57 protein-coding genes (2 of these 57 only partly in view) are annotated in these 57671 nt (G+C 37.3%); 28 read left to right on the top strand and 29 right to left on the bottom strand.

The genetic code is table 11. The annotated features are described in order from the left end of the window. The 9 genes from nirB to oppF form a co-directional block, all read left to right on the top strand. Positions 1-1908: the 3' portion of a nitrite reductase large subunit NirB gene (gene nirB, locus GWJ05_RS14895; RefSeq protein WP_036936417.1), read on the top strand. Its footprint begins 639 nt before the window's first position; 1908 of the gene's 2547 nt are visible here — the last part of the coding sequence; its start codon lies off the left edge, out of view; the stop codon is at positions 1906-1908. Further along, positions 1905-2237, top strand: a complete 333-nt coding sequence (nirD, locus tag GWJ05_RS14890) for a nitrite reductase small subunit NirD (protein WP_036936420.1) — start codon at positions 1905-1907, stop codon at positions 2235-2237. The genes nirB and nirD overlap by 4 nt, the downstream gene beginning before the upstream one ends. Positions 2238-2259: 22 nt before the next feature. Beyond that, on the top strand, positions 2260-3642 hold the full coding sequence (cysG, locus tag GWJ05_RS14885; protein WP_036936423.1) for a siroheme synthase CysG: 1383 nt from the start codon (positions 2260-2262) through the stop codon (positions 3640-3642). Between the two features lie 654 nt (positions 3643-4296). Further along, positions 4297-5934: an ABC transporter substrate-binding protein gene (locus GWJ05_RS14880; RefSeq protein ID WP_036936425.1), complete on the top strand. Its 1638-nt coding sequence runs from the start codon at positions 4297-4299 to the stop codon at positions 5932-5934. A gap of 270 nt (positions 5935-6204) precedes the next feature. Next, positions 6205-7842 carry an oligopeptide ABC transporter substrate-binding protein OppA gene (gene oppA, locus GWJ05_RS14875; RefSeq protein ID WP_036936428.1) on the top strand — a complete coding sequence of 546 codons (1638 nt, stop codon included), beginning with the start codon at positions 6205-6207 and terminating at the stop codon, positions 7840-7842. A gap of 78 nt (positions 7843-7920) precedes the next feature. Continuing rightward, positions 7921-8841 (top strand): oligopeptide ABC transporter permease OppB, encoded by a 921-nt coding sequence (gene oppB, locus GWJ05_RS14870; RefSeq protein WP_023581988.1) that lies wholly within the window; start codon positions 7921-7923, stop codon positions 8839-8841. Between the two features lie 18 nt (positions 8842-8859). Continuing rightward, on the top strand, positions 8860-9768 hold the full coding sequence (oppC, locus tag GWJ05_RS14865) for an oligopeptide ABC transporter permease OppC (protein WP_036936432.1): 909 nt from the start codon (positions 8860-8862) through the stop codon (positions 9766-9768). Positions 9769-9778: 10 nt separating this feature from the next. Continuing rightward, on the top strand, positions 9779-10765 hold the full coding sequence (locus tag GWJ05_RS14860; protein WP_036936435.1) for an ABC transporter ATP-binding protein: 987 nt from the start codon (positions 9779-9781) through the stop codon (positions 10763-10765). Continuing rightward, on the top strand, positions 10762-11769 hold the full coding sequence (oppF, locus tag GWJ05_RS14855; protein WP_036936438.1) for a murein tripeptide/oligopeptide ABC transporter ATP binding protein OppF: 1008 nt from the start codon (positions 10762-10764) through the stop codon (positions 11767-11769). Before GWJ05_RS14860 ends, oppF begins: the two co-directional genes overlap by 4 nt. A 289-nt stretch (positions 11770-12058) precedes the next feature. Here the strand turns inward: oppF and GWJ05_RS14850 are convergent, their stop codons facing one another. Next, positions 12059-13216 (bottom strand): pyridoxal phosphate-dependent aminotransferase, encoded by a 1158-nt coding sequence (locus GWJ05_RS14850; RefSeq protein ID WP_161681473.1) that lies wholly within the window; start codon positions 13214-13216, stop codon positions 12059-12061. A gap of 158 nt (positions 13217-13374) precedes the next feature. Beyond that, positions 13375-14250, bottom strand: coding sequence for a LysR family transcriptional regulator (locus GWJ05_RS14845; protein WP_087802287.1), 876 nt, complete (start codon positions 14248-14250; stop codon positions 13375-13377). Between the two features lie 204 nt (positions 14251-14454). On the opposite strand from GWJ05_RS14845, the gene GWJ05_RS14840 reads away from it, so the two are divergent. After that, complete coding sequence (locus GWJ05_RS14840; RefSeq protein ID WP_161681472.1) at positions 14455-15069, top strand: LysE family translocator; 615 nt, start codon at positions 14455-14457, stop codon at positions 15067-15069. A gap of 64 nt (positions 15070-15133) precedes the next feature. Here the strand turns inward: GWJ05_RS14840 and GWJ05_RS14835 are convergent, their stop codons facing one another. Further along, positions 15134-17176 (bottom strand): choline transporter, encoded by a 2043-nt coding sequence (locus tag GWJ05_RS14835; RefSeq protein ID WP_036936445.1) that lies wholly within the window; start codon positions 17174-17176, stop codon positions 15134-15136. Positions 17177-17385: 209 nt separating this feature from the next. Between GWJ05_RS14835 and betI the strand changes: the two genes are divergently transcribed. From betI to GWJ05_RS14810, 5 genes are all read left to right on the top strand, one after another. Next, positions 17386-17988, top strand: a complete 603-nt coding sequence (gene betI, locus GWJ05_RS14830) for a transcriptional regulator BetI (RefSeq protein ID WP_161681471.1) — start codon at positions 17386-17388, stop codon at positions 17986-17988. A 25-nt stretch (positions 17989-18013) separates the two neighbouring features. Next, on the top strand, positions 18014-19489 hold the full coding sequence (gene betB / locus GWJ05_RS14825; protein WP_036936450.1) for a betaine-aldehyde dehydrogenase: 1476 nt from the start codon (positions 18014-18016) through the stop codon (positions 19487-19489). Positions 19490-19528: 39 nt separating this feature from the next. Continuing rightward, on the top strand, positions 19529-21208 hold the full coding sequence (betA, locus tag GWJ05_RS14820) for a choline dehydrogenase (RefSeq protein ID WP_161681470.1): 1680 nt from the start codon (positions 19529-19531) through the stop codon (positions 21206-21208). A 355-nt stretch (positions 21209-21563) separates the two neighbouring features. Then, entirely contained in the window at positions 21564-22814 is a 1251-nt protein-coding gene (gene codB / locus GWJ05_RS14815; protein ID WP_036936455.1) for a cytosine permease, read from the top strand. Further along, complete coding sequence (locus tag GWJ05_RS14810; protein ID WP_036936457.1) at positions 22804-24081, top strand: cytosine deaminase; 1278 nt, start codon at positions 22804-22806, stop codon at positions 24079-24081. Before codB ends, GWJ05_RS14810 begins: the two co-directional genes overlap by 11 nt. 61 nt (positions 24082-24142) lie before the next feature. Here the strand turns inward: GWJ05_RS14810 and GWJ05_RS14805 are convergent, their stop codons facing one another. The 5 genes from GWJ05_RS14805 to GWJ05_RS14785 form a co-directional block, all read right to left on the bottom strand. Continuing rightward, complete coding sequence (locus GWJ05_RS14805; RefSeq protein ID WP_052038491.1) at positions 24143-24337, bottom strand: hypothetical protein; 195 nt, start codon at positions 24335-24337, stop codon at positions 24143-24145. 306 nt (positions 24338-24643) lie between these two features. After that, on the bottom strand, positions 24644-25108 hold the full coding sequence (locus GWJ05_RS14800) for an HIT family protein (RefSeq protein WP_036936459.1): 465 nt from the start codon (positions 25106-25108) through the stop codon (positions 24644-24646). A 114-nt stretch (positions 25109-25222) separates the two neighbouring features. Continuing rightward, a complete protein-coding gene (hemB, locus tag GWJ05_RS14795) occupies positions 25223-26200 on the bottom strand; it encodes a porphobilinogen synthase (RefSeq protein ID WP_036936461.1) in 978 nt (325 codons plus the stop codon). Positions 26201-26525: 325 nt separating this feature from the next. After that, positions 26526-26888 carry a hypothetical protein gene (locus GWJ05_RS14790; RefSeq protein ID WP_036936463.1) on the bottom strand — a complete coding sequence of 121 codons (363 nt, stop codon included), beginning with the start codon at positions 26886-26888 and terminating at the stop codon, positions 26526-26528. Between the two features lie 713 nt (positions 26889-27601). Then, positions 27602-27823: a DUF2594 family protein gene (locus tag GWJ05_RS14785; protein WP_036936466.1), complete on the bottom strand. Its 222-nt coding sequence runs from the start codon at positions 27821-27823 to the stop codon at positions 27602-27604. A gap of 262 nt (positions 27824-28085) precedes the next feature. Between GWJ05_RS14785 and GWJ05_RS14780 the strand changes: the two genes are divergently transcribed. The 7 genes from GWJ05_RS14780 (at position 28086) to GWJ05_RS14750 (ending at position 32811) form a co-directional block, all read left to right on the top strand. Continuing rightward, entirely contained in the window at positions 28086-28970 is an 885-nt protein-coding gene (locus tag GWJ05_RS14780; RefSeq protein WP_036936468.1) for an NAD(P)H-hydrate dehydratase, read from the top strand. A 142-nt stretch (positions 28971-29112) separates the two neighbouring features. After that, the gene (locus GWJ05_RS14775) at positions 29113-29541 is read left to right on the top strand and encodes a universal stress protein (RefSeq protein ID WP_036912874.1); all 429 of its coding nucleotides are present in this window, start codon (positions 29113-29115) and stop codon (positions 29539-29541) included. A gap of 111 nt (positions 29542-29652) precedes the next feature. Beyond that, complete coding sequence (locus tag GWJ05_RS14770; RefSeq protein WP_036936471.1) at positions 29653-29991, top strand: hypothetical protein; 339 nt, start codon at positions 29653-29655, stop codon at positions 29989-29991. Positions 29992-30056: 65 nt separating this feature from the next. Next, positions 30057-30494 (top strand): universal stress protein, encoded by a 438-nt coding sequence (locus GWJ05_RS14765; protein ID WP_036936473.1) that lies wholly within the window; start codon positions 30057-30059, stop codon positions 30492-30494. Positions 30495-30738: 244 nt separating this feature from the next. After that, complete coding sequence (locus GWJ05_RS14760; protein WP_087802587.1) at positions 30739-31152, top strand: hypothetical protein; 414 nt, start codon at positions 30739-30741, stop codon at positions 31150-31152. Between the two features lie 391 nt (positions 31153-31543). Continuing rightward, positions 31544-32347, top strand: a complete 804-nt coding sequence (locus GWJ05_RS14755; RefSeq protein WP_036936476.1) for a threonine/serine ThrE exporter family protein — start codon at positions 31544-31546, stop codon at positions 32345-32347. Beyond that, entirely contained in the window at positions 32338-32811 is a 474-nt protein-coding gene (locus tag GWJ05_RS14750) for a threonine/serine exporter (protein WP_082239461.1), read from the top strand. Before GWJ05_RS14755 ends, GWJ05_RS14750 begins: the two co-directional genes overlap by 10 nt. Before the next feature lie 4 nt (positions 32812-32815). Here GWJ05_RS14750 and GWJ05_RS14745 read toward each other — a convergent pair whose 3' ends face one another. Continuing rightward, positions 32816-32998 carry a hypothetical protein gene (locus GWJ05_RS14745; protein WP_036912881.1) on the bottom strand — a complete coding sequence of 61 codons (183 nt, stop codon included), beginning with the start codon at positions 32996-32998 and terminating at the stop codon, positions 32816-32818. 253 nt (positions 32999-33251) lie between these two features. Here GWJ05_RS14745 and GWJ05_RS14740 point away from each other — a divergent pair, with 253 nt between their 5' ends. After that, positions 33252-34235 (top strand): endonuclease, encoded by a 984-nt coding sequence (locus tag GWJ05_RS14740; protein WP_115370917.1) that lies wholly within the window; start codon positions 33252-33254, stop codon positions 34233-34235. A 14-nt stretch (positions 34236-34249) separates the two neighbouring features. Here the strand turns inward: GWJ05_RS14740 and GWJ05_RS14735 are convergent, their stop codons facing one another. Next, positions 34250-34693: a methyltransferase family protein gene (locus GWJ05_RS14735; RefSeq protein WP_036936483.1), complete on the bottom strand. Its 444-nt coding sequence runs from the start codon at positions 34691-34693 to the stop codon at positions 34250-34252. A gap of 342 nt (positions 34694-35035) precedes the next feature. Here GWJ05_RS14735 and phoH point away from each other — a divergent pair, with 342 nt between their 5' ends. Continuing rightward, positions 35036-35821 carry a phosphate starvation-inducible protein PhoH gene (gene phoH, locus GWJ05_RS14730; protein ID WP_036936486.1) on the top strand — a complete coding sequence of 262 codons (786 nt, stop codon included), beginning with the start codon at positions 35036-35038 and terminating at the stop codon, positions 35819-35821. Between the two features lie 101 nt (positions 35822-35922). On the opposite strand, the gene GWJ05_RS14725 is transcribed toward phoH, so the two are convergent. The 5 genes from GWJ05_RS14725 to GWJ05_RS14705 all read right to left on the bottom strand — a co-directional run bounded on the left by GWJ05_RS14725 (position 35923) and on the right by GWJ05_RS14705 (position 40551). Next, on the bottom strand, positions 35923-36768 hold the full coding sequence (locus GWJ05_RS14725) for a siderophore-interacting protein (RefSeq protein ID WP_036936488.1): 846 nt from the start codon (positions 36766-36768) through the stop codon (positions 35923-35925). Positions 36769-37177: 409 nt separating this feature from the next. Further along, the gene (locus GWJ05_RS14720; RefSeq protein ID WP_036936491.1) at positions 37178-37561 is read right to left on the bottom strand and encodes a DUF805 domain-containing protein; all 384 of its coding nucleotides are present in this window, start codon (positions 37559-37561) and stop codon (positions 37178-37180) included. A 516-nt stretch (positions 37562-38077) separates the two neighbouring features. Next, a complete protein-coding gene (locus tag GWJ05_RS14715) occupies positions 38078-38239 on the bottom strand; it encodes a DUF2474 domain-containing protein (protein WP_072024205.1) in 162 nt (53 codons plus the stop codon). Further along, positions 38220-39227 carry a cytochrome d ubiquinol oxidase subunit II gene (gene cydB, locus GWJ05_RS14710; protein ID WP_087802295.1) on the bottom strand — a complete coding sequence of 336 codons (1008 nt, stop codon included), beginning with the start codon at positions 39225-39227 and terminating at the stop codon, positions 38220-38222. The genes GWJ05_RS14715 and cydB overlap by 20 nt, the downstream gene beginning before the upstream one ends. After that, the gene (locus GWJ05_RS14705; RefSeq protein WP_161681469.1) at positions 39217-40551 is read right to left on the bottom strand and encodes a cytochrome ubiquinol oxidase subunit I; all 1335 of its coding nucleotides are present in this window, start codon (positions 40549-40551) and stop codon (positions 39217-39219) included. The genes cydB and GWJ05_RS14705 overlap by 11 nt, the downstream gene beginning before the upstream one ends. 130 nt (positions 40552-40681) lie before the next feature. On the opposite strand from GWJ05_RS14705, the gene GWJ05_RS14700 reads away from it, so the two are divergent. Beyond that, a complete protein-coding gene (locus GWJ05_RS14700) occupies positions 40682-42097 on the top strand; it encodes an aminotransferase-like domain-containing protein (protein ID WP_087802299.1) in 1416 nt (471 codons plus the stop codon). 115 nt (positions 42098-42212) lie between these two features. Then, entirely contained in the window at positions 42213-42782 is a 570-nt protein-coding gene (locus tag GWJ05_RS14695; protein WP_036936503.1) for a HutD/Ves family protein, read from the top strand. Positions 42783-42839: 57 nt separating this feature from the next. Here the strand turns inward: GWJ05_RS14695 and GWJ05_RS14690 are convergent, their stop codons facing one another. Beyond that, entirely contained in the window at positions 42840-43451 is a 612-nt protein-coding gene (locus GWJ05_RS14690) for a LysE family translocator (protein WP_036936506.1), read from the bottom strand. A gap of 161 nt (positions 43452-43612) precedes the next feature. Here GWJ05_RS14690 and GWJ05_RS14685 point away from each other — a divergent pair, with 161 nt between their 5' ends. Then, complete coding sequence (locus tag GWJ05_RS14685) at positions 43613-44077, top strand: Lrp/AsnC family transcriptional regulator (protein WP_036936508.1); 465 nt, start codon at positions 43613-43615, stop codon at positions 44075-44077. A gap of 89 nt (positions 44078-44166) precedes the next feature. Here the strand turns inward: GWJ05_RS14685 and GWJ05_RS14680 are convergent, their stop codons facing one another. Beyond that, on the bottom strand, positions 44167-44391 hold the full coding sequence (locus GWJ05_RS14680; RefSeq protein ID WP_036936511.1) for a hypothetical protein: 225 nt from the start codon (positions 44389-44391) through the stop codon (positions 44167-44169). Positions 44392-44553: 162 nt separating this feature from the next. Beyond that, positions 44554-45450: a class A beta-lactamase gene (gene bla / locus GWJ05_RS14675; RefSeq protein ID WP_036936514.1), complete on the bottom strand. Its 897-nt coding sequence runs from the start codon at positions 45448-45450 to the stop codon at positions 44554-44556. A 171-nt stretch (positions 45451-45621) separates the two neighbouring features. On the opposite strand from bla, the gene GWJ05_RS14670 reads away from it, so the two are divergent. Beyond that, positions 45622-46500: a LysR substrate-binding domain-containing protein gene (locus GWJ05_RS14670; RefSeq protein ID WP_036936517.1), complete on the top strand. Its 879-nt coding sequence runs from the start codon at positions 45622-45624 to the stop codon at positions 46498-46500. 69 nt (positions 46501-46569) lie between these two features. Here GWJ05_RS14670 and lhgO read toward each other — a convergent pair whose 3' ends face one another. From lhgO to alsS, 11 genes are all read right to left on the bottom strand, one after another. Continuing rightward, positions 46570-47772, bottom strand: a complete 1203-nt coding sequence (gene lhgO / locus GWJ05_RS14665; RefSeq protein ID WP_087802303.1) for an L-2-hydroxyglutarate oxidase — start codon at positions 47770-47772, stop codon at positions 46570-46572. 15 nt (positions 47773-47787) lie between these two features. Then, positions 47788-48501, bottom strand: coding sequence for a FadR/GntR family transcriptional regulator (locus GWJ05_RS14660; protein WP_036936523.1), 714 nt, complete (start codon positions 48499-48501; stop codon positions 47788-47790). Beyond that, positions 48502-50469, bottom strand: coding sequence for a TRAP transporter permease (locus GWJ05_RS14655; protein ID WP_036936526.1), 1968 nt, complete (start codon positions 50467-50469; stop codon positions 48502-48504). It lies immediately after the preceding gene. Positions 50470-50481: 12 nt separating this feature from the next. Further along, positions 50482-51516 (bottom strand): TAXI family TRAP transporter solute-binding subunit, encoded by a 1035-nt coding sequence (locus tag GWJ05_RS14650; RefSeq protein ID WP_036936529.1) that lies wholly within the window; start codon positions 51514-51516, stop codon positions 50482-50484. A 377-nt stretch (positions 51517-51893) separates the two neighbouring features. Beyond that, entirely contained in the window at positions 51894-52406 is a 513-nt protein-coding gene (locus tag GWJ05_RS14645; protein ID WP_036936532.1) for a DedA family protein, read from the bottom strand. A gap of 70 nt (positions 52407-52476) precedes the next feature. Further along, positions 52477-53289 carry an energy-coupling factor ABC transporter ATP-binding protein gene (locus tag GWJ05_RS14640; RefSeq protein WP_036936536.1) on the bottom strand — a complete coding sequence of 271 codons (813 nt, stop codon included), beginning with the start codon at positions 53287-53289 and terminating at the stop codon, positions 52477-52479. Next, positions 53273-54118, bottom strand: a complete 846-nt coding sequence (locus GWJ05_RS14635) for an energy-coupling factor ABC transporter ATP-binding protein (RefSeq protein ID WP_036936539.1) — start codon at positions 54116-54118, stop codon at positions 53273-53275. The genes GWJ05_RS14640 and GWJ05_RS14635 overlap by 17 nt, the downstream gene beginning before the upstream one ends. After that, a complete protein-coding gene (locus GWJ05_RS14630; RefSeq protein WP_036936542.1) occupies positions 54109-54813 on the bottom strand; it encodes an energy-coupling factor transporter transmembrane component T in 705 nt (234 codons plus the stop codon). The genes GWJ05_RS14635 and GWJ05_RS14630 overlap by 10 nt, the downstream gene beginning before the upstream one ends. A 2-nt stretch (positions 54814-54815) precedes the next feature. Then, on the bottom strand, positions 54816-55397 hold the full coding sequence (locus GWJ05_RS14625) for a membrane protein (protein WP_036936544.1): 582 nt from the start codon (positions 55395-55397) through the stop codon (positions 54816-54818). 77 nt (positions 55398-55474) lie between these two features. Beyond that, the gene (locus tag GWJ05_RS14620) at positions 55475-55903 is read right to left on the bottom strand and encodes a PPC domain-containing DNA-binding protein (RefSeq protein ID WP_036936547.1); all 429 of its coding nucleotides are present in this window, start codon (positions 55901-55903) and stop codon (positions 55475-55477) included. Positions 55904-56212: 309 nt separating this feature from the next. Further along, on the bottom strand, positions 56213-57671 hold the 3' portion of the coding sequence (alsS, locus tag GWJ05_RS14615; protein ID WP_036936550.1) for an acetolactate synthase AlsS. It continues 221 nt past the right edge of the window; the window shows 1459 of its 1680 coding nt (coding positions 222-1680); its start codon lies beyond the right edge, outside the window; the stop codon is at positions 56213-56215.

Below are 57671 nucleotides of genomic sequence, written 5' to 3'. Positions count from 1 at the left end.
TTATCAACTGGGGAAAGCGCGCGTAAAACACTGCAATTTGCAGATGGTACTTCTCTTGAAGTTGATTTTATTGTGTTTTCCACAGGTATTCGCCCGAAAGATAAATTAGCTCGTCAGTGTGATTTAGATATTGCACCACGAGGTGGCATAGTTATTAATGATTATTGCCAAACAACAGATCCTGATATTTATGCTATTGGTGAATGTGCATCTTGGCAAAATAAAACCTTCGGTTTAGTGGCGCCTGGCTACAAAATGGCGCAAGTTGCGGTCGATAATTTATTAGGCCATCACTCTGTTTTTCAGGGTGCTGATTTAAGTGCAAAATTAAAACTTCTCGGTGTCGATGTCGGCGGTATTGGTGATGCTCATGGGCAACAAGCAGGGTGTCGTAGCTATATTTATCTGGACGAAGGTAAAGAAATTTATAAACGCCTGATTGTTAGTGAAGATAATAAATATCTATTAGGTGCTGTATTAGTGGGTGATACCGAAGATTATGGCAATCTTTTACAACTATCACTCAATACCATTGAATTGCCAGAGCATCCAGACTCTTTGATTTTACCTGCACATGCTGGAAGTAAGCCGGCAATAGGTGTTGATTCATTACCTGAAACAGCGCAAATCTGCTCTTGTTTTGATGTAACAAAAGGCGACATTATTCAAGCAATTGAACAAGGTTGTCATACAGTCGCTGCCATTAAAGCGGAAACCAAAGCGGGTACAGGATGTGGTGGCTGTATTCCTCTTGTGACTCAAGTCTTAAATGCAGAATTAGCCAAACAAGGTATCGAAGTTAATCATCATCTTTGTGAACATTTTCACTATTCACGCCAAGAGCTTTATCACCTAATTCGTGTTGAAGGACTGAAAAGCTTTGATGAGTTATTGAAAAAACACGGTCAAGGCTATGGTTGTGAAGTGTGTAAACCAACCGTCGGTTCATTGCTTGCTTCATGTTGGAATGATTATATCTTGCGTGACGATTTAGTCTCTCTGCAAGATACTAATGATAACTTTCTCGCCAATATGCAAAAAGATGGGACTTATTCCATTATTCCACGCTCCCCTGGGGGGGAAATTACCCCCGCCGGCATTATTGCTATTGGGCAAATCGCTCAAGAATACAATTTGTATACCAAAATTACTGGATCGCAACGAATGGCGATGTTTGGTGCGCACAAACAGGATTTACCCGCTATTTGGGAAAAACTGATAGCGGCGGGTTTTGAAACCGGCCACGCGTATGCGAAAGCACTGCGAATGGTAAAAACATGTGTAGGCAGTAGTTGGTGTCGTTTCGGTGTTGGTGACAGTGTCGGTTTGGGCGTTGCACTAGAGCATCGTTATAAAGGCATTAGAACACCTCATAAGATGAAATTTGGTGTGTCAGGTTGTACTCGTGAATGTTCTGAAGCACAAGGAAAAGATGTCGGTATTATCGCCACAGATAAAGGCTGGAACCTCTATTTTGGTGGAAATGGTGGTATGAAACCTCGTCATGGAGATCTTTTTGCTTCTGATCTCGATGAAGAAACCTTAGTGCATTATATCGACCGTTTTATGATGTTTTATATTCGCACTGCCGATAAGCTGCAACGTACCTCTGTGTGGTTAGATAATTTAGAGGGCGGTATTGAATATTTACGTGATGTCATTATTAACGATAAATTAGGCTTAAATGCGCAGTTAGAAAAAGAACTTAACGCTTTACAAGAACGTGTTGCTTGTGAATGGAAAGAAACCGTTGATTCCCCAAAAGCATTAAAACGTTTTGCCCACTTTATTAATAACCCAATGCCTGATCCAACAGTGCAAACAGTAAAAGAACGATTTCAGCATCGTCCCGCACGTTTACATGAACGTATTGATATCAAACTGATAACTGAGGAGGCGCAATCATGAGCCAATGGATAGCTGTTTGCCAATTAGATGATATTACTCCGGGAACGGGTGTTTGTGCGCTGGTGGAACAAGATCACGTTGCTATCTTTCGCCCTTATTCTGATGCGCGTTTATATGCATTAAGCAATATTGATCCCTTTGCACATTCCAGTGTTTTATCTCGAGGATTAATTGCTGAACATGAAAACGAGTTGTATATCGTTAGTCCGCTAAAAAAACAGCATTTTCGTTTAGTTGATGGTTTTTGTCTTGAAGATGCGTCGTTTTCAATTGCGCATTTCGAAGTCAAGGTTGAAGACAATACAGTAAGCGTTCGTACTCGCCAGTAATTTAATAAATAGGGGAGTGAATATGGATTATTTTCCAATATTCTGTCAGCTCAAAGATAAACCGTGTTTATTAGTGGGTGGCGGTGAGATTGCTGAGCGTAAAGCCAGGTTGCTTATGGCAGCGGGGGCGATTATTTCTGTTGTCGCGCCTTCGTTTACTGAGCAGTTTATGCAATGGCACGCGGAGCAAAAACTAAACTGTATCACAGGGGGATTTGTTGCTGATTATTTGTTGGATAAATGGCTTGTTATTGCCGCAACAGATAGCGAGAAAGTGAATCAACAGGTTTTTCAAACGGCGACAGAAAAACAGATATTTTGTAATGTGGTTGATTCACCAGAGCAAGCCAGCTTTATTATGCCGTCTGTCATAGATCGTTCCCCTATTGTGGTGGCAATTTCATCGGGCGGAAAAGCACCTGTATTAGCCCGCATTTTGCGAGAAAAAATTGAGCAACTCCTCCCACATTATCTTGGCGCGCTAGCACAACTTGCCGGAAAATTACGCAATCAAATAAAACAGCGTTTTTCATCGATGAGTGCAAGACGTTATTTTTGGGAGCAGTTTTTTGCGGATAAATCATTACAAGCTGAAATAGAAGCACAAAGAAACGACGGTATCCAGCAACGTATTAGCGCACTATTATCTGAAAATCAGCAACCTCAAGGCAGTGTTGTTTTAGTCGGCGCTGGACCAGGTGATGCAGGGTTAATGACAATTAAAGGATTACAGCAGTGCCAGCAAGCTGATGTGGTAGTTTACGATAGATTAGTGTCTGATGAAGTAATGGCATTAGTTCGTCGAGATGCACAACGTATTTATGTGGGTAAGCAAGCCGGTTTCCATTGTGTTCCTCAAGATGAAATAAATCAAACTTTGATAAAAGAAGCGACGGCGGGCAAACGAGTTGTGAGATTAAAAGGCGGAGATCCTTTTATTTTTGGTCGAGGGAGTGAAGAATTAGAAGCCTTGATTGAACATCATATCCCATTTTCAGTGATCCCAGGTATTACGGCAGCATCAGGTTGTACGACTTATGCAGGTATTCCTCTAACCCATCGAGATTATGCTCAAAGTGTTCGCTTTATTACGGGGCATGGAAAAGGCTTAAATGAAGCAGAGTGGCAATGTATTGCGCAAGAGAATCAGACATTGGTGTTTTATATGGGATTAAGCAAAGCCTATTATATTCAGCAAATGTTACTTAGCCAAAACGTGTGCACGACGATGCCTGTCGCTATTATTGAAAAAGGGACATTGACAACACAAAAAGTGATAATTGGTCAATTATGTCAATTGGCAGAGATGGCGGAAACAATGGAAAGCCCGGCACTCATTATTGTGGGGGAAGTTGTTAAATTGCATGAGAAGCTACAATGGTTTCAATCGAAATTGGCTAAATAGCTGAAAAAAATTGAAGTTATCATTTAAAAATTAAAAACCTCTTTAATATTTGATATGTATATTAAAGAGGTTTTTTTTATCTAATGCATAGAAATATAAATGAAAATATTTTTTAATTTCATTTCAATTAAACAATTAGATTAAAATTTAAAAATAAATAATAAAAGTGAATATTTAATAATCTATGGTAATTTTTAGGTTGGAATTATTATTCAATTTAAAGCTCAATTTACCGCTATTTTTAATTAATTTCGAACTGAAACTCTTTACTTATAAAGCATCATAAAGTTCTGCGAGTTGGATAAAATCCTTCCTGATTATATTAATTCTGTGAGCTACGTAGGTTTTCTATCTATAAAACTTGCGTGATGTTAATTAAATGTTTATTTGTTGTTTTACCTCTTGTGATATTTATTTTTTATTTTTCTAAGATAGAACCTTTGAGGGCTAAATAAAGTTAAGTGATAAGAATACCGCATTAATTGACAAAATTTACGATAAGTGTAAAAAAGAAGCGTGTTGTTATCACTTTTTATCTTGTCTATATCTTAAAACACATAAGGGTAGTCATTATTACAATCAAAATTTAACAACGACGCAAATCGTTAATTGAGCGGCCCCGCTATAAATTACTGTTTATTAGGAGAGGTATCCATGAAAAATAAAGCTGTGTTAGCGACGATGTTTCCGATTAGTATTATATCACTTGCCTTAACCTCTTTTTTTTCTCATGCAGTGACTCTTCCTGAAGGCACTATTCTGGCAAAACAACAACATATTGTTATTAATAATGGTACAGAGGTTTCGTCGCTTGATCCGCACAAAGTAGAAGGCGCACCTGAAGGTAATATTATTTTAAATTTATTAGAAGGGCTGACTTATGTTGGGCCTAATGGTGAGAGCATACCTGGTGTTGCACAGCGTTGGGAAACGAATGACAACAAGGCGTGGACATTTTATTTGCGAGAAGATGCCAAGTGGAGTGATGGCACACCAGTGACAGCCGAGGACTTTGTTTACAGTTGGCGTCGCTTGGTTGATCCTAACACGGGGTCACCTTATGCCAGTTACCTTGAATATGCTTATGTTGAAAATGTTGCAGATATTCTTAGTGGTAAAAAATCCCCTGATACATTAGGTGTGAAAGCAATAAATCCTCATACCTTACAAGTGAATTTAACACAGCCAATCCCTTATTTGATTGATATGTTGAGTCACACGTCATTAAAACCTGTTAAAAAAGAAATTGTTGAAAAATATGGTGTGAATTGGACTCGACCAGAGAACTTTGTCGGTAATGGTGCTTATGTCATTGATAATTGGGTTGTGAATGAAAAGGTCACTTTAAAACGAAATCCGCTTTATTGGGATAATAAAAATACCATTATTGACCAAGCGATCTTTTTACCAATAAATTCAGAAACTAGTGATATTAATCGTTATCGTAGTGGTGAAATTGATATTACCAACAGCGCGATCCCGCCTGTTCTTTATAAAAAAATGAAACAAGAACAGCCTGAGAATTTACACGTTACACCTTATCTCTGTACTTTCTATTATGAACTCAATAATAAAAAAGCCCCTTTTGATGATGCACGAGTTAGGGAAGCCGTGAAATTAACGCTTGATAGACAAGTGATTGCCGAGAAAATAATGGGACAAGGGCAAATACCTGCTTACTCTTTTACACCATCGTTTATCGGGAATGGCAATTTTAAGCCACCTAAATGGGCATATTGGACACAACAACAACGTAATGAAAGGGCGCGCGAGTTATTAAAAGAGGCTGGGTTTGACAGCAAAAATCCGCTGACTTTCACACTGCTTTACAACACATCTGATCAAAATAAACAACAAGCGATTGCAGCTGCATCCATGTGGAAGAAAAGTATTGGCGCCAATGTTACGTTACAAAATCAAGAATGGAAAACAGCGCTTGAAAATCGTAATCAGGGTAATTACCAGGTCGCGAGAGCGACATGGTGTGCGGATTATAATGAACCAACCTCATTTTTAAACTCATTTCTTTCAAAAAGTAGCCTAAATACTGTTTTTTATGAAAACAAAGCGTATGACGACACATTAAATAATGCGTTGAATGCTGTTGATAAAAGTGCTCGCCATCAACTCTATCAACACGCTGAAGCCTTGCTAGATAAGGATTCTGCGATAGTGCCTGTTTATTATCGGGTCAGTGTTAGGTTAGTTAGTCCAAAAGTAGGTGGTTTTACAGGTAAAGACCCCTTTGATTATACGGACTTAAAGCGCTATTTTATAAAGGCAGATAACTAAAACTGGTAAGTTATGGGTATTCTATAGCAATATCTGATTTTAATTATCGAAAAGCAATTTTAATAAAGTACGACCCAAAAGTACTACACAAAAATATTACGGCATAAAAAATTATAATGTTATCAAACAAATATGTATTGATAGCAAATAAGCAATATTGATTTATTTTTTGTAAAAACAATAAATTGTGCGAAACGTTCCAAAAGCACAATGTAGCATCACAGAACGGTTGTTATACAACCCGCTCACTAACTGGGAGTAATTTATAAGATGAGAAGTTTAACTAAAAAGAGTGCGTTGGCGATTGCAATTGGTGCAATTTTTGGATTATCAACGCTAGCAGCACAAGCTGCTGTTGTGCCTGATGGGGTGAAATTAGCTGAAAAACAAGTGCTGGTACGTAATAACGGCTCTGAACCACAGTCACTTGATCCACATAAAATTGAAGGTGTACCAGAATCTGCATTAGCGCGTGATCTTTTCGAAGGGGTAACTATTGTTGGCCCTGATGGCGAAATTTTACCAGGCTCTGCGACTAGCTGGGAAAATAAAGATTTTACTGTTTGGACATTTAAAATTCGTGAAGGCGCTAAATGGTCAAATGGTGAGCCCGTTACAGCACAAGACTTTGTGTATAGTTGGCAACGTTTAGCGGATCCTAATACAGCTTCTCCTTATGAAAGTTATCTGCAATATGCGCATATTGTCAATATTGACGATATTATTGCAGGTAAGAAAAAGGCCACAGAATTAGGTGTTAAGGCATTAGATAACAATACATTAGAAGTGACATTATCAGAAGCGGTGCCTTATTTACCAAAATTATTAGCTCACTCCTCCATGTCACCCGTTAACCAAAGAGTGATTGAAAAATTTGGTGAAAAATGGACACAACCTGCTAATTTCGTCGGCAACGGCGCTTATAATTTAAAAGACTGGACAGTCAACGAACGTATTGTTTTAGAACGTAGCCCAACATACTGGGATAACAAAAATACCGTTATTGATAAAGTTACGTTCTTACCTATCTCATCAGAAGTGACTGATGTAAACCGCTACCGTGCGGGCGAAATCGATATGACATATAGCAATTTGCCGATTGAATTTTTCCAAAAACTGAAAAAAGAGATCCCCGATGAATTGCGTATAAGTCCGTATTTATGCACGTATTATTATGAAATTAATAATGAGAAAGCACCGTTTGACGATCCGCGTGTTCGAGAAGCACTTAAGCTCTCAATGGACAGAGATATCATCACTTATAAAGTGAAAAACCAAGGTGATATCCCTGCTTACGGTTTTACCCCACCATTTACTGATGGCATAAAAGAGAATAAACCTGAGTGGTTTGCGACTTGGACCCAAGAGCAACGCAATGAGAAAGCTCGTCAATTGTTAGAAGAGGCGGGCTATAACAAAGCCAATCCGCTGAAATTTAAGCTTTTGTATAACACGTCTGATCTTCACAAAAAAGTGGCGATTGCCGCATCTTCAATTTGGAAGAAAAACTTAGGTGCAGAAGTGTCTCTTGAAAACCAAGAGTGGAAAACTTTCTTAGATACGCGTCACCAAGGCACTTATGATGTTGCTCGTGCCGGTTGGTGCGCAGATTATAACGAACCTTCTTCATTCCTGAACATGATGCTGTCTTACAGCAGTAACAATACTGTTCACTATAAAAACACAGAATTTGACGCATTGATCAAAGAGTCTTTACGTGTGAAATCTGATGATGAACGTGCTGCTATTTATCAAAAAGCAGAAGGCGTATTAGATAAAGATTCCGCTATCGTTCCACTTTACTACTATGTAAACACCCGCTTAGTGAAACCTTATGTGGGGGGATATTCAGGTAAAGATCCATTAGATAATTTACATACTAAAGACTTGTACATTATTGCTAAGTAATCGGGCGAGGCCTTGTCTTTTTAAGGCAAGGTCTTTTTATCGTCACGCCTGAATAGGTTTGTGTTATAGGAACGGGCAATGCTCAAATTTATTTTTCGTCGCTTTTTAGAAGCGATACCGACTCTATTTATTCTAATAACGATTTCGTTTTTTATGATGCGCTTAGCGCCGGGTAGCCCGTTTACGGGTGAAAGAAAACTCCCGCCTGAGGTAATGGCAAATATTGAAGCGAAATACCATTTAAACGATCCCATTTATAAGCAATATTTCGATTATTTAATTCAGTTATCGAAAGGGGATTTAGGGCCTTCTTTTAAATATAAAGACTACAGTGTAAACACCTTAGTCGGTAAAGCATTCCCTGTATCAGCTAAATTAGGGTTGTCGGCATTTATTTTTGCCGTGATTTTAGGCGTGGGGGCAGGCGTGATAGCCGCACTGAATCAAAACACCAAATGGGATTATACCGTCATGACTTTTGCCATGACGGGGGTTGTCATACCGAGTTTTGTTGTTGCGCCACTGCTTGTGCTTATTTTTGCCATTACCTTAAGGTGGTTGCCTGCAGGGGGCTGGAATGGTGGTGCGGTGCAATACATGTTGTTACCAATGATTGCATTATCACTCTCTTACATTGCCAGTATCTCGCGTATTACCCGTAGTTCAATGATTGAAGTGTTACACTCAAACTTTATCAGAACGGCAAAAGCGAAAGGCTTGCCGATGAAAAGAATTGTACTGCGTCATGCTTTAAAACCTGCATTGCTACCTGTTATCTCTTATATGGGGCCGGCATTCGTCGGGATTATTACGGGCTCTATGGTGATTGAAACTATCTTTGGATTACCGGGTATTGGACAACTTTTCGTTAATGGTGCTTTAAACCGTGATTATTCATTGGTATTAAGTCTAACAATTATCGTAGGGGCATTAACGATTTTCTTTAATGCGATTGTCGATATTTTATATGCCGTTATTGATCCGAAAATTCGTTATTAATAGACACTGGAGCGCGTTATGTTATCACTGAAGGAAAACAGCGAAGCTCTGGGGAATTTCTCGGAGCAGCTAGATATTGAAGGTCGTAGTTTATGGCAAGATGCTCGCCGTCGTTTTATGCACAATAAAGCCGCGATCACGAGCCTTGTGTTACTTTTCTTTATTTTATTATTTGTTATTTTTGCCCCGATGCTATCGCCCTTTGTTTATGACGATACTGATTGGGAAATGATGTCAATGGCACCTGACTTTGCTTCTTCTCACTATTTTGGTACTGACTCATCTGGGCGTGATTTATTAGTACGTGTTGCGATTGGTGGTCGTATCTCATTAATGGTTGGTATTGCGGCTGCTTTTGTTGCGGTTATTGTCGGCACACTTTATGGCGCAATGGCAGGTTATATTGGTGGGCGTGTTGATTCAATCATGATGCGTTTACTCGAAATCTTAAACTCATTCCCATTTATGTTCTTTGTTATCTTATTGGTGACATTTTTTGGTCAAAATATCTTACTGATTTTTGTTGCGATTGGTATGGTCTCTTGGCTAGACATGGCACGTATTGTAAGGGGACAAACTTTAAGTCTAAAACGTAAAGAGTTTATTGAAGCGGCATTAGTTTGTGGTGTGTCATCACGTAATATCGTGTTAAAACATATTGTACCTAACGTGTTGGGCGTGGTTGTGGTTTATGCCTCGTTATTAGTGCCTAGCATGATTTTATTTGAATCCTTCTTAAGCTTCTTAGGATTAGGTACACAAGAGCCGTTAAGTAGTTGGGGGGCACTATTAAGTGATGGTGCAAACTCAATGGAAGTTTCTCCTTGGCTGTTACTTTTCCCAGCTTCGTTCTTAGTTGTCACCCTGTTTTGCTTTAACTTTATCGGTGATGGCTTACGTGACGCATTAGATCCGAAAGATCGTTAAGGAGAACAAAATGACAAATACAACAAACAAGTCGTTATTAAGTGTTAAAGATCTCAGCGTCACTTTCGGTACCGCAGATGGTGACGTCACCGCAGTTAATAAACTAAATTTTGAATTATCAGCAGGTGAAACCTTAGGTATTGTTGGTGAATCGGGTTCAGGTAAATCACAAACGGCTTTCGCCTTAATGGGATTATTAGCAAAAAATGGTCGCACAGCGGGTAGTGCTAACTTTAATGGGCGTGAGATCTTAAATCTTCGTCAAAGCGAATTAAATAAAATGCGCGCTGAAGAGATATCCATGATATTTCAAGATCCCATGACATCACTTAACCCGTATATGAAAGTTGGCGCACAGCTTATTGAAGTGTTGATGTTACATAAAGGCATGAGTAAAAATGATGCTTATGCAGAATCAGTGCGTATGCTAGATGCAGTAAAAATGCCTGAAGCCCATAAACGAATGAGTATGTATCCTCATGAATTCTCAGGTGGGATGCGCCAACGTGTTATGATTGCTATGGCATTACTGTGTAAGCCAAAACTTTTAATTGCTGATGAACCGACAACTGCACTGGATGTGACAGTCCAAGCGCAGATCATGACACTACTAAATGAGCTTAAAAATGATTTAAACACTGCAATTATTATGATCACCCATGACTTAGGGGTTGTTGCGGGAATTTGCGATAAAGTATTGGTGATGTATGCAGGACGCACCATGGAGTATGGAAATGCGCGTGATATTTTCTATCAACCTTCACATCCTTATTCTATCGGGTTGCTACAAGCTGTTCCGCGTTTAGATGGCGAAGATGAGCGCCTAGCGACCATTCCAGGTAATCCACCTAATTTATTACGCTTGCCAAAAGGTTGTCCGTTCCAACCACGCTGTCAGTATGCAACAGAGCAATGTTTGACGAATGAGCCTGAATTAGCGCAATTTGCACAAGGGCGATTACGTGCCTGTTTTAAAGCGGTGGAGGAATTGGTATGACGCAAGCCACATTACAAGATAGAAAAGTTATCCTTGAAGTGAATGATTTAAAAGTCTATTTCGATGTTCAAGATAATAAACAGTGGTTTTGGAAGGCGAAAAAAAGCTTAAAAGCCGTCGACGGTGTCACACTACGTTTATATGAAGGTGAAACTCTCGGTGTTGTTGGTGAATCAGGTTGCGGTAAATCGACTTTTGCACGAGCTATTATTGGTTTAGTCAAAGCTTCAGGTGGGACGGTCTCTTGGCTAGGTAATGATTTGCTAGGAATGGGCAATAAGCAATGGCGAGATATTCGCCAAGATATCCAGATGATTTTCCAAGATCCACTGGCTTCCTTAAATCCAAGAATGACGATTGGGGATATTATTGCTGAACCTCTTAAAACTTATCACCCTAAAATGAAACAGGCGCAGGTAGTTGAAAAAGTCAAAGCAATGATGATGCGAGTTGGATTATTGCCAAACTTAATCAACCGTTATCCTCATGAATTCTCAGGTGGGCAATGCCAGCGTATTGGTATTGCGCGTGCATTAATTCTAGAGCCTAAATTAGTGATTTGTGATGAGCCTGTTTCTGCATTAGACGTATCAATTCAAGCACAGGTTGTTAACTTACTTAAAGATATTCAAAAAGAGATGGGATTATCTTTGATTTTTATTGCGCACGATCTTGCTGTAGTAAAACACATTTCAGATCGTGTCTTAGTGATGTATTTAGGGCATGCAGTGGAATTAGGCACCTATGATGAGGTTTATCATCATCCATTACATCCTTATACCAAAGCATTAATGTCAGCAGTACCTATCCCTGATCCTGATAAAGAACGCAATAAGCATATTGATTTATTAGAAGGGGAGTTACCTTCTCCAATTAATCCGCCATCAGGTTGCATCTTTCGTACACGTTGCCCAATGGCTGATGAAGAATGTGCCAAAACACGCCCTTTATTAGAAGGGAGTTTCCGCCATGCCGTCTCTTGCTTAAAAGTGGATCCGCTTTAAGATTTCACTTATTTAAATTTAGCTACCACTACCAATGCCTGATATTTATCAGGCATTTTTCTATTAATAAAAAATTAAAATTTAATATTAGGATCATTTTTTGTATATCGAAATAACTATGTGAATTATATCACTGAGTCATATTTTCAATGTGATAGCTTATTGTTGACTATTTCATTGATATTCTGTTTTTTTTTAGGAAAATTATGAAAAAAGTGCATAAAAACGCCCTTGATAGTATTTTCAAGCGCGTTATTTTCATCAACTGCTAATTAATCATTAAATCAGACTAAATCCAACCTTTAGTTCTAAAGGCTTTTAATGTAGTGACGAAATATCTCATCTCTTCGGGTGTGCCTAACGTTAAACGGCTCCAACCCAAAGCGGGGGGAAATTCACGTCCAACCATTATGTTCGCGTCTTTCATTCTATTTTGATAGGTTTTCACATCACCTTTAACTTTATGGAATATAAAATTGGCATGAGAAGGTGCGTATTCAATATCCAGCTCTTTTAAGACATCAACTACCATTTGGCGTGAAACATCAATCGACTTACGGCTATATTCCACATAGGCTTTATCTTTTAATGAGGCTAATGCGGCAACGGCACCTGCAGTATTAGTATTATCAATGGAAACAAACACATCAACATCCGCAACAACGTCAGGAACAGCAACACCATAACCCACACGAAGTCCTGCTAATGCATAAATTTTTGAGAAAGTACGAGCGACAATCAGATTTTTATATCCTGCTTCAACTAACGTAATTGCACTGGTAAATTCAGGTGTTGAAACAAACTCAGCGTATGCTTCATCAATGATAAAAAAGACATTCTCTTTTGCTGATTTTATCCAATGGGTTAAAGCTGCAGTTGGCGTCAACATTGCTGTTGGATTATTCGGATTACACAGATATACCATGCTGATGCCATCAAATTCTTGAGCTTTTTTTTGCATGGTTTCTAAATCAAAAGCTAATGTTTTATCAACAGGGATTTTAACGATTTTTACCCCTAAAGGTTCTGCATAAAGCTCTGCATAGTTAAACGTGGGATCAGGAACAATCAGTTGAATTGCTTTACCTTCTTTTTGTGCTTTGTTCGCAACATATTGCACTGCTGCTTGAATTGTCTCAGATGAGCCATTTCCTAAAGAAATATGCTTGTCTGAAAGTTTAAATTCTTTTCCTAACTCATTAATTAACTTGCTACGAGCATCATCTGGATATCTAAATGCATTAGGTAAGGCATTAATAATGGCCTGTTTAGCTTTTTGTGACATACTTAATGAGTTTTCATTGAAATTAAGCAGTAACGGATTTTCTGCATTAAAAACCAATTTATTTTTTAGTGTTTCATTGGCATAAACTGAACTCACAAAAGGACTTAATGATAATCCGCTAATAACTAGGCTTGATGATGTTAAAAATGACCGACGATTCATGTTATGTTTCCCAAGTAAATTATTCTATGTTTTATTAGTTCACATAGATTACTAAAAAAAAGAAAGAAGTAAATAAATATGATAAAATTATAATTATTTATTCATCTTATTTTTTGGGAGCAAACAAATAGTTGAATGACTTTGAGATAAAATTACGATTACCTTTGCAATTCTTCAGTCTCTATTGCACATTTTTCCGCTTCAGCAATGATCCAGTTTTTAAATTTATCTTGCTTTGAGTTAGGCATAATTTCACTGGGTGAGAGTAAGTAATAGCTTGAACCATCATTAACAAAGCCGTGTGTGGCGATAAGCTGTTGATCTTTTAATTCATCTTGTACCATAAGAAAAGAGGCTATCGTCGTACCTAATCCCGCTAGAGCCGCCTGAATAGCCAGATAAAAATGTTCATACTGACTGGTACTGGTAGAAGCAAATGTCATACCCGAATATTGATACCAATCTTGCCAAGCTTGAGGGCGCGATAGAGTCGTTAATTGGTTATTTACATGATGGATATTATTAGGCTTTATGACAGCTCCAATTTTTTCATCACACACTTTTTCTGCATAAATATTCTTATTCCATAAAAAATCATCCCGTCGAAAGGCCAAATCAACTCCTTCTTTATTAAAATCAATTGCACCTCCCGCGGCAACTAGGTGCAACGTGATTTCAGGATGTAATGCATAAAAGTGAGAAAGGCGAGGAATAAGCCATTTCATGGCAATAGTCGGTTCACATGAAACCACTAATACGGGATTATTTAAAGGTGAACGAAGATGTGTAACCGCGTCTTCAAGCTGTTCAAATATTGAAGAAGTTGTTTTATATAAATATCGTCCTGCTTCATTTAAATAAACTGCGCGATTACGGCGTTCAAATAAAGGAATACCTAATTCATCTTCTAATAATCGGACTTGTCGGCTTACCGCACTGTGTGTGACATGAAGTTGCTCTGCGGCACTGACAAAACTGCCCGTTTGTGCGGCACTATTAAAAAAACGTAAGGATGTTAAAGAGGGCATTTTCATAAAAGTAAGCCATAAAGTAAGTAATAAAATAGACGATGAAAACTTACAGATATATTGCAAGATAAATCGCTTTTTATTTTTAGTCAAATTAGCAAAATAGATTGGCTTATGGTGGATTAAATAGATTTTTTATTAAAATAAGAACCTATTTTATGTCACTTTTTATTACTTATAATTAACTCGAAAGTGAGAATAAGGAAAACAATGAGTGAGCTAATTGCTGTAGCGGTGATCACAATATTGGCAGTTATTAGTCCTGGGCCTGATTTTGCTATGGTGACAAAAAATAGTTATTCCTATGGTGTGAAAGTTGGACTTGTTACGGCGATTGGTATTGCGATTGGTGTTCAGATTCATGTTTTTTATACTGTATTTGGTGTTTCTTTTATTATTACAGGATCCCCAATACTCTTTTTTATGATGAAGTTATTCGGTGTGGGGTATTTAATTTATTTAGGCTTTAAATCATTAATCAATAAAACGCAATTAACGATTGAAAATGCGATAAATTCAGCCCCTAGTGCGTATCAGGCATTATGCAGTGGTTTTCTCACTAATGCACTAAATCCTAAAACAATGCTATTTGTTATTGCGCTTTATACACAAGTGGCTAATTTAAGTCACCCGCTCTGGGTAAACCTTTCTTATGGCATGTTTATCTCTGTTGCACATTGGGTTTGGTTTAGCTGTGTTGCGTTATTTTTCTCTACGCCTTTATTACGAACAAAGATACTTTCGCATCAAAAAATCGCAGATAAAATGATTGGCGTATTACTCATTCTTTTGGGCGTTGGATTGCTGTTTATTTCAGTGAAATAAAAATATATCTAATAAAAAAAGGAGATCACATAATGATCTCCTTTTCTTTATTTTCAGTTACTATTTAGTTTGATTCAGGGAAAGTTAGTGTTGTTCCCGGTGCTTCACGACTAAGATGAATAAAATTTAAGTGTTTTTCATATTGGTCTAAAATATCCGTGATCACCTGCTCTTTGGTGTAATCCATTAAGTCATTACCTTGTGTACCTTCCCATAAATAGGTTTCTAAACGGTAATAATCTGATTTACCTCGGCGAGCACGATAGGTAAATGCGGGTACTGAATATTTTTGTGGCCAAATTTGATAAATAAAATTCTGTTCTTGATCGAGATCGACCACAAGCTCCAAATGATGTAAGCGTTCATTATCTTCAATTGGGTAAGAATTGAATTCGACTTTAGCTCCACGTAATAAAAGCTCTTTAGCAACATCTTGCATTGCTGGCATACAGGTTAAATCTAACATGCGTTGTGTATAGGTTGTTCCTGGGAAGTTCATAACCCGCCCTAAACGCTGTTTCCAATTCATCGTGGTATTACCATAAAGTGGCGCAGGTGCATTGGTGTTTAGAGAACTAACACGTCTAAAATCTTCGACTTTTAATGATTTATAAAGCCCTGCCATAATAAAAAAAATAACAAAACTGAAGGGCAATCCCATGATAATTGTTGTGTTTTGTAATGCCGAAATACCATCGGCCATTAACATACCTAATGTTAACAATCCAATGGCAATAGACCAAAAAATACGAAGCCAGTTGGGTGCATCGTTATTAACATGACTTAATTGAGAGGTGAAATTACCTAATACTAATGAACCGGAATCGGCTGAGGTGACATAAAATAATAGCCCCGTAATTGTAGCGACAGAAGCCGTTAAACCAAAACCGGGGTAGAGTTCTAATAAGGAATAAAATCCTTTTTCAGGTGCTTCTAATACTGTTTGTGCTAGTTCTTTATTGCCGTGGATCACTTCATATAATGCGCTGTTACCAAAAATAGATAACCATAACAGTGTAAAAACAAAGGGAATAATTAATGTGCCTATGACAAACTGTCGAATAGTTCGTCCTCTTGAGATCCGTGCTAAAAATAGACCAACAAAAGGTGACCATGCAACCCACCAAGCCCAGAAAAATAGTGTCCAGCTATTCATCCAATCTGTTGGTTTATCAAATGCAAAGCTATTTAACGTCATCCCTAAGAAACGATTAGTATAATCACCGACATTTAATACCAATGCATTTAATAAAAATTCAGTATCACCTGCAAATAAGATAAATAAAATAAGTCCCAAGGCGAGTAATACGTTCAGTTCAGATAAAATTCTGATCCCTTTATTGACACCTGATGTTGCCGAAATAACCGCCATAATAACTGATAATAGAATTAATCCTCCTTGAACACCCAACCCTTGAGGTAAATCAAAAAGAACTTTTAGACCATAATTAAGTTGTACAACACCAATACCTAATGTTGTTGCAATACCAAAAATAGTTCCTAATACAGCAGCGATATCAACAGTATGACCAATTGGGCCATAAATACGATTTCCAAAGATAGGATAAAGTGCAGAACGTATAGTCAATGGTAAATTGTAACGATAACTAAAATAGCCTAGTGCAATACCAATAAGTGCATACATAGACCAGCCCGTCAGGCCATAGTGGAATAAAGTCCACACCATCGACTGACGGGCTGCTTCTATTGTTTCACCTTCGCCAGTTGGCGGTAACATATATTGTGTAATGGGTTCTGCCACAGAGAAAAACATCAAATCAATCCCAATACCTGCTGCAAATAACATTGCAGACCAACTTAAAACACTAAATTCAGGTTTTGATTGTTCAGGTCCTAATTTGATATTTCCAAAACGAGAAGTGGCAACAAAAATAACAAAAACAATATATAACGTTGCTGCCAATAAATAGTACCAACCAAAGGTTTTTGATACCCATCCCAGTGTTGCCACAATCCATGTATTTGCTGTTTCTGTCATGAGAATCGTGAAAAAAGAAAACGCTAAAATTAGCGTTGCTGAAGCGAAAAAAACGACAGAGTTTAGCTTGTCTTTCTGGGGTTTTTTTGTGCTGTTAAGAGTTGTCATCAGAAATTCCAAAAATTTATTTATCTAAAAGTTAAAAGTTGCATTCTTTGTTAACTAATTGAATTAGTTGCAAAGATTCAAATTTTCACAATGTCCTCCCATGTTTATTTGTAAACTAATTGTGATAAACAATAGTTAATATTGATTGAATGTTCAATTAAAAAAACGTTTAATAAATGTGTTCAATGTATTTTTTAGGTCTTTAAAACATGCCGAAGATAGGAATGCAGTCGATACGTAAACAGCAATTAATCCAAGCGACGTTAGCAGTCATTAATGAGGTTGGAATGCAAGAGGCGAGTATCGCATTGATAGCTCGAAAAGCCGGTGTTTCTAACGGCATTATTAGCCACTACTTTCGTGATAAAAATGGATTATTGGAAGCTGCCATGCGCCATATTCAATATCAATTAGGTTTTGCGGTGGCGATACGCTTAAGAATGTTAAGTGATGCAACACCTAAACAACGCATCCAAGCCATTGTTGAGGGTAATTTTGATACCACTCAAACCAGTGAAGCTGCGATGAAAACATGGTTAGCGTTTTGGGCAAGTAGTATGCATCAGCCTAATTTGAATCGTCTACAAAAGGTCAATGATAAAAGGCTTTATTCCAATTTAAGTTACGAGTTTGGGCGTGTTCTTGCTAAAGATCAAGCTCGTTTGGCTGCAAAAGGGTTAGCCGCATTAATTGATGGCTTATGGCTACGAAGTGCATTGAGTAATGCCCCTTTTTCTCTTGATGAAGCTAAAACCATTACCAATGAATATATCGATATGCAACTTGCAAATCGGAGCCCAATAAAGACCTAAAAAAACCAATAACAAAGGAGAAACTATGCCAAACCCACCGTTACAGAAACTTTATATTCATGGTGGATATGTTGATTGTGCACAACCGGAATGTGAGCAATTTGAAGCGATTAATCCAGCTAATGGCGAAGTGATCGCACATTTACAGTCCGCGAGTGAAGAAGATATCAATTGGGCCGTTGAAAGTGCTAAACAAGGACAAAAAATATGGGCCGCAATGACAGCAATGGAACGCTCTCGAATTTTACGACGTGCTGTTGATATTTTGCGTGAACGTAATGATGAATTGGCTCATTTAGAAACCTTAGACACAGGCAAACCGCTATCTGAAACACGCTATGTTGATATTGTGACGGGAGCTGATGTTTTAGAGTATTACGCAGGTCTGATCCCAGCCCTTGAAGGGGAGCAAATTCCGCTTAGGGAAACCGCTTTTGTTTATACGCGACGTGAGCCTTTGGGAATTGTTGCTGGGATTGGTGCTTGGAATTATCCCATTCAAATCGCGTTGTGGAAATCGGCACCTGCACTTGCCGCGGGTAATGCGATGATCTTTAAACCGAGTGAAATGACTTCACTTACGGCATTAAAATTGGCTGAAATATACACCGAAGCGGGATTGCCGAAAGGGGTTTTTAATGTTGTTACAGGAAAAGCCAATGTAGGACAGTGGCTAACACAACATCCTGATATTGCTAAAGTTTCCTTTACTGGTGGAATTGAAACCGGTAAGAAGGTGATGTCAAATGCCTCTGCATCAAGTTTAAAAGAAGTGACAATGGAGCTTGGTGGAAAATCGCCTTTAATTATTTTTGATGATGCAGATTTAGATACCGCCGCTGATATTGCGATGATGGCGAATTTTTATAGTTCAGGGCAGGTGTGTACTAATGGTACTCGTATTTTTGTTCCTGAAAGATTAAAACCTGCATTTGAAGCGAAAATTACAGAGCGCGTATCACGTATTAGGATCGGTTCTCCTCTTGAAATGGATACTAATTTTGGTCCATTGGTCAGTTTTCCTCATCTTGAAAAAGTCTTGAATTATATTGAGTTAGGTAAAACTCAAGGGGCGAGATTACTTTGCGGTGGTCATCGTCTATTGGAAGGCAATTTGGCTCAAGGCGCTTATGTTGCCCCTACCGTTTTCACAGATTGCACTGATGATATGAAAATCACGCAAGATGAAATTTTCGGCCCTGTGATGAGTATTCTCAGTTATCAAACTGAAGATGAAGTGATTTTACGCGCAAATAATAGCGTTTATGGTTTAGCTGCAGGTCTTGTCACCAAAGATCTCACAACAGCTCACCGTGTTATTCACCAATTAGAAGCTGGTATTTGTTGGATTAATACATGGGGAGAGTCTCCAGCAGAAATGCCAGTGGGTGGCTATAAACATTCTGGCGTAGGGCGTGAAAACGGGCTTGTTACATTACAGAATTATACTCAAATAAAATCAATTCAAGTTGAACTTGGGGAGTTTTCATCCGTTTTTTAATCCATTCTTTTTTTAATGACTGAAACAGAGGAGATAACAATGGTCTATGACTACATTATTATCGGTGCTGGTTCAGCCGGTAACGTTCTTGCTACCCGCTTGACAGAAGATCCTGAAGTTACTGTGCTGCTCCTTGAAGCTGGAGGTCCGGACTACAGGTTCGATTTTCGCACACAAATGCCAGCGGCATTAGCTTATCCGTTACAAGGTAGGCGATATAACTGGGCTTATGAAACTGAGCCTGAACCCTATATGAATAACCGACGAATGGAATGTGGTCGTGGTAAAGGGCTTGGTGGATCATCATTAATCAATGGTATGTGTTATATTCGCGGTAATGCGATGGATTTTAATGGTTGGGCTAAATTACCCGGTCTTGAAGAGTGGGATTATTTAAGCTGTTTGCCTTATTTTCGTAAAGCTGAAACACGTGATATTGGTGCTAATGATTACCATGGTGATAAAGGGCCCGTAAGCGTGACTACGCCGAAAAAAGGCAATAATATCTTATTTCAAGCAATGATTGAGGCTGGTGTACAAGCGGGATATCCAAGAACGGTTGACCTTAACGGCTATCAGCAAGAGGGTTTTGGCCCGATGGATAGAACCGTCACACCTAAAGGTCGTCGAGCAAGCACAGCAAGAGGCTATCTTGATCAAGCCAAAGTACGTAAAAACTTAACGATTGAGACTCATGCGACAACAGATATCATCGAATTTGAAGGTAAAAAAGCCGTGGGTGTTCGTTATTTTTCAGGAGAAAACACCACACCTCATCGTGTCAAAGCCAATCGAGAAGTCTTACTTTGCGCTGGTGCAATTGCTTCGCCTCAAATTTTGCAACGTTCGGGGGTGGGGCCTGAAAAGGTATTAAATGAATTTAATATTTCACCTGTACATGTATTACCGGGTGTTGGGGAAAATCTGCAAGATCATTTAGAAATGTATTTGCAGTATGAATGTAAAAAACCTGTTTCACTTTATCCTGCTTTAAAATGGTATAACCAACCTAAGATTGGTGCGCAATGGTTATTTCAAGGAACAGGTATAGGTGCAAGTAATCAATTTGAAGCTGGGGGATTTATTCGCTCTAGCGAAAAATACGCGTGGCCTAATATTCAATTCCACTTTCTGCCCGTCGCCATCAATTATAATGGGACCAATGCCGTAGATATTCATGGTTTCCAAGCACATGTGGGATCGATGCGTTCACCTAGTAGGGGGCGAGTAAAATTAGCATCTACAGATCCTCATCAACATCCAAGTATCTTGTTTAATTACATGTCCACAGAACAAGATTGGGAAGAGTTTCGTGCAGCAATTCGGATCACACGAGAAATAATGGCACAACCTGCATTAGATCCTTATCGTGGAGAAGAAATTAGCCCTGGGAAACACATTCAAAGTGATGAAGAACTTGATGCTTTTGTTAGAGAACGAGCAGAAACGGCATTTCACCCTTGTGGTACTTGTAAAATGGGTACAGATGAAATGGCGGTTGTTGATGGGGAAGGTCGAGTACATGGTATTAAAAACTTAAGAGTTATTGATGCATCTATTATGCCTTTAATTATTACAGGTAATTTGAATGCGACTACCATTATGATGGCAGAAAAGCTAGCTGATAAGGTAAGAGGAATAGCACCTTTACCTAAAAGCGAGGCTGACTATTACGTTGCAGGTGATCAACCTGCGAGAAAAATAAATTTAAACGCCTAATTTACTGGTTATAAAAGAGGAATGTAAATTCCTCTTTTATATTTTTATCACTGTCTTTTTTCTATAACTATAAATATTGTTTATGTAAGTGATGCGTGTATAGGTGAAAAATGTTATTAATTTCTATCATAAATATTTCTAAATAAAATTACTTTATAAGACATGTTCAAAATAACGAGATAAATTCAAGTAAGACAACGATTTTTCTCCTATATTTGTGATGAAAGTCAACTCTCCTTAAATGAAGCATTCCATTAATTATAATAAACAGACGACGAAAACGTTTGCATAATATTTTTATGTAGATAGAATTCGTCAGATTTTTTTGGCCTGGTGAAATTAATAGGGGGTTAAAGTGTCTCAGGACAACAATTATAGTCAGGGCCCTGTGCCCATATCCGCAAGAAAGGGTGGATTAGCGTTAACCTTTGTGATGTTGGGATTAACGTTTTTTTCAGCCAGTATGTGGACTGGCGGCGCTCTTGGTACTGGTCTCTCCTTTAATGATTTCTTCCTCGCAGTTCTAATTGGTAATCTTCTTCTTGGTATCTACACCGCATTTCTTGGTTTTATTGGTTCAAAAACGGGTCTCACTACACATCTCCTCGCGCGTTACTCTTTCGGTATTAAAGGTTCTTGGCTTCCCTCATTTTTACTCGGTGGTACTCAGGTGGGTTGGTTTGGTGTGGGGGTGGCAATGTTCGCCATTCCGGTAGGAAAAGCCACAGGTATTGATATTAATCTCCTTATCGCCATTTCCGGCATCTTAATGACCATCACTGTATTCTTCGGTATTTCTGCGCTCACTGTTCTCTCTATCATTGCTGTTCCCGCTATAGCCATCCTCGGAAGTTACTCTGTTTATCTTGCGATACATGATTTGGGGGGGCTTTCGACATTGATGGCAGTAAAACCTGCCCAACCATTAGATTTTAATTTAGCACTAGCGATGGTTGTGGGATCCTTTATTAGTGCGGGTACATTAACTGCTGATTTCGTGCGGTTTGGACGCAATCCTAAAGTTGCGGTGGTTGTCGCCATTATTGCCTTCTTCTTAGGAAATACCTTGATGTTTGTCTTTGGTGCTGCGGGCGCGGCTTCACTGGGAATGGCTGATATTTCTGATGTTATGATTGCACAAGGATTATTGCTTCCTGCAATCGTGGTGCTGGGGTTAAATATCTGGACAACGAATGACAATGCGCTATATGCATCAGGATTAGGTTTTGCCAATATCACCGGTTTATCAAGTAAAAAGCTTTCAGTGATAAACGGTATTATCGGTACGTTGTGTGCATTATGGCTTTATAATAATTTTGTCGGTTGGTTAACCTTTTTGTCTGCTGCAATTCCACCTGTAGGTGGCGTTATTATTGCAGATTATCTGATGAATAAGGCACGCTATAACACCTTTCATGTTGCTACAATGCAATCGGTTAACTGGGTAGCGCTACTTGCTGTCGCTATCGGAATTGTTGCAGGACATTGGTTACCGGGTATTGTACCTGTTAATGCTGTATTAGGTGGAGCAATAAGTTACGCTGTGTTAAATCCAATATTAAATCGTCGTACAGCGCGACAAGCGGAGATAAGTCATGCTGGGTAAAAATATCGAACAAATTAATCATGCTCGTCTTGCTGGAAAAGACGGTTTGTGGCGCATTACGCTAAAAAATAACAAAATTAAAGCAATAGAACCACAACCTGAAAATAATTTTCATCCTGAAGCATTAGATGCACAGAGTGGCTTAGTTCACGCTCCTTTTGTTGAACCTCATATTCATTTAGATACAACTCAAACCGCAGGGCAACCGAATTGGAATCAATCGGGAACATTATTTGAAGGTATTGAGCGTTGGGCTGAAAGAAAAGCACTGTTAACTCATGATGATGTTAAACAACGTGCATGGCAAACACTTCAATGGCAAATTGCTAATGGTATTCAGCATGTTAGAACCCATGTGGATGTTTCTGATGCTTCACTCACTGCATTAAAAGCCATGTTAGAAGTGAAAGAAGAAATTAAACCTTGGGTTGATTTACAAATCGTTGCTTTCCCTCAAGAAGGTATTTTGTCTTACCCTAATGGCGAAGCTTTATTAGAAGAAGCATTAAAATTAGGCGCAGATGTTGTTGGCGCTATTCCTCATTTTGAATTTACACGTGAATATGGTGTTGAATCACTCCATAAAACCTTTGCGTTAGCACAAAAATATGATCGTTTAATTGATGTTCATTGTGATGAAATTGATGATGAACAATCACGTTTTGTTGAAACTGTTGCGGCGTTAGCTCATAAAGAAAATATGGGTTCACGAGTGACAGCAAGTCATACAACCGCTATGCATTCTTATAATGGGGCTTATACTTCACGTTTATTCCGATTGCTAAGAATGTCAGGTATTAACTTTGTGGCAAATCCTCTGGTGAATATTCACTTGCAAGGCCGTTTTGATACCTATCCAAAACGTCGAGGTATTACTCGCGTAAAAGAGATGTTAGAAAGTCATATCAACGTCTGTTTTGGCCATGATGATGTTTTTGATCCTTGGTATCCATTAGGTACGGCAAATATGCTCCAAGTCTTGCATATGGGGTTACATGTTTGCCAATTAATGGGTTATGGTCAAATTGATAATGGATTACAGTTAATTAGCCACAACAGTGCTAAAACATTGGCTTTAACGGATTATGGTGTTGAAGTAGGAAACAGTGCAAACTTTATTATTCTGCCAGCAGATAATGGATTTGATGCTTTACGTCGCCAAGTGCCAGTACGTTATTCAATTCGCCAAGGTAAAGTCATTGCACAAACAGAGCCTGCAAAAACAGAAATTATGTTAGATAAGCCAACTCGAATTACTTACAAATAATTATTAATTTATATTAATAATGGATCAGTAAATAATAACTGATCCATTATCTCCGAATTTTCTATCGCCAAATATAATCCCAAAAGGCAAAAATAATCACAGGGGTAGCAATCACATCTGCCACAAGAGTGATCGGGGTAATGATAATATTGTCAGCTAAATTACCAGGTTTAAATGAGTCGCTCTTTTCATAAGTATACAGTTCGACTTTATATTTTTCGTTTAATATTCCTTTCAATGTTTCAGGCATTTCCATAACGGCTTTCTGAAATACATATCCTTTAATAGGTATTGCTTTAAATCCTAAATCTTTTATTACTTCTTAAACATTTAAATCGATTATCTGCACATTTCCCTGCAATCATGCGCTATAAAAAAGCCCATGTATTGGGAATACCTGATAATTATCGCTTTAACGCTCCGGCATTAATTGAACTTCTCGAACAGAAAGTTCAGCCTTATTTGTTGATGGAAGCAAGGGTTTTAATTAAGTAACTGATTTTCATTGATAAAATGCTCAGCTTGAAAGATAAGGCTGAGCGTTTTTTTATATTTGTTGTCTTTATTGATTGTTTTTTCTGATCAAAGCCGCTAATTGTGCAAGCTCTTCATCACTTGCACGTTCAAAATCGTGAGATGAAAGATAACCAGGATATTTATCAAAGAAAATCTTCTGCTTATTTTCAATGGGCGTCCATTTCGTCATATCACCTGTGCCATGCATTGGGCTAAGTTTACTATGAACATGATCAACACCAAATCCTTCAAAAAACATTCCTGAACGAGAAACATCGGGAAATGTTTTATCTAAGATCTTAGCGACTTTTTTGGTCGCAATAACGAGTAAGGCTAAAGCTTCGTCACTTAAGTCAAACGCATAACTTGGATAGTGTTTTTTAGGAATAACAACAGTAAAGCCTTTGGTATTAGGAAATATAGAGAGGAAAGCGAGATGGTGATCATCTTCCCAAATTTTATGGCAAGGTGCTTTTCCCGCAACAATTTGACAGAAAATACAGTTATCCATAGTAGTAGCCCCATAATAAGATTACTCGTCATACTTCAAGTTGTAGCATTGTTGGGCGGTATTCATCGCAATTACCGCCTATCTGTAACTTGAATTATTCAGAGCATAAGATGGTTAAAGTAGGTTTCTTTCAGCTAAATCAAGTGCAAAGTAAGACAGAATTAAATCCGCACCCGCACGTTTAATTGAACCTAAAGTTTCCATTACCACCCGATCTTCATCAATCGCACCTGCTAATGCCGCAAATTTAATTTGTGCATATTCACCGCTGATTTGATAAGCCGCTAAAGGTAATAACGTACGTTCACGCACATCGCGAATAATATCTAAATAAGCACCTGCGGGTTTTACCATCAGCATATCAGCGCCTTCTTGCTCATCAATTAATGATTCACGAATTGCTTCACGGCGATTCATTGGATTCATTTGATAGGTTTTGCGATCACCAATTAAGCGTGATCCTGCCGCATCACGGAAAGGACCATATAATGCAGAAGCGAATTTAGTAGAGTAAGAAACAATACCTGTGTCGCTAAATCCCGCTTTATCAAGTGCGACACGAATGGCCGCAACTTGTCCGTCCATGGCGGCTGATGGTGCAATAAAATCAGCACCAGCTTGTGCGGCTGCAACAGCTTGAAGCCCTAAATTATAGATAGTTTCATCATTATCAACATGTTCTCCATGTAAAACACCACAGTGACCATGTGATGTATATTCACAAAAACAGGTATCAGACATCACAATCATTTCTGGTACGGCATCTTTACAAATACGAGACATACGAGAAACTAAGCCATCACTTTTCCAAGCATCACTCCCAGTTTCATCAAGGTGATGAGATACCCCAAAAGTCATAACAGTTTTAATGCCTGCTTTTGCTATACGTTCAATTTCATAAGCTAGACGCTTTTCAGGAATACGAACAACACCCGGCATACTTTTAATAGGTTGATAATCATCAAGCCCTTCTTCTACAAATATAGGTAGAGCAAGGTCATTCTTAGTTAGTGTTGTTTCTTGAAAGAGTGCGCGCAGGTTTTCTGACTGGCGTAGTCTTCTTAATCGCTGGATGGATTGTTCGTTGCTCACAATATCTCCTTTTTATGGCCAGTGCTAATAAGTATTTACTAAAGTATTATAAACCTTAATATCTATAGATAATAGATACGCTATAGTTGCTAACTTATCTGTTCGTCATGATATTGTTTATATACTTCAAGTCGCAGTGTTGTTGACTACGTTTACTCGCACTTGTCGTATGCTCCTAGCGACTTATTCACTTGTCACCTAGCCGTCTGCAAATTATTTAGAATATAAAAAATAGAAGAATAAGTGATGGGAGAGGGAAAAGAAAAAAGAGCAGGATAATCTCTACTCTTTATATTGATTGTTATTCATGTTGCTGATGAAATAATTATTTTTTCTGCTCTTCTAACGCGGAGGTCAATTGAATTTTACAAGCGGCAACAATTTGAGTTAGGCCTTCTTGAAATTCTGCTCGAGAGCCAATTTCAGCTTTTGCGTCACGTAAAGAATTAACAACTTCGATAGTACCTTCAGTAAATTGTGCTTCAGTCGCTTCTAATTTTGCAAAATCAAATTTCTTTGCATTTAAAGAGGCTACTGCATCTTTAGCAATTTTCTCTGCTGGCTCTTTTGTATCATAAGCTTTAATTGAGATATCTTTAAAGGTATCACAGTAATCATCAGCCATTTTTGTTGGGTTAGCAAAAGCAACAGCGGGCAATAATAGCAGAGATAAGAGAAGTGGTTTCATTTTAGCCTCATGTTTATTTTTTAGTACATACTTATTAAGTGTAACATATAAACAGGGAGGACGATAAATCAGAATAAGTGTAAAAATATAAAATGTTAAATTTTTTAATCCGGAAGAATCTAAATTTATTGCTATAATTGTGTTTAAGGACAATAAGCTAGCCGTTCATTTATTAATTAGTTTTTATATTTGGTAATAAATAAAATAACGTAATTGTAGTGATATTAGGATTTATCTTTATTTTGGTTAATGAAAAATAGTAGTTTAAATGTAAAAAAGAGTAAAGTCATAATTTATTAACATTAAGAACAATGTCATTCACTGCATCTTATTGCTTGATTTATAATCAATGTGGTTAGGTTGGTTAGGTTGGTTAGGTTGGTTAGGTTTTTGATCTTATTCCTTGATTTAAATAACATTAAAAATATTTAACAAAAAAATGTTATTCATATAATTAGCTAAAAATAACGAAAAAACAAAATCATTATCATTTATAAAATATGAAAACATTTTTAATAAGAGAAATAATAAGAAAGATGATGCGAAAAAATCCCCTCTATAAAGGTAGAGGGGTAGCTAAATGAATAAAGAATGGTTTATTTCGAGACTGAGTATATAGGAATTTAAAACTAATTTTTGTTTATTTGTGCAGCACAAAAAGTTCAGAAAATAGAATAAAAATATGTACTAGTACCCAATCCAAAATAAATCAATTATTGGCGATAAACAGTTTTAATTTGGCTAATAGTATTACGGAATGTTTCTGCTTGTTTTTCGTCATCAACTTCTGCAATAGCGCGCTCAATATTCAAAATAATACGTCCAGCATCAGCTTGGCCTAATGCTTTTAACATATAAGTGACAAGCGTTTTTAAACAAGCCACTTCTTCTGCCAATGTTTCAACATCTGCTTGTGTTTTAAATTTTTCGTTCATTATCTACTTCCTTTGTCTTTAATTGGCTCATAATATTAAATTAGGCTGATAGAATAGCAAAGTCTTGACGAGGGATGAATAGTATAGCTTCAAGCATTTTATAAGATTGAGCCTGTTAGTGTGGCAATTAAGTAAAATAATACGCTCTCTCATTGATTTACTAAAATCGCGCTATACTTTGCATCTCAATCGAGAACGAGGCGCAGTAAATTTATTGTGATTAATAATAAGAAAAAAGCAGGAAATGGTGAAGGAGCATAAGATGAAAAAAGAGCAACTATTACATGCAATAACACATTATCCAGTGCTTTATCAGCGTAAAACAGGAAATACACATAAAGGCACGTTTGGAACAATCGGTATTATTGGGAGCGCTGAAGGAATGAGTGGTGCCATCGTACTCGCGGGTAAAAGCGCATTAAAAGCGGGGTGTGGAAAAGTTTTCCTTGGTTTTGCGCAATCACAATTGCCTCTTCCTTTTATTGATAGTGCGCCAGAACTCATGCTAAAAACAGCGTCTGCGTTAGTTGATAGGCAAGATATTTCTGCTTGGGCGATTGGTTGCGGGTTGGGATTGTCAGCAAATTCTGAAAATATTTTATTAAATATATTAGCCCAACGTGATGAAAACCAACCTTATGTTTTTGATGCTGATGCGCTAGTGTTGATGGCAAAATTAAAATCACAAATCTCACTTAATCAACATTGTGTATTAACACCCCACCCTAAAGAGGCTGCTATCTTGCTTGATTGTACGCTGAGTGATATTCAAAATAACCGAGTACAAGCAGCTAAAGAAGTCGCAAAACTTTACCATTGTTGGGCAATTATCAAAGGACAAAATACGGTTATTACTTCCCCTAAAGGTGAAATAACAATCAATACTACGGGTAATAGTGGATTATCCACAGCAGGAAGTGGTGATGTATTAACTGGTATAATGGGCAGCTTTTTAGCACAAGGAATGGCAATGTCCGATGCGGTTAAAAGTGCAGTTTGGATACACGGTATTGCTGCTGATATTTTAGTTGAAAAAGGCATTGGACCGATAGGATTAACGGCTTCAGAGTTGATTAATACTGTCCGTGATGTGCGTAATCAAATATGGAGGCTAACACAGCAACATAATGCCGATTATTTTGAATAAGATCTTTTGTTTTTTCGTATAACGTATTAATAATTAAAGTAGGTTTATATTAAGATTAGATTGTTTTTAGTTAATTCACTCACAGTAATCTTTGGGTTATTGCGGTAGGATTAAGGCAAATGGAGTGTTGAGAGGGGTTATTATGTATAAAACGATTTTAGTACCTATTGATATTGTAGAAGAAGAGTTAACCAGTAAAGCGGTACGACATGCGGTATATTTAGCAAAAGAAACAGGGGCTAATTTACATTTAATTCATGTTCTTCCTATCTCTTCGGCAATCATTAATGCTTATTCACTGGGTTATCCAGAGATTAAAGATAAAGCGACAGTGAAAGCAGAAAATGATATGCAAATGTTGGTAGATTCGGTGGATTTACCTGCTGAAAAGGTCGCTTATACGGTTACTTTTGGTTCACCTCGTGATGAAATTTTAGTTACAGCAAAAGATATTCAAGCCGACTTAATTGTTATTGGCTCACGTAGACCTAATATCAGTACCCATTTATTAGGTTCAACAGCTGCGGGCGTAGTTCGTTACGCGGAAATTTCAGTGTTAGTTGTTCGTTAATATATTCATTAATATGCTGTGAGTATTCCTCATGGCATATTCTTTTGCGTAGTATATCTTATTTATTTAATAAGCCATTTATTGAGTAAACACTCTATAGAGTGAATAATAATGGAAAAATTTACCCAAGAACTTTTAAGTCTCGATCATTTTATTCTACGCATCTTACGCTATTATGTAATAGGCTCTATTTTCTTTTTCTTAGGATTATTACCTGGTGTATTAGGTTTTTATTTGATTGAAGGACATACTTTTATGGAATCCTCATTAAATGCAATATCCATGTTAAGTGGTCAACCAGTAGAGCCTGCACCTGCAACCCCAACAGGGCGCTTTTTTATTGCAATTTATGGTTTGTTTCTTCAGTGTGTTTTTATTTTATCAATTGGGCTTGTTGTCACACCTTTTATTCACCGACAATTGCATAAATGGCATCTTGAGGAAGATTAAATAAGCAAGCTATGGGGTTAACGCTACAATAAAAACAGACAATAATCTGATAATGAGGAGTTACTATGTACAAAACAATTCTAGTACCTGTTGATATTTCAGAAGATGAGTTAACGACGAAAGCCTTACAACACGCTGTTTATATTGCCAAACTAGAAGGTGCAAAGTTGCATCTTTTTCATGCAATTCCTGATATTTCACGCTTTTCTATTAGCTATAGTTATCACTATGATATGTTGAGCTCTTTTGCTAACAAAGCACTTGAACGTGTACAAGAACAACTGCAAGAATTAGCTAATGGTATTGATCTACCTAATGAACAAGTAGAGTATTCAGCCGTATTTGGCTCTGCAAGAGATAAAGTTTTAGAGTTAGCTGAAAAAATTAATGCTGATTTGATTGTGATTGGTTCACGTCGTCCAAGTATTTCAACGCACTTATTAGGTTCAAATGCATCAGGTATCGTTGCTTATGCTAAGCAATCTGTTTTAGTTGTTCGCTAATATTTTTCATAAAGTAAAAAATAGCAAAAGCCTCTAACTTATTTAGGGGCTTTTTTACTTTAGTTTATAAAAAATTATTTATCATTTTGGATATACATTTTCACCTCAATACTAGATAAAAAATATAGATAGGGCGCAGTTGTTCATTAATGCGGTTTTTATTTAAACATAAAGGAACTCATTGATTGAGAATGATAGTCATTCTAAAGTGAGGACTGTTGTTTTTAAATTAGAGACAAATATTATGTTGAATAACCCAAATTTTATTGTCATGGATGTTGAAAAATTTCCTATTGTAACCATGAAAATATTTCCAGAAACGTTGGAAGATGCCAATAACTGGATTGCTGAAATGAATGTTGTATTAAACGAAGAACAAAAATTTGTATTAGTTTATCCATCTATTAATAAAAAAGAGAAAGAGCATAAAAAAGAAGATATGGAAGGAATGAAAGCGGTAAGGCGTTGGCTAAAAGAGGGTAAGGCCCTGCTTAGTGAATATTGTGCGGGTATGATAATGACAGCCAACCCTCAAAAAGAGGATAAAGAGCAATTGATGCCATTATCATCTGTTATTTCTGCCGTTTATGGTGTTCCCGTATTTGTTGCAGAAACGCTGGATGCATCTTATGTTAAAGCAAATGAGTTAGTTGAATAATTAAATTTTATTATAAAATGACGTAATAGATTACTTTAGGTGCTAATTTTTTTGGTACCTTTATTATTTTATATGTACGTCATTCTTAAATTTTCAGCGTTGTTGACGGCGTCTATTTGCTCGAGTTATATACTATTGTATGCTCTTAGATACTCATTCATTTGTTGCTTAACGGTGTCTTAAATTATTTAAAGTACATATTATGTAACGGTTTTTCTAAAAAGACACATTTCCCTAATAAGCTTATGAGTAAACAAACATTGATCTATCTACAGCCTTAAATATTTTATTTGTTCATAATAGTCTTGAAAGATAATAAAGCGAAAAATAGGCGATGTTGATAAACTTTATATTAGCAATGGCTCGTTTTTGATTAAAACTAAGGCATGGTATGGACAATGAGATAATGGCTGAATGTTCGGCCATTTCAGAAGATAAACAGCGTGAAATTACAAAATTATGTATTCAAACAGCTTTGTTGCTATTGCAACATGGTGCTGAAAGTATGCTGGTTGAGCAACTCTCAACTCGTTTAGGTTTGGCGTTAGGTGTGCACCAAGTTGAAAGTGCAATTTCTGCTAATGCAGTGGTATTAACCACCATTGTTAATGGGCATTGCCAAACATCAACACGCAAGATAGTCGATCGTGGCATTAATATGCATGTTGTGACAGAAGTTCAGCATATTGTGATTTTGGTTGAACATCATCTTGCCGATATTCATGAAGCAAGAAAACGCTTTGAGCATATAAAACCATTACGTTATCCACGTTGGGTAATTATTTTTATGGTTGCCTTATCTTGTGGTTGTTTCTCTAAATTAAATGGTGGAAATTGGGATGGTTTTTTAGTCTCTGCTATTGGGGGGGGACTTGGTATGTTTGTACGACAAGCATTGACTCATCGCCAAATGAATCCATTAATTAATTTTTGTATTACCGCTTTTGTTGCCACATCTGTTTCAGGTTTATTATTAAAACTTTCTTACTTTCAAACAACTGCAACTATTTCAATGGCAGCCAGTGTTTTATTACTCGTCCCCGGATTTCCTTTAATTAATGCTGTTGCTGATATGTTTAAAGGCCATGTTAATACAGGATTAGCACGCTGGGCGATGGCCACGATGCTGACATTAGCGACTTGCTTAGGGGTTATTTTAGCGATGGCAGTATGGGAGTTAAGAGATTGGGCATAATAACGATTATTCTTACCCTTATTGAAGATATGATTTTAGCTGCTATTCCAGCAGTCGGCTTTGCAATGGTTTTTAATGTACCTTTGCGAGCCTTAAAATATTGTGCATTATTAGGGGCTATAGGGCATGGCTCACGTACTGTATTGATTATGAGTGGAATGAATATTGAGTGGGCAAGCTTCTGTGCTGCAATTTTAGTCGGTTGTATTGGTATTCAATGGTCACGCTGGTGGCTTGCTCATCCTAAAGTCTTTACTGTTGCGGCGGTTATCCCAATGTTTCCCGGCATTAATGCTTATATCGCGATGATCTCTGTGGTGAAGTTAACACAAATCGGCTATAGCGAGGAGATTTTTGAAGCTTTAGTTACTCATTTCCTTAAAGCTTCATTTATTGTCGGTGCGCTCTCTATCGGGCTATCCTTGCCGGGTTTGTGGCTATATCGCAAGCGTCCGAGTGTCTAATTTTTTACATCGCGTGTTGTAGTGAATTTAACGTAATATCCAGTTCATTTTTATCAGAAATAATAATTTGAATGCGTAATTTATTTTCAGACTCTAAACTTGCATGCGCTTTAACATCTTCGTTATTCGCGTGCTTTTTTGTTATCTCAACTAATTCATCCATCAAATTCAGCATATTCTCATTCATTTTTCAATTTCTCCAAATCAGTGATGGACTAAACCATAGCAAATCCCTTTTGCGTTAATGTCGAGAATAACGGCTTTTTCTATCACCATTCACGCTTATTGTTTTATTTTTTATATAAAAAATAACAAGAAAGATTACCCAAAATAAATTTAAAAAAGGTAATATAAATAAAAATAAAAATAAGATTATCAGTTGATTATTAAAGATAATTCTTATTTGATTTAGTAAAATAAAGCGTAAGGCAGATACCACTTTGAGAAAAATATTACACTATACCGCGGTTGTGTTGGGTTTATTTGTTTTTACATTAAATGTTCAAGCACAAGCTCCAGACAATTTCACAAAAGCAAAAGAGATAGCAAAAGAACGTATTTATTATGATCAAAATCAAAAATCACAAGGAACGATTTATTGTGGCTGTGATTGGGAATGGGTGGGGAAATCAGGTGGTCGTGTCGATTTAGCCAGTTGTGGCTATCAAGTAAGAACACAACAAACAAGAGCAGCACGTATTGAGTGGGAACATATTGTTCCTGCATGGGTGTTTGGGCATCAGCGTCAATGCTGGCAAAATGGAGGAAGAGCTAATTGTGTGAAAAATGATCCTGTATTTGGCAAAATCGAAGCCGATTTACATAATTTAGCACCGTCTATTGGCGAGGTTAATGGTGATCGTAGTAACTTCAGTTTTGGACAATTATCCGCTCAAGCGCCTTACCAATATGGTCAATGTCGTAGCCGTGTTGATTTTGCTTCACGTACCTTTGAACCTCGTAATGAAGTGAAAGGCCAAGTAGCAAGGGTCTATTTCTATTTACATGACCGCTATAATCTCTCAATGTCACGTCAGCAACAACAATTATTAATGGCTTGGGATAAGGCTTATCCGCCAACGGCATGGGAAAAAGAGCGTGATAATCGTATTGCTCGTGTCGTTGGATATCATAATCCTTTTGTGACAGGTGAAGTAAAATGGCAATTAGGGCATAAAAATAGTGGTGCTGGATTATTTGTAACAAATAATGCACCCGTCACTAAAGCCAAAACTGAAACACCTAAACAAGCAAATGCATCATTATCTGAAAGTATTAAGGGTAATATAAATAGCAAAATTTATCATTTTGCCCATTGTTCTGGCTATAAAACCATGTCAGATAAAAATGCCGTTTTCTTTAAAACGGAAAGTGAAGCGATGAAGGCAGGATATCGTTTAGCAAATAATTGCAAACAGCCTTAAGGGCATTATTTAGATTACATCCAACGACGAACGTGGCGACAATATTGTTGCCACGCTTGTGGAAATAACTCACTTAAGATTTTCTCTTCACGTACTATCGTATAGCGATCTGTTATAAAGTAAAACGCAATCGCCGCACCTAAAAATCCCCAATTACCAAAAATAAAAAACAGCCCAATACTGATATCCAAAAAACCGAGATACATAGGATTACGGCTAATTTTATAAGGGCCTTCAGTGACTAATTGCTTTGGTGTGTGATTAGGGTTAGGAGAAGTTTTTTGTTTAATAAAAAATGAAAGGCAATAAAAAAGCCAGATCCCAGAAGTCGTAATAGTGAGTAAACCTAAATAAAAAAAGAACCCCATTTTCAGAGTACCAGAATGAAGTTCAAAACCAATAAATGGAATGAGGTTAAGCAATAACCAATAAATAAAAGGCAATCGTAAGAAATTCATTTACTCCCCCTAAAATAACGTCTATTGTTATTTTTATGTTAAGTCCACTTGTTATAAATGATTTTAGTATTGAAAATATTTTTATTTTGTCATTATACTGTCATAAAGCTTCGATAATTTTCACTCTAACTCCATGATGGGGAATATGAATGACAGAAGCAATGGATAAATCTCGTTACTTACAGAAAACTGGCAACAACCGAGCATTAATGTTCAGGATTGTGGCCGGTTTTTTTGTTTTCTGCGACTAAATAGAGTCTAAAGGGGACTCATGGTAAATGAATAAGTGACCAATAAAAGATGTCGATGACTTTTTGAAGACTAACAAGGGTAAATACCACTATGAGTAGACAAAAAGCAGCAACACGTTTACGCCGAGAAAATAAACGTACTTCACGTAAAGAACAACGTAACGGAGCACATCGAGATAATGTCATGGTTTTACCAGGATTTGGGGAAATTGATACGATTGGAATGGCGAGAGAAAAGCGTGATGAACGCGCGTTATCTCCACGTAATGAAGCTCAATGCCAATACATGAATGCGATTAAACATCAAAATCTTATTTTTGCAACGGGAGAAGCGGGTTGTGGAAAAACCTTTCTCAGTGCCGCATTGGCGGCAGATGCTTTAATTCATAAAGAAATAGAACGTATTATTGTTACTCGACCTGTATTGCAGGCAGATGAAGATCTTGGTTTTTTACCCGGAGATATTGCTGAAAAATTTGCACCATATTTTCGTCCTGTCTACGATGTATTAGTCAAACGTTTAGGCGCATCATTCTTGCAATATTGTTTACGACCGGAAATTGGCAAAGTCGAAATTGCGCCTTTTGCCTACATGCGAGGCCGTACTTTTGAAAATGCATTTGTTATTTTAGATGAAGCGCAGAATGTCACTGTCAATCAAATGAAATTATTTCTAACGAGAATGGGAGAAAATGTCACCGTTGTGGTTAATGGCGATATTACGCAATGTGATTTACCTTCTAATATACCGTCTGGATTAGCGGATGCGCTTATTCGATTTGAAGCCAATAATCGAGTAGGGGTAATTAAATTTATGCAAGAAGATTGTGTACGTTCTACATTATGTCAGCATGTATTGGCTGCTTATAATGATTAAATTGGGTATAAGAATTTTTGTATAAAATAAAAAAGGCTGCATATTATTAAGGAAATGAATATGCAGCCTGTACAGCCAACGTTTAATCTTTCATTGATAGTTTAGCTTACATCTTCGTTATCCATTACATGATGACGTTCAGCGTGATAGCCTTCTTCGTCGTAACCAAAGCGCCAATAAGGGATTGCATAAATTAAGCTACGATCATAGCCGTTATCACGGCGAATATGGCGCCTTAATGCACGAATAATTTTATCTTCACCGGCAATCCAAAACGCAACATCTTCAGCAGGTAATTTCCAGGACATAAATTCATTAATTAAGTTTTGAGTTTGTTCTTCAACTGAGCCAATCAACCAGATTATCTCTAAACCACGAGGACATTTAATTTCTTGGCGATGCGTTTCGTCTTCTACTCGGATAACGACTTTTCCTCGAACATTAGGTTGCATGGTTTCAATTAAAGCCATCAAGGCTGGTAATGAACTTGGATCGGCTGCCATATAATAATGTGAAGCTGGCGCTAATAGAGGGTCTGGCCCTCCCGGATTAGTGATGCCAATAAAGTCACCTGGTTTAGCATTTAGCGCAAAATGAATAGCGGGGCCAGCATCTTCATGAACGGCAAATTCAATATCTAACTCTTTCTGCTCTGGGCGAATGGCTCGAACACTATAAGTGCGGACAATCGACCTTGGTTCACCTTCAGGCCATTTAGGGCCTTTTTCAGAAAAACTGGGTACTGTTGGTTTAGTTTGGCCTTCTAAGGGTAAAAATATTTTCAGATGTGCGCCCGCAGTATCAGCAGGGTAAGTATCTAAATCATCACTGGTAAAGGTAATACAGCGCATTCCAGGAGTGACATCAGTAATGCGTTTTACTTGAACTAAGCGAGGAGGTGCTGGTTTATAAATATTTTTTTCTTGAGGTGTTTTGGAGTTACTCACGTTTTTTTACCTGACTCATTTAATTGTTTTATCAATATAGATATTATCATTTTCAATTAATAATGATAGTCATTATCAACATTAACATTGGTTTAGTAAAGTTAGGTGTATGTTTTACTTATCATTGTGTGATTAGGCTCAAACTACTCATACAGAAAACACTTATTAATTAATGAATAGATAAGGCAATAAATCAAGATTGATAACGTAAGAGAAGAGCTTAAAAAAGCTGTCAATAAAAGTAGAATAACAAAGAAATAATAAAAGTTATTAGATTTAAAGAGAAAACACGTGATTAGAAAAAATCAGGGAGTAATAAAAGGTAACAATGAGAAGAAAATGAATTAATACAGTGAGTAAACTTAAAACTAATGTACTCACTGTATTTTGATATAACGTTAGTAATAGATTAGGCTTTAGGATCTGGGCCAAATCTGTTGTCGCCTTTAGTTCCTTCAAGACACATAAAGACAAAAACGATTAATCCACCAATGGCAGGAATAAAGGCAAGTAAGAACATCCAACCCGATTTATCTTGGTCATGGAAGCGACGAATAGTCACCGCAAGGCTAGGTACGATAATAGCTAAAGAATAAATACCTAAAACAATACCAATAATTGAACCTAAACCACTCATTTCACCTGTATTCATATCTATTGATGAAATTAGAATAGCATATAAGATGGTAATAATAATGGTATTTACTAAGGTAAACATCCAGTATTCTTTTCTACGCGCACGCCCTGAAAAATTAGCGTAATTATTTTTAATAACTTCTAAGTACCAATTCATGACTTCATCCTTAATTTAGTAGCAACAATACGTAAGCCTAGTTTAGGGGATCTTTCTTAGCAATTAAGATAATTCTAAATTATCAAAATATGTTTTTTAAAAAGACATAATGATCTCTTTCCCCATTTAATAGGGCGATAGACTTAATTTTTAAGTTAATCAAATAGGTAACATACAATATACGTCTTTATAAAGTAATACAGACGTGAAGTGCTAAGCGGCGGGTATCATAATTACTTTAGAAATTGAATTCAACAAGTACTCTATTTTATTTCTAGAAAAGATGGTTTTTTATAGGATTGTTAATATGTTTATTTATCGTGATAACAGAATAAAAAAGATTTTATCTCTTACTATTAATCAAAAATGATGTGTTTATAGTTATTTTATCAATATGTTTGATTTAAGTTTAGTTAATTATAGGAAAATAAAAAAAGGGCTAAATAATTATTAGCCCATTGTGTTTATTGCTGGCCGTTGTACGACACTATTTTTATATTACTGTGTACTTTTTCTTTACTTCACTTTCATTCCTGCAAGTGTCATTAAGAAACGAAAAAGAGAAGACACCGCAAATAAAGCTAAAACGCTACAAAACCAAATTGTAATTAACCATCCCCACTTTTTTAATAATGAGGGGTTACTTTGTATTTGTGGATCAGTGATAGCCTTCTTCATAATTGGTTTTTCCTCTGAAAACGTAATAACTCCAGAATGTATAAACGAGAATAATTGGGATAATAAACAGTGCGCCAACTAACATAAATCCTTGGCTTTCTGGTGGGGCGGAAGCTTCCACAAAACTAATGGCAGGTGGAATAATATTAGGCCAAATGCTGATACCTAATCCGGCAAAACCTAAGAAAATTAAAGCTAGCGCACCAAAGAAAGGAAGATAGTGCCCTTGTTTTTTTATTGAACGTAAAATCAACCATGTGCTGTATAGCACTAAAAGTGGAACAGGTAAAAAGAAGAACAAGTTAGGTAGCTTGAACCAACGCTCCGCAATAGCAGGTTGTGCTAGTGGTGTCCATGCACTAACCATAGCAATTACAATAAGCATCACTAGCGTCAGCGGTTTAGCGACTTTATATAGACTTTGCTGTAAGTGGCCTTCAGTTTTCATAATTAACCAACCACACCCTAATAAAGAATAGGCGATAACTAAACCCAAACCACAAAAGAGTGCAAAAGGTGACAGCCAATCAAAATAATTACCTACAAAGGTACGATTAACAACAGGTAAACCTTGAACAACGCTACCAACGACAATACCCTGCATGAAGGTGGCTAAGATTGATCCAAAAATAAAGGATTTATCCCAAAAGCCTTTGTGGTTATCATCGGCTTTAAAACGAAATTCAAAGGCGACACCCCGAAATATCAACGCAACAAGCATTAGGGTTAAAGGCATTGCTAATGCATCAAGAATAACGGCATAAGCGAGCGGAAATGCACCAAATAATGCGGCACCCCCTAAGACTAACCATGTTTCGTTACCATCCCATACAGGAGCAACCGTATTCATCATTAAGTCACGATCTTGATTGCTTTTAATAAATGGGTAGAGCATACCGATACCGAGATCGAAACCGTCCATTACAATGTACATTAATGTACTAAATACGATGATGACGAACCAAATAACGGGCAGATCAATTCCCATGATTAACCTCCGAAGTACCTTTGCGGATCAGTCTTAACATATAGGCATATCCGATACCGAACACAGAGCCATAAACAACAAAGAAGATCAGCAGGCTTATGCTCATATGCATTTCGCCATGTGCAGAGACGGCATCTCGAGTTCGTTGTATGCCATAGACTACCCAAGGCTGGCGTCCAACTTCAGTAGTAAACCATCCTGCAAGGATAGCGATAAGACCTGATGGCGCCATTAAAAAAGTTAACCGTAAGAACGTTTTAGATTCATAAAGTTTTTTCTTATAACGTAACCATGTTCCCCAAACACCAACTAAAATCATTAACATGCCAAGGCCAACCATAATGCGGAATGACCAGAATACAATGAGTGAATTAGGTCTATCTTCTTTAGGGAATTCTTTGAGTGCAGGAACCTGCTTTTCTAAACTGTGGGTTAAGATCATGCTACCAAGATAAGGAATTTCTATCTTATATTTTGTCTCTTCATCATCCATATCTGGCATACCGAAAAGGATCAATGGTGTGGCTTCACCCGGTTTGTTTTCCCAATGACCTTCAATTGCTGCAATTTTTGCTGGTTGATGTTTTAAGGTATTTAAACCATGAACATCACCAATGAGTGCTTGAATTGGGGCTAGAATTAAAATCATCCACAAAGACATTGAAAGCATCTTTTTCATTGCTGATGTTTTATGGCCTTTAAGGAGATGCCATGCAGCAGAAGCTGCAATAAAGAAAGCGGAAGCTAAGAACGCAGCTACACCCATATGTGCGAGACGATAAGGGAAAGAGGGATTAAAAATAACCGCAATCCAGTCTACTGGCACGACTTGATTATTAATGATTTCAAATCCTTGTGGTGTTTGCATCCAGCTATTTGATGCCAAAATCCAAAACGTTGACATCAATGTGCCTAATGCAACCATGCAGGTTGCAAAAAAGTGAAGTTTTTCACCCACTTTATTCCAACCAAACAGCATTACACCTAAGAATCCAGCTTCTAAGAAGAAGGCTGTAAGTACTTCATAAGTCAGCAAAGGGCCAGTAATCGAGCCCGCAAAGTCAGAAAAAAAGCTCCAATTGGTTCCAAATTGATAGGCCATTACCAAACCAGAGACAACTCCCATGGCAAAGTTAACAGCGAATATTTTTGACCAAAAATGGAATAACGCTAAATAATCCTTATTGCGAGTTTTTAACCATAAACCTTCCAAAACGGCTAAAAAACTAGCCAGTCCGATAGTAATTGCAGGGAAGATAATATGAAAAGAAACTGTAAACGCAAATTGGATACGCGCCAAATCAAAGGCACTTAACCCAAGCATAAAAACCTCGTTTTATTGATATATAAATTGCAGGTAAATCGTGTGGATTAGTAGACCATATGACAGTAAACTATAATAGTGACAATAAGTTTAAAAATGACTATAACAGTTTTGAGGTGAACAGTTTTATATGACTCGATATGAACAGCTTGCAGCGCAAATACGCCAACAAATTGAAGATAATATTTGGCAATCTGGTGACCGTTTACCGTCATTGCGAGATACAGTGAAACAGTCTGGTTTAAGTTTAATGACGGTTTTACAATCGTATCAGTTATTAGAAAGTCAAGGATGGATAACGGCGCGACCACAATCTGGTTATTATGTTGCACATCGCAATACACGCTTTGGTCAAGTGACTGCCAGTAAAGGGCTACACATGAGTGAAAATGTTGAAATCAGTGCATCTATTTTTAATGTACTTCAAGCGTGTAAAGATCCTGAGATTATTCCTTTTGGGTCTGCTTTCCCTGATCCTAGCTTATTTATTCAGCCTAAGTTAAGTAGTGCGTTAGCGTCTGCTGCGAGACATCTTGCACCTCAAAGTTCAGTAATAAATTTGCCTCCAGGAAATGAAAAGTTACGCCGTAACATTGCACAACGCTATGCGTTACAAGGAATTCATGTCTCTCCAGATGATATTGTGATTACAGCGGGTGCAATGGAATCACTGAGTTTTAGTTTGCAAGCTGTTACCGAACCTGGCGATTGGGTGGTGATTGAATCACCTGCGTTTTATGGTGCATTACAAGCAATTGAACGTTTACGCTTAAAAGCGCTTGCAATTAGAACCGATCCTGTCACTGGAATTTGTTTAGATGAACTCGAAAAAGTGGTTGAGCAATATGATATTAAAGCCTGCTGGTTGATGAGTCATTGTCAAAATCCATTAGGTGGAACAATGCCAGATGAAAATAAAATAAGGCTGGTGGATATTTTAGCGAAGAAGCAGATAACGCTCATCGAAGATGATGTGTATGGCGAGCTCTATAACAGTCAGAAAGCGCCGATGCCTGTAAAAGGATTTGATAAAACGAATAGCGTATTACATTGTGCTTCTTTTTCTAAATGCTTGGCGCCAGGATTTCGTGTGGGTTGGGTTGCGGCAGGTAAACACGCAACAAAAATACAGCAATTACAAATGATGAGTACGGTTTCTGCGAGTATGCCGACACAGCAAGCCATTGCAGATTATTTATCACAAGGTGGTTACGACACACATCTTCGCCGATTAAGATTATTATTAGAACAAAGGCGCTATCGTATGTTGCAAGCTATACAGATGCATTTACCTGAGGATGTAAAAGTGAATATTCCAACTGGAGGGTATTTTCTTTGGTTAGAATTTGAATCAACATTTGATGCGAATAAGCTTTATCACTTTGCATTGGAAAGGGGAGTCAGTATTGCACCCGGATCTATGTTTTCCACCAGCTCGCAATTTAACCATGCATTTCGTTTAAATTCTTCTTTTCAGTGGAATAGCCGAATAGAAAAAGGAATAGAAATTATCGGTGAAGGATGCAGAAAATTACGACGTAAATAGCGGACGTTAGCGCACATTTTTAAAAGTTAGATATTGATTTATGAACGGTAATCTCCAATGATTAATTCTTAACCTCATTATCAGACTGACTAGCCAGATATTGCAGGAGGACACAATGAAGCTACGTTGTTTTGATCAACAAGAGTTACCGTTTATTCCATGGAGCAATCAAAAAGGCACAACCCAAGAAATTGTGTGTTGGCCAGTGAATAATGATTTTTCATGGCGAGCGTGTTTAACATCTATCGAAGATAATGGCTCATTAGGGCAGTTTCCTGATATTGAACGGCAAATGGTGCTATTAGAAGGTAATGGACTTAATCTAAATAGCACCGGATTTTTGAATCACTCCGTCACTGATCCTTATCAGCCTTATGATTTTTCAGGTGATATTCATGTTAAATCGGAGCTGATTAAAGGTGGTGTAAAGTGTTTAAATATTATGGTACGTCGAACATGCTGGAAAGCAGAAACGACATTAGTGACACAACCACTTATATTACCAAGTTCTCATGCCGGGCTTATTTATGTAACACAAGGTGAATGGAGTTTAACTGGTGCGACTTGCCAGCATTTATCAAAAGGGCAAGGTGCATGGTGGTTACCTGATATTCGTGAAGGTGAAATAAGACCGTTAACCGCAAATTGTCAATTATTATGGGCAGATATTCGACCACTAAAATAAAGGTATTTTTTGTGGTCAAATACTGACTGAAATAATAAATGATGCTTAGGATTATGATTAATTAAAAGCCAGATTAACGGCGGCAAAAGCAAGTAATCCACCGGCAATACCATCGTTATAACGACGACGTTTATCACTTAAACCGCCTTTTACACCAATATAAGCAAAGAAGCTACCGAGAAGGCCATAAATAATTAAGCAAGTCGTGATAAATATCCCAGATAACAGCAATGATTGTGTTGCGACATCATTATGATTATCAATAAAGTTTGGTAAAATAGCGAGATAAACTAATAAGCCTTTAGGATTAAGGAAACTGGTTAAAAAACCTTTACGAAATAGAGACGAGGTTTTAGTCGTATCAAGGACTAACGTTCCTTTTTTGCAAGCTGAAATTAACATTTTAAGAGCGAGATAACTGATATAAGTAACGCCAACCCATTTAAGTAAATGAAATAAAATGGGTGATGTAGAAACTAAGGCGGCAAGGCCTAAAGCACTTAGCAACGCATGAGTTAAGTAACCTGAAATGACGCCTGAATTAGCAATCCATGCTGATTTCATTCCTCCTGATAACCCTTGAGATGAGATAAACAGAATATCGGGTCCAGGTGTACAGATCAGCGGTAAAACAGTCAGTGCGAATAATAATAAAGTGTTAAATTCCATCTTTTCACCTGATAGAGATAGATTAATAGAAACATCGTTTTTGCTGTGAAATTTAGCTGAAAGATTATATGATGTTTTCGAAAAAATCGGGTTGCTTTGTTGCTAACAAAAAGAATTAATTGGCAATAAAATTCCATAAATAGAATTAAGGTTAATCTTTGATGTCAATAAAATTAGATAAGATAGATAAACATATTTTGCAAGTACTTCAGCGTGATGGCAAAATCCAAAACATTGAGCTAGCAAAAGAAGTTGGACTCTCACCGTCTCCTTGTCTTCGCCGAGTGCGTTTACTTGAAGAGTCGGGAGTGATCACTCGTTATGTTGCTGTATTAGATGGTAGTATGGTTGATGCAGGCTTATCTTTATTCGCAAGAATTTGGTTTAGAGCACAAGATGCAGAAACCATAGAAGAATTCGTAAAGGCCATCAAGGTGTTACCTGAAGTGGTTGAGTGTCATTTAATGGCCGGTGAGTGTGATGCATTAATTCGGATCGTGACAAAAGACTTAGCCACGTATCGTCGTTTTCATGCCGATTATTTAACACAAATTCCGAGTATTCAAAGTATAAAAACAGAAGTACCAATGGAAACGGTAAAAGTCAGTTTTGCTTTGCCTCTTTAAATTAAAGAATTTATTTTAAATCATCACAAAATACTTTTAATTATGAAAGCCCCTATTTTTTAATAGGGGCTTTTGTTATCAATAACAGGTTAAACTATCCAACTTTTAAGAAATCGATATATTTCTGGTAGATAAAGCAACATACAAATAAATAATGAAGCACCAATAATATAGAGATCAAATGACCAAGTACATAATGAAACGATTACCAACATGATAATAGTGAGAACAACTAAACAAAAACGAATATTTTCGAGCGTTATTTGACCAGAACAAGATAATAACTCACTTATTAATTCAAAAAGATCAGACATCGTATTCTCTTAAAATAAGTCCATTTAATAAGAGTGAGTATAATAAGGTTAATTATCAAGATCTAATTTTTATTGATAAATATATTTTTAAAAAATGAATAATAAAGCCAAATAAATGGCCTTATTATGTTTAATTTCTTATTAATATTATTAGTAAGGGAGTTATTTTATTTTAGAAGTATTAATATACTCTTTTGTGACAATCTCTGTCGCTTTTACAATAATATCTTTTCGTGGCTTTGCATTCTGTTTTTGTTGCGTAAAATAGACGACTAAAATTAATGGTGCCTGATTTTCAGGCCAAATAATGGCGATATCATTAGTTGTACCATAATCACCACTACCGGTTTTATCTCCTACAACCCAATTGTTAGGTAAACCTGCTTTAATACTTTGATCACCCGTCGTATTGCCTTTTAACCAAGTGATAAGTTGTTGACGCTGATATTGACCTAATGCATCACCTAAAGTCAGTAATTGAAGGCTTGTAGCCATTGCAAGTGGGGAGGTCGTATCGCGGGGATCACCGTGAATGGCTGTATTTAATTCAGGCTCTTTGCGATCTAGGCGATAAGTCACATCATTGATTGAACGTGCGAATTGAGTGACTTTGGAAGGCCCTCCTAAATAATCGAGAATTTTATTCATTGCTGTATTATCACTATATTGCAAGGTAGCAGCGCTTAATTGAGCAAGTGTCATTCCAGTCGCTAAATGTTTTTCTGTAATAGGACTATAAGTGACTAAATCGGTTTTTTTGATAGTCATATGCTTATCAAGCAATCCTGCTTGTTTTTCACTTTCCTTTAAAACAGCAGCGACGGCCATGACTTTGCTGGTACTTGCCATCGCAAAGCGTTCATCACCACGATAAGTTATTTGTGAGTTATCTTTAGTATTAATTAATGCAACACCTAAACGACCTTGGCTATTTTTTTCAAGCGTACTTAATTGTTCTTCAATAGTGCTATTTGTTTTAGCCCATAGCATTGGCGATACCAATAAAGATATTAATGAAACTACGATCACTGCGGTTTGACGATATGTTGTTTTAAACATAGGGATTGATACTCATATTAATATAAGAAAGAAAATTTCAATATAAATAGATAGTTATGGATGAGATATAATGCTATTTATTTATCAAGTGCAATATCCTATTTAATTGATTCATTGACAATCGATAATAAATCACCTTAGCCTATAGAAAATCTATTGACTAAGAATATTATGCGAACACACCTTCCTCTCAACGCACTACGTGCGTTTGAAGCATCTGCAAGACACCTTAATTTCACCAAAGCAGCATTAGAACTCTATGTCACTCAAGGCGCAGTGAGTCAACAAGTAAGGATATTAGAAGAACGTTTGGGTGTAATGCTTTTTAAGCGTTTGCCTCGTGGTTTGGAGATGACGGATGATGCACAGATCTTATTTTCGGTATTAACAACGGCGTTTAGCGATATTGAACGTGTATTTAAGCAGTTTGAGCGAGGTGAATACCGTGATGTTGTTTCGATTGCCACTGTGGGAACATTTGCTGTTGGTTGGTTATTACCGCGATTGGCTGAATTTAGACAACAATACCCAAGAATAGAAGTGAATTTAAGAACAAATAATAATGTAGTTAATTTGGCAACTGAAGGATTAGATTTTGCTATTCGGTTTGGTGAAGGATTATGGCCTTTAACTCATAATAAAGCCTTATTTTCAGCACCATTAACTGTCTTGTGTTCACCAAAAACAGCAGAACGATTGCAACATCCAACTGATTTAATAAATGAAAATTTATACCGTTCTTACCGCGAAGATGAATGGCTACAATGGTTTGAAAAAGCGGGTATTGCACCTATAAAAATTATTGGGTCTATTTTTGACTCTTCGCGTTTAATGGTAGAAAGTGCAATTTATGAAGGCGGAGTTGCGTTAGCACCTGCAAAGATGTTTTCAAGAGAAATAGAAAGTGGTCAATTAATACAACCTTTTAAAATAGACGTTGAAATGGGGAAGTATTGGTTAACGTATTTAAAATCAAAACCAATGACCGCATCAATGGAAATATTTCAGCAGTGGTTAATGCGTGAAGCGTTAAAAGAGAGTCGGGAGTGAAGTAAAAATAAAAGCACTGATTAATGTCAGTGCTTTTATTTATTTTGATAGATGTATTACGTTCAATAATTATAATGAAAAATGTTCTCTGACAATTTCACGACCTATCTCAATAGAGGCTGTCGCTGCAGGGGACGGGGCATTACACACATGCAATGAACGTTTACCTTTTACAAAATGAAAATCATCTACGAGTTTACCGTCATTGGTTAAAGCCTGAGCACGAACACCCGCAGGGCCTGGATGAATATCTGCTTCACGTAAATCAGGGATCAGTTTTTGTGCATTTTGGGTAAACAGTTTGCGTGAATAAGAACGACGAAGCTCTGCCATTCCTTCACCTAAATAATGACCAGCAATTTTCCAAAAGCCCTTGTAAGTGAGAACTTCAGCAAGATCTTTTAAGTTAATATCGCTTTTTTTATAGCCTTCTCGCTTAAACGCTAATACCGCATTAGGTCCAACATCACGGTGCCCGTTGTACATACGTGTAAAATGTACACCTAAAAATGGGAAATCAGGGTTAGGAACAGGGTAAATGAGATGGTTTACTAAGTAATTTTTATTGGCATTAAGCATAAAGTATTCACCACGGAATGGAACTATCTTCATCCCTGTGTCATAACCTGCCATTTTAGCAATACGATCACTAAATAATCCTGCACAATTAATCAACCATTTGCCTGTAAATTGGTTATTGGATGTCGTTACTGTGACACTATCGTCCGTTTCATTGATCGCCGTTACAGCTTGACCAAACGTAAATTTACCGCCACGAGATTGGATGATTTCAACATGTTTTGTTGCAATTTCAGGATAATTAACAATGCCTGCATCAGGAACTAATAACGCAGCAATACCATTAACATAGGGCTCTCTGGCTTTCAGTTCACTTTCTGTCATTTTGATGACTTCAAGCCCATTATCAATACCACGTCGATAAATATTTTCTAAGGCATTTAGCTCTTTTTCATTGGTAGCGACAATCACTTTTCCACAACGATCGTAATAAAGATTATGTTGTTGGCAAAACGCATAAGTGGTGATGTTGCCTTGTTTAGCTAACCTTGCTTTAAGGCTCCCTGGCGTGTAATAAATACCGGAATGAACAACATTACTGTTATGCCCACTTTGATGAGCCGCAGGGCCGGTTTCTTTATCAATCACCAGTAGTTTTAGTTCAGGTTGACTTTCTTGTAGCGCACTTGCAACCCCTAATCCGACTAATCCCGCTCCAATAATAATCACGTCATAAGTCATAATCTTATCCATTTTATAAATTTTAAATTAACAGGGTTTTTGCTGTAAGCGTTTTAATTTGCCACGTACATTCGTTAAATGAAGACGCATTTTATGGCTTGTTTCATCGTGATTTTGTTGTCGTATTGCTTCAACAATAGCTTCATGTTCTGCAATAACACGTTCAGTTTCTGCCTCTCGTCCTTTATTTTGACTTAATGAATACATTAAGACACCAAGATAAAGCTCATGCATATTATCTAATATCCTGACAAAAAAAGGATTATGTGCGGCAACCATAATAGAACGATGAAATTGATAATCCTCTTCATGACCAATACTTTTGTTTTTTTTTGTTGCTAAAACAAAGGCATCGTGGGCATTTTCTATAGCGCGTAATTCTTCTGGTGTTCGGCGTAAAGCGGCAATAGCTGCCGCTTCATGTTCAATGACCTCACGCATCTCTAGTAGTGAATCTATCTCTTTCGGGCAAGCAATTTCCATCACTATTGGCTCATATTTACTGAGGATAGAATGGTCAATTACACGGCGACCGCCTCCTTGGCGTGAAGTCACAATACCACTGGCTTCTAAGACACCCAGCGCTTCCCTGATTGGAACTCGACTGACGCCAAAGGCGTCAGCAAGGACATTTTCAGAGGGTAACTTTTCACCTACAGGGTAGGTGCCGTTATGAATATTTTGCTTAATCTGTTCAAGAATTTGATGCGACGCTTTTTGGCGTGAGATCTTTTGTATCATCTAGTTTTCTCCAGATACTTGCCCCATGTTGGTTAATTGTTTTTTCGACCGTAACATGTGCAATGCTCCTGTTAATATGATTAAGCTTATACCCAAAAGGTCGGTATATAAGCCTGGTTTAATCATTAAAATCGCGGCCGCCGCAAATGCAATGCGTTCAAACCAGGTTGTTTTGATCATCCAGAAATTAGCGGCTGCAATACTTAGTGCATAAATTCCGACTAATGCAGTAATAACCATTAATCCAATAGAAAGTACACCTAAATTATCGCCTTGCATCAGTAAAGCTGGGTTATAAACCAAAATAAATGGAATGATAAAGCCCGGAAGTGCGAGTCGCACGGCATCCCATGATGTTTGCATCGGGTCGGCTCTTGCAATACTTGCTGCGGTATAACTGGCTAAAGCCACAGGAGGGGTAATATTGGATAATGCGCCGAACCAGAATACAAAGAAGTGAGCGGCTAAAGGCATAACACCTGCTTTAATTAATATTGGTGACACTGTAACGGCAACAACGATATATAAAGCCGTTGAAGGTAAACCCATACTTAATACGATACACACCAGCATCACGACTAATAAGATCATCCATAATGTATTATCTGTCATTGAGACAATATTAAAGGCCAATGTTGCACCAATACCTGTCATAGTCACGACACAGATAATCACCCCGATGGCGGCACAAGCTACAGTAACTTGGACGGAACCACGAGCGGCTTCAGCTAAGGCGTCGGCCACTTTAGTTAATGTCATACGGACTGATTTATCAGGTGTAATCCAGCTTGCAACAATAATAGTTAGAATACCTAAGAAACCTGCATAAATAGGTGTTTTACCCACTAATAAGGTGCCAATAACAATAACTAAAGGCAGTAATAATAAACCACGCGCTTTTAATACCGCTTTAACTTGTGGGATATTCTCTTTACTTAAACCTTTTAATCCTTGTTTTTTAGCTTCGATATCAATCGCCATAATTAATGCTGCGTAATACAACAGCGCTGGAATAATGGCTGCAATGACAATAGTGGTATACGAAATGCCTAAAAAGCCTGCCATAATAAATGCAGCTGCACCCATAATAGGGGGCATGATCATACCCCCTGTTGATGCTGTAGCTTCAACTGCACCAGCAAAGCGAGGAGTTAGACCGATATTTTTCATTAAAGGAATAGTAAATGTTCCAGTTGTTGCTACGTTAGCAACAGCACTTCCACTTAAAGAGCCGGTTAATGCTGATGAAATAACAGCTACTTGAGCGGGACCTCCACGACGACGACCTGCAATAGCGAGCGCTAAATCGTTAAATAATGCAGTCGCACCACTTACACTCAAGAATGAGCCAAAGAGAATAAAGACCACAATAGCGGTGGAGGCTGTTGAAAGGGTGATACCAAAAATCCCTTCACTGGTCATAAATAAACGGTATAACAATCTTTCTACAGAAAATCCGGCATGACCGAAAATACCCATAAAATACTGACCAAAAAGAGCATAAATAATAGCGAAAGTCGCAAGCCCTGGAATAAAATATCCGGTTGTTCGTCTTGCTGCTTCAAACAGTACGATAATACCCAGTATAGCCATGACATAATCAGTAGTATTTGGAATACTTTTTCTTACAACATGAAGATCAACATAATTAAAGAAAAAATAGCCATAACTGATTAATGTTAAAGCAATAAAAAGATAATCCCATCCATTAAATTTAGGCGTAGAAAAGCGCTTAGAAAAAGGAAATAAAATAAAGCCTAAAATTAAAATACCACTAAGAAAAATAGTATTACGGTAAAACTCTTGGGTATTTGATAATGCGTTGGAATAAATCGCATAAAGTGAAATTAATATTGCAAGGGTCGTAGTAATTTTCAGGTAAATACCTGCAAGCTGGCGACTGCCGGAGCTGGCTTCTTTATCTAATGCAGGTGGCTCTACCGGAGTTAGATGGTCATTATTAGTCATAACTCACTCCTGTTATTTATTATTAGTCTGCGTTTGAGCTTCTGGTGGAATAAGATAATCAGGGATCTCTAATCCAATTTCTTGGTAATAACGGTAAGCCCCTAGGTGCAGTGGTACAGAAACGCCTTTTAATGCATTTTCGGTAGTGATGTATTTGGCCGCGCTATGAACCTGATGAACCTCTGGCAGATTTTCAAACATGGTTTTTGTCAGCTCATACACTAAGTCATTATCAATATTAGTAGTGGTCATTAAAATATTGGGTTGAGCTATCGTATTAACCATTTCGGTTTGACGAGGATAGGTATCTGCGGGTATTTCAAAACGAAACCAAGAATTTGCCACATGATTGATATCATCAAGTTGTTTATCTGTCACTTCGAGTAGTTTTGCGCTTACGCCACTGGCATACATATCAGTGACGGCTGAGGCTGGTACACCTGCTGGTAATGCACCGCCATCAAGGCGACCATCTCGCATGGCGGAAACGGTATCGCCATATCCAAGATATTCAGGAGTAATCTCTTTTTTGGTTAAATTAACGCCTTTAAGAATGATGATCGTAGATTGTTCTGTGCCACTAGCTTGAGGGCCTACAGAAAAACTTGTTGCACGAATATCATCTAATGTGCCAGTTTTTACTTTGTCATTCATCAAAACAAAGTGTTCAACATTGGGCCATAACATAGAAATTGAGCGCAGATTTTTTTCGGGTTTGCCTTCAAAATTACGTACACCTTCATAAGCTTCTACCGCTAATAGGCTTTGTAAAATAGAAAGTTGGGCTTCATTTTTCTGCATTAAATAGATATTTTCTATCGATCCTGCCGAAGACTGCCCTGTTACTTGAATGCCTCTATCCTTAAGATGTGTACTCCATACGTTTGCTAATCCCACCCCCATCGGATAATACGTTCCTCCTGTTGAAGCGGTTGCTACAGAGAGAAATTGTTTATTCGCATTCTCTTTTTTGCCAGCTATTGCTAATGAGACAACAGCAATAACAGCAACAATACCGATGGCAAGCTTTGTTTTTCTTATTCTCATGATGTTGTTCCTGTACATAAAAACGCAGGTGAATGTTTCACACCAACTTGTATACAACATGACAACTTTTATAGAAACAAGGGACGTTAAAAAATTGTGAACTGACCTAATGAAATTAGAACAAGAAAATAACAAATTGTGATCAACATAGTAATTATGCAAATTTTAATCATAATTATGGTGATAAATATAAAGTGCAAAAGAAAATATCAATAACATAAGAAATAAAAGATAAAAAACAATATATTTGTCAATAATTAAAAATAAAATAAAAAAAGAGGAGTCAGAAGATATTTAAATAATATGATTAAATAAAAAGTAAATAGATGGCTTTTAGTATTAATAGAACGATTAAAAATATGTGTTAATCAATACGTTTATAACGCAATGGAAAGCACTCCTGTTGCAATTAAAATAAATATAGCAGACCACACTAAGGCAGAAATGGCGCTGGTGATATAAATACCGTATGTAGGTAATTTTAATAAGCCAGCACTAAAGGGGGTTAAATAGCGAAAGACAGCTAAGAATCGAGAAATAAACAAAATATAGTGAGTTTTATTTTTTAATAGCTGTTGAATACGATTAATTTTTGACTGATAACGTTTAACCCATATTTTAAGGCGAGGAAAACGGTAAATAGAACGTCCTAATTCATAGCTTAAAATGGAACCTAGTAAAGCACCACAACTGGTCGCTAACCAAAGAAATATTGGGGAGTAAAGCGGTAAACAAGCACCGAAAATAAAGATTAACATTAAAGATGCTGGTGGCAAAAATGAGGAAATACCGATAGTCGATTTTCCCGCAGTGATTAAGATAATAGATAAGAATAGGGTAAGAGGAGATAAGTGACTCAATGAGTCTAATAAAGTGTGGATGATTTCCATTTTTTATCTCCGACTACGCATAAATAAACACAATAATGGCGATAAATCTTAAGATTATTATGAGTTTATTTTAGTGTTTTTTGTTCATTTCAACTAGCATTTTAGCCCACTCAATGGGGGTGTTTTTTTTAATGGGTAATTTTAGTTTTTGGCTTAATGAGTATAGCGTAGGCGCTGGGATATCGGAAAGGGATTGCAGTGTTGAATTCATTAGCACTTTTTCAGGCGAACCATCTGCAATTAATTTACCTGAGGATAAATGGATAACACGCTGAAAATGGCGAGCAGTAAAATCAAGATCATGACTAATAGCCAATACCGTTTTACCTAATGTTTTTTGTACCTGAAGCCAATTCTCAAAACAGCTTAACCAATGTGCATCAAAATCACGAGTGGGTTCATCTAGTAATAATATTTGAGGCGATAAAATACTTAAACTTGCAACAGCAACCATTCTACGTTGGCCTGCATGTAAATCTAAAGGGTGAACATCTGCAACATCACTTAAACCACAAAGCGACAGTGTTTCATCTAAACGCCTTTTAATCTCTTCTTTAGAGAATTTATGCTGTTTTAGGCTGAAAACCACCTCTTTTGCGACTGTATTATGAAAGATTTGTCGTTCAGGCTCTTGAAATAATACCCCAATATAATGAGCGCGTTGCTGTGCTTTTAATTGAAAAAGTGACTGATTATTGAGTGTTATATCACCTTCATTGGGCGTTAATAGTCCTGCAATTAATCGTAATAAGGTAGATTTACCAGCCCCATTATCACCGACTAAGGTTATCCATTCCCCTTGATTTAATGTGAATGATAATTGAGAGATACAAGGCGGAACATCTTCGCTCCAGCGATAAGTCACATTATTGAGCTGTAACATAAAATTCCTTAAAAGCATTAAGCAAGGCTTTATCATTATTCACAATATTCTTATCCCAATGATGATTTTCAATTAACCAGTGTAAAGCTTGCCATGCATCGGGCGCATTAATCGTTGAAAACAAGAATGGAAAAATAGAGTCTAACGTACCTTTTGCCTTTATTTTTCCCGCCTCTAATAATAAAAATTGTTCACTCAGGCTTATTGCAGGTAATAAATTGCGTTCAAAAATGACCACACTGCATTTATGCTCTTTTGCATAGTGTTTTATACGTAGTTGTAATTGTTGGGTCGCATTGGGCGTTAAGCGGCTAAAAGCTTCATCAAGTAATAATAATTTCGGGTGCATAGCGAGTGCACTTGCGATAACAACACGTTGAGCCTCACCACCTGAAAGCGTTGAAGGGTGGTGAAAACGCAAGTATTCACATTGTGTTAATGCCATAGCTTCTTTTACTCGAAATCGAATTTCATTGTCACTCAACCCTAAATTTTCTGGGCCAAAGGCAATTTCTTGCTCTACGGTGAATGCACATCCTGAAAGTTGTAATTGTGGCGATTGTTGAACGAGCTGACGACCCGGAGCGAGTGACACTAATCGACTTTTATCGAGAGCGATATTTTGTACGATACCAATACCTTGAATTGACCCTGTTAATAAGTCGGGTAACCACCCCGCGAGTAATTGCGCAAGAAGACTTTTCCCACTGCCATTGCCTCCTAAAATAACAAGCCATTCCCCTTGTTTTAACTGCAAATCAATAGGGCCAATAATAGGTTGTTCATCACCTTTTGGGGTAAAACTCAATTGCTGAAGATTTAGTACCATAGCCAAATACCTCCTTCAATCAAGATAAGCAATAAAATCAAATAACGAACCATTGTTTGCAGTGGCGTATCCTTTGGAGGATATAAGGTTGTCCGCTTTGCAATAATGCGAAATCCTCGCATATCTAATGCTGCGCTTCGAACAGTTAAATCACTTAAAACGTGACTAATAAGGGGCAAAATAATGGCGGGTAATGTGATAAGTCGTTGCCAAAATGATCCATCAAGAGGAACACCTCGTGCTAATTGCGCTTCTTTTATATTGTGTAATTGTTGGCGTAATTGTTCTACAAGTAACAAAGGTCCTGCTAGTAAATAGGAGAGGCTCATCGGTAAACGGCTAGCAAATAAGGCCCTGATAAATTGCTCTGTTGAGGTGTATTGTAACCACAATTGAGCGCTACTTATTATTGCTAATAATCTTAACCATAGTGTTATTGCCATCGTTTGTTTACGGGTATCTAAAGGCTCACCGGTTAACCAATAAGCTAACCAACCACTATGGACTAACCATAACCCTATTGCCATGGGGAGCATTAACCAGACAATAAAACGCCAGCGCCAGCGAGACGCTTTCCAAAGCAATACGCCAATAAAAGTCCCACTGCTGATAATCAGCAGTGGTAAGCTTAGCGATAAAAAAAGCACACTAGCACTTAGCCAAAGCCATAATGCCAATGAGGTAAAGGGATGCATTATTAACGAACCTTGGCCATCGCGGGAAAATTGCGTTGTGTTCTTTGTGGTAGCTGACGTACTAATAACCAAGCGATAATTGCGGATAATATTTTATCGGCGAGATTAGCACCTAATACAGTAATAGCAACAGATTCGATGAGTCCTTCACCCACAGCATGAAAATAAGCGACAAAGAAATCAGCGCCACTTCCTGTTGCACCACCAAATAAATAGGTACGAATAGGAACAGCAACGATCATTAAAGCTAAAGTAATAATAACGCCAGAGCCAATGACGCGAATTAAAGAGCGAAAGCCTCCAGCGCGTGCTAATAAACCTGCACTTAACCCTATCATCATGGCAACAGGCGCAAATGCGGCGGCCATAGGGCCACTAATTAATCCCCATAATAGATTAGTTAATAATCCTGTGAACAATGCAACCCATGGGCCACCTAATAAGGCACAAATCAGTGTACCGATAGAATCTAGAAAGATGGGAAGCTTTACCATTGAGGTAATTTGACCACCGATCATATTTATGGCAATAGAAACAACAATTAGAACGAGTGTTCGACTCGAAATGTGAGGTGTGGTAGACATAGTTTAAAAACCTTTACAAAGGATAGTGACTATTGGTTTTATTATTTTGCATAAATAACGTTCTTTTTATAAAAATGTTATTTACGCGGTGTGATGACTAACTCCTCATAACCAGAGTGTTCACAAGGCTGACGGCTAAAAGTCACTTGCTCTAACTCACCAATAACGAGTTCTAGCGTCGTGCGCACTGTACAGCCAGGCATCATATGTCCACCACACATTAATCCATTTTCATCTGAGACCGCTAAATGTAAATGTTCACCTAGAGTATCTAATGTTCCAATCAGTGAAACAATTTCAAATTTGCCTGTAAGATAGCGATTTTCTTCGCGTCCTGCAAAGCGCAATGCCACATCTGTTAAACTTCCTACACAACCTGCAATAAATGCTGATTTTAGATTTTGCTCTTTCATCATTTGTCGTAATGCGACAATCACATCTTCATTAGGGAGAAGGCGATGTGAAATAAATCGAGCATGAGAAGCAAGTAATGAGGTGTGAGACATCGTGATTATCCTGATAACTGAAAGTCTATATTTAATTTATTTATGGTTATTGTAAGCACTAAAATGCCTGTGTCAGATAAGATAAGACTTAGTTTACTTTATATTATCTACTTTCATTTTTATGCACAAAAATCGCATAACGTATTATTAATAAAAAAAACGAAAGAAGAAATAGATAATAACTTTTTATTAACAATGAAGTTGTTTTGTATCAAAAGAATAAGATAGGAAGAAAAACAAAGAAAGGTATAAGGATGAGTAGAAAATGCTCATCCTTATTTTTTAAAACACGATATTTAAGTAAAATAACTAAATGATTAAATTATAATCAATATGTTCCATTAATTTAGCGTTATCACGATAATCGACAGGAATAGCAAGAACAGCGGGGCCATCAACAGCCATCGCTTCATGTAAAACGGTACGTAATTGAGAAGCACAATCAACAAAAAAGCCTTTAGCACCGAAGGATTCCGCGTAACGTTTAAAATCAATTGCACCAAATTTTACACCCGAATAACGTCCATACTTTTCTTGCTCTTGCATTTCCACCATATTATAAGCGTTATCAACCCAGATAATATGCAAAATATTTGTATTTAAACGAACCGCAGTTTCTAATTCCATCGACGACTGCATAAAGCCACCATCACCAGAGACAGAAATAATTTTGTCAGAGGGACGAACAAATGATGCGCCAATTCCCCAAGGTAATGCAACACCCATCGTTTGCTGCCCATTAGAAATCAACATTTGTCTTGCCCTAAAGCTATAGAGATAACGTGCAAGCCAAATATGAAAACTTCCCATGTCAATACAAAGCGTGACATCATTATTAATAATATTTTGCATCTCATGAATAATGGTTAAAGGGTGAATAGGGCTACCCTGTCTAAAATAACTGTTTTGTTGCAGAGTTTCTCTTTGGTGACGGATCTTTTCTAAAACCTGATGTGTATTATTTGAGAGTGTAATTTGAGAGATGGATTGTTTAGCAAAATGTTGAGTTAAATTATCAATCGTTAATTTAATATTGCCTGTTAATTCTAAATCAGGACAGTAAGCTAAATCTATTTCAGCAGGAATTTCATCAATATGAATAATATTAGCATTATTGTGATTCCATAATGACGGCTCATATTCGATAGGGCTATAACCTAAAGTAATCACTAAATCCGCATGAGAAAGTAATTCATCACCTGGTTGATTATTAAATAAACCAATTCGGCCTGCAAATAAAGGAAAATGGCGTTGAGCAATCGCACCTGCTGATTGATAAGTTCCAACTATAGGTAATGGGCAAATATCAAGTAATGATTGTAAGGCTAATGCATTATCAGGAAAACTTGCCTGTAAACCCAATAAAATAACAGGACTTTTTGCAGCTAATAATAATTTAACCGCTTCTTTTACTGCATCATTATTTGCACCACCCAAATTTGATTTAGACTTAGGCACTAATATTGGGCTATCAACAGCACTATTTAAAATATCCATTGGAAAAGTTAAGAAAGCGGAGCCTGGTCTTCCTGATTCTGCATGACGGAAAGCATTGGCCATGGTTTCAGAAATTGATTTTGAAGAATCAATTTCTGCACAGAATTTTGTAATCGGATTAAACATGGTAACAGTATCCATGCTTTGATGAACCAATTTTAATCTATCTGCAGACTTGACAGATCCACCCAATGCGACCAGTGGATCACCTTCAGAAGTGGCTGTTGCAATGCCCGTGGCTAGGTTAGAACACCCTGGCCCAGATGTTGCG

Source organism: Proteus sp. G2626, from assembly GCF_009915985.1.
Taxonomy (GTDB): Bacteria; Pseudomonadota; Gammaproteobacteria; order Enterobacterales; family Enterobacteriaceae; genus Proteus; species Proteus vulgaris.
Note: the sequence above shows the minus strand (reverse complement) of the source record. Positions and strands in the feature narration are given on the sequence as shown.

Coding starts and splice junctions, on each gene's coding strand:
- GWJ05_RS14625 (WP_036936544.1), bottom strand. CDS start 55,397: ATGTCTACCACACCTCACATTTCGAGTCGAACACTCGTTCTAATTGTT.
- GWJ05_RS14840 (WP_161681472.1), top strand. CDS start 14,455: ATGAGTGAGCTAATTGCTGTAGCGGTGATCACAATATTGGCAGTTATT.
- cydB (WP_087802295.1), bottom strand. CDS start 39,227: ATGGGAATTGATCTGCCCGTTATTTGGTTCGTCATCATCGTATTTAGT.
- GWJ05_RS14695 (WP_036936503.1), top strand. CDS start 42,213: ATGAAGCTACGTTGTTTTGATCAACAAGAGTTACCGTTTATTCCATGG.
- GWJ05_RS14640 (WP_036936536.1), bottom strand. CDS start 53,289: ATGTTACAGCTCAATAATGTGACTTATCGCTGGAGCGAAGATGTTCCG.
- oppA (WP_036936428.1), top strand. CDS start 6,205: ATGAGAAGTTTAACTAAAAAGAGTGCGTTGGCGATTGCAATTGGTGCA.
- GWJ05_RS14690 (WP_036936506.1), bottom strand. CDS start 43,451: ATGGAATTTAACACTTTATTATTATTCGCACTGACTGTTTTACCGCTG.
- oppB (WP_023581988.1), top strand. CDS start 7,921: ATGCTCAAATTTATTTTTCGTCGCTTTTTAGAAGCGATACCGACTCTA.
- GWJ05_RS14775 (WP_036912874.1), top strand. CDS start 29,113: ATGTATAAAACGATTTTAGTACCTATTGATATTGTAGAAGAAGAGTTA.
- GWJ05_RS14655 (WP_036936526.1), bottom strand. CDS start 50,469: ATGACTAATAATGACCATCTAACTCCGGTAGAGCCACCTGCATTAGAT.
- GWJ05_RS14790 (WP_036936463.1), bottom strand. CDS start 26,888: ATGAAACCACTTCTCTTATCTCTGCTATTATTGCCCGCTGTTGCTTTT.
- GWJ05_RS14635 (WP_036936539.1), bottom strand. CDS start 54,118: ATGGTACTAAATCTTCAGCAATTGAGTTTTACCCCAAAAGGTGATGAA.
- bla (WP_036936514.1), bottom strand. CDS start 45,450: ATGTTTAAAACAACATATCGTCAAACCGCAGTGATCGTAGTTTCATTA.
- GWJ05_RS14650 (WP_036936529.1), bottom strand. CDS start 51,516: ATGAGAATAAGAAAAACAAAGCTTGCCATCGGTATTGTTGCTGTTATT.
- GWJ05_RS14770 (WP_036936471.1), top strand. CDS start 29,653: ATGGAAAAATTTACCCAAGAACTTTTAAGTCTCGATCATTTTATTCTA.
- GWJ05_RS14670 (WP_036936517.1), top strand. CDS start 45,622: ATGCGAACACACCTTCCTCTCAACGCACTACGTGCGTTTGAAGCATCT.
- phoH (WP_036936486.1), top strand. CDS start 35,036: ATGAGTAGACAAAAAGCAGCAACACGTTTACGCCGAGAAAATAAACGT.
- GWJ05_RS14660 (WP_036936523.1), bottom strand. CDS start 48,501: ATGATACAAAAGATCTCACGCCAAAAAGCGTCGCATCAAATTCTTGAA.
- GWJ05_RS14805 (WP_052038491.1), bottom strand. CDS start 24,337: ATGGAAATGCCTGAAACATTGAAAGGAATATTAAACGAAAAATATAAA.
- GWJ05_RS14800 (WP_036936459.1), bottom strand. CDS start 25,108: ATGGATAACTGTATTTTCTGTCAAATTGTTGCGGGAAAAGCACCTTGC.
- GWJ05_RS14765 (WP_036936473.1), top strand. CDS start 30,057: ATGTACAAAACAATTCTAGTACCTGTTGATATTTCAGAAGATGAGTTA.
- betB (WP_036936450.1), top strand. CDS start 18,014: ATGCCAAACCCACCGTTACAGAAACTTTATATTCATGGTGGATATGTT.
- GWJ05_RS14760 (WP_087802587.1), top strand. CDS start 30,739: ATGTTGAATAACCCAAATTTTATTGTCATGGATGTTGAAAAATTTCCT.
- GWJ05_RS14835 (WP_036936445.1), bottom strand. CDS start 17,176: ATGACAACTCTTAACAGCACAAAAAAACCCCAGAAAGACAAGCTAAAC.
- GWJ05_RS14630 (WP_036936542.1), bottom strand. CDS start 54,813: ATGCATCCCTTTACCTCATTGGCATTATGGCTTTGGCTAAGTGCTAGT.
- GWJ05_RS14645 (WP_036936532.1), bottom strand. CDS start 52,406: ATGGAAATCATCCACACTTTATTAGACTCATTGAGTCACTTATCTCCT.
- GWJ05_RS14700 (WP_087802299.1), top strand. CDS start 40,682: ATGACTCGATATGAACAGCTTGCAGCGCAAATACGCCAACAAATTGAA.
- GWJ05_RS14755 (WP_036936476.1), top strand. CDS start 31,544: ATGGACAATGAGATAATGGCTGAATGTTCGGCCATTTCAGAAGATAAA.
- cysG (WP_036936423.1), top strand. CDS start 2,260: ATGGATTATTTTCCAATATTCTGTCAGCTCAAAGATAAACCGTGTTTA.
- GWJ05_RS14680 (WP_036936511.1), bottom strand. CDS start 44,391: ATGTCTGATCTTTTTGAATTAATAAGTGAGTTATTATCTTGTTCTGGT.
- GWJ05_RS14720 (WP_036936491.1), bottom strand. CDS start 37,561: ATGAATTGGTACTTAGAAGTTATTAAAAATAATTACGCTAATTTTTCA.
- GWJ05_RS14745 (WP_036912881.1), bottom strand. CDS start 32,998: ATGAATGAGAATATGCTGAATTTGATGGATGAATTAGTTGAGATAACA.
- nirD (WP_036936420.1), top strand. CDS start 1,905: ATGAGCCAATGGATAGCTGTTTGCCAATTAGATGATATTACTCCGGGA.
- GWJ05_RS14810 (WP_036936457.1), top strand. CDS start 22,804: ATGCTGGGTAAAAATATCGAACAAATTAATCATGCTCGTCTTGCTGGA.
- GWJ05_RS14850 (WP_161681473.1), bottom strand. CDS start 13,216: ATGAATCGTCGGTCATTTTTAACATCATCAAGCCTAGTTATTAGCGGA.
- GWJ05_RS14860 (WP_036936435.1), top strand. CDS start 9,779: ATGACAAATACAACAAACAAGTCGTTATTAAGTGTTAAAGATCTCAGC.
- betI (WP_161681471.1), top strand. CDS start 17,386: ATGCCGAAGATAGGAATGCAGTCGATACGTAAACAGCAATTAATCCAA.
- GWJ05_RS14620 (WP_036936547.1), bottom strand. CDS start 55,903: ATGTCTCACACCTCATTACTTGCTTCTCATGCTCGATTTATTTCACAT.
- GWJ05_RS14785 (WP_036936466.1), bottom strand. CDS start 27,823: ATGAACGAAAAATTTAAAACACAAGCAGATGTTGAAACATTGGCAGAA.
- GWJ05_RS14880 (WP_036936425.1), top strand. CDS start 4,297: ATGAAAAATAAAGCTGTGTTAGCGACGATGTTTCCGATTAGTATTATA.
- GWJ05_RS14780 (WP_036936468.1), top strand. CDS start 28,086: ATGAAAAAAGAGCAACTATTACATGCAATAACACATTATCCAGTGCTT.
- GWJ05_RS14735 (WP_036936483.1), bottom strand. CDS start 34,693: ATGAATTTCTTACGATTGCCTTTTATTTATTGGTTATTGCTTAACCTC.
- betA (WP_161681470.1), top strand. CDS start 19,529: ATGGTCTATGACTACATTATTATCGGTGCTGGTTCAGCCGGTAACGTT.
- oppC (WP_036936432.1), top strand. CDS start 8,860: ATGTTATCACTGAAGGAAAACAGCGAAGCTCTGGGGAATTTCTCGGAG.
- GWJ05_RS14705 (WP_161681469.1), bottom strand. CDS start 40,551: ATGCTTGGGTTAAGTGCCTTTGATTTGGCGCGTATCCAATTTGCGTTT.
- GWJ05_RS14685 (WP_036936508.1), top strand. CDS start 43,613: ATGTCAATAAAATTAGATAAGATAGATAAACATATTTTGCAAGTACTT.
- GWJ05_RS14715 (WP_072024205.1), bottom strand. CDS start 38,239: ATGAAGAAGGCTATCACTGATCCACAAATACAAAGTAACCCCTCATTA.
- oppF (WP_036936438.1), top strand. CDS start 10,762: ATGACGCAAGCCACATTACAAGATAGAAAAGTTATCCTTGAAGTGAAT.
- lhgO (WP_087802303.1), bottom strand. CDS start 47,772: ATGGATAAGATTATGACTTATGACGTGATTATTATTGGAGCGGGATTA.
- GWJ05_RS14845 (WP_087802287.1), bottom strand. CDS start 14,250: ATGAAAATGCCCTCTTTAACATCCTTACGTTTTTTTAATAGTGCCGCA.